Annotated in this window: 51 protein-coding genes and 1 tRNA gene (1 of these 52 only partly in view); 25 read left to right on the top strand and 27 right to left on the bottom strand. The window is 73.1% G+C overall.

All coding sequences use genetic code 11. From position 1 onward, the window contains the following. The 4 genes from Pta02_RS30030 to metX form a co-directional block, all read right to left on the bottom strand. Positions 1 to 936 carry the 5' portion of a translation initiation factor eIF-2B alpha/beta/delta subunit family protein gene (locus tag Pta02_RS30030; protein WP_203878337.1) on the bottom strand. 129 nt of this gene lie to the left of the window's left edge, so 936 of the gene's 1065 nt are visible here — the first part of the coding sequence; the start codon lies at positions 934 to 936; its stop codon lies beyond the left edge, outside the window. A gap of 67 nt (positions 937 to 1003) precedes the next feature. Next, positions 1004 to 1486, bottom strand: a complete 483-nt coding sequence (locus tag Pta02_RS30025) for a CoA-binding protein (RefSeq protein WP_203878336.1) — start codon at positions 1484 to 1486, stop codon at positions 1004 to 1006. Next, positions 1483 to 2868 carry an O-acetylhomoserine aminocarboxypropyltransferase/cysteine synthase family protein gene (locus Pta02_RS30020; protein ID WP_239131337.1) on the bottom strand — a complete coding sequence of 462 codons (1386 nt, stop codon included), beginning with the start codon at positions 2866 to 2868 and terminating at the stop codon, positions 1483 to 1485. Before Pta02_RS30020 ends, Pta02_RS30025 begins: the two co-directional genes overlap by 4 nt. Before the next feature lie 19 nt (positions 2869 to 2887). Continuing rightward, positions 2888 to 4108, bottom strand: a complete 1221-nt coding sequence (gene metX, locus Pta02_RS30015) for a homoserine O-acetyltransferase MetX (protein WP_203878335.1) — start codon at positions 4106 to 4108, stop codon at positions 2888 to 2890. A gap of 80 nt (positions 4109 to 4188) precedes the next feature. Between metX and Pta02_RS30010 the strand changes: the two genes are divergently transcribed. Both Pta02_RS30010 and Pta02_RS30005 read left to right on the top strand, forming a co-directional pair. Further along, complete coding sequence (locus tag Pta02_RS30010; protein ID WP_203878334.1) at positions 4189 to 4737, top strand: OsmC family protein; 549 nt, start codon at positions 4189 to 4191, stop codon at positions 4735 to 4737. A gap of 10 nt (positions 4738 to 4747) precedes the next feature. Further along, positions 4748 to 5986 carry a flavin-containing monooxygenase gene (locus tag Pta02_RS30005; protein ID WP_203878393.1) on the top strand — a complete coding sequence of 413 codons (1239 nt, stop codon included), beginning with the start codon at positions 4748 to 4750 and terminating at the stop codon, positions 5984 to 5986. Between the two features lie 28 nt (positions 5987 to 6014). Here the strand turns inward: Pta02_RS30005 and Pta02_RS30000 are convergent, their stop codons facing one another. From Pta02_RS30000 to Pta02_RS29990, 3 genes are read right to left on the bottom strand one after another with little or no spacing between them, the layout of a single operon-like run. Further along, a complete protein-coding gene (locus Pta02_RS30000; RefSeq protein WP_203878333.1) occupies positions 6015 to 6545 on the bottom strand; it encodes a YbaK/EbsC family protein in 531 nt (176 codons plus the stop codon). Next, a complete protein-coding gene (locus Pta02_RS29995; protein WP_239131336.1) occupies positions 6535 to 6837 on the bottom strand; it encodes an ArsR/SmtB family transcription factor in 303 nt (100 codons plus the stop codon). Before Pta02_RS29995 ends, Pta02_RS30000 begins: the two co-directional genes overlap by 11 nt. Before the next feature lie 7 nt (positions 6838 to 6844). Then, complete coding sequence (locus Pta02_RS29990; RefSeq protein WP_203878332.1) at positions 6845 to 7501, bottom strand: winged helix-turn-helix transcriptional regulator; 657 nt, start codon at positions 7499 to 7501, stop codon at positions 6845 to 6847. Positions 7502 to 7578: 77 nt separating this feature from the next. On the opposite strand from Pta02_RS29990, the gene Pta02_RS29985 reads away from it, so the two are divergent. Genes Pta02_RS29985 through Pta02_RS29975 form a run of 3 tightly spaced genes read left to right on the top strand, consistent with a single transcriptional unit; the run spans position 7579 to position 10417 of the window. After that, positions 7579 to 7935: a hypothetical protein gene (locus Pta02_RS29985; protein WP_203878331.1), complete on the top strand. Its 357-nt coding sequence runs from the start codon at positions 7579 to 7581 to the stop codon at positions 7933 to 7935. Further along, the gene (locus tag Pta02_RS29980; protein WP_203878330.1) at positions 7932 to 9602 is read left to right on the top strand and encodes an MBL fold metallo-hydrolase; all 1671 of its coding nucleotides are present in this window, start codon (positions 7932 to 7934) and stop codon (positions 9600 to 9602) included. Before Pta02_RS29985 ends, Pta02_RS29980 begins: the two co-directional genes overlap by 4 nt. Before the next feature lie 35 nt (positions 9603 to 9637). Continuing rightward, positions 9638 to 10417 (top strand): class I SAM-dependent methyltransferase, encoded by a 780-nt coding sequence (locus Pta02_RS29975; RefSeq protein ID WP_203878329.1) that lies wholly within the window; start codon positions 9638 to 9640, stop codon positions 10415 to 10417. Between the two features lie 7 nt (positions 10418 to 10424). On the opposite strand, the gene Pta02_RS29970 is transcribed toward Pta02_RS29975, so the two are convergent. Further along, entirely contained in the window at positions 10425 to 11333 is a 909-nt protein-coding gene (locus Pta02_RS29970; protein ID WP_203878328.1) for a phytanoyl-CoA dioxygenase family protein, read from the bottom strand. Between the two features lie 149 nt (positions 11334 to 11482). Here Pta02_RS29970 and Pta02_RS29965 point away from each other — a divergent pair, with 149 nt between their 5' ends. Beyond that, positions 11483 to 12547, top strand: coding sequence for a LacI family DNA-binding transcriptional regulator (locus tag Pta02_RS29965; protein WP_203878327.1), 1065 nt, complete (start codon positions 11483 to 11485; stop codon positions 12545 to 12547). A 22-nt stretch (positions 12548 to 12569) separates the two neighbouring features. On the opposite strand, the gene Pta02_RS29960 is transcribed toward Pta02_RS29965, so the two are convergent. Beyond that, the gene (locus Pta02_RS29960; protein ID WP_203878326.1) at positions 12570 to 13517 is read right to left on the bottom strand and encodes a GbsR/MarR family transcriptional regulator; all 948 of its coding nucleotides are present in this window, start codon (positions 13515 to 13517) and stop codon (positions 12570 to 12572) included. Positions 13518 to 13710: 193 nt separating this feature from the next. Here Pta02_RS29960 and Pta02_RS29955 point away from each other — a divergent pair, with 193 nt between their 5' ends. The 3 genes from Pta02_RS29955 to Pta02_RS29945 all read left to right on the top strand — a co-directional run bounded on the left by Pta02_RS29955 (position 13711) and on the right by Pta02_RS29945 (position 17464). Beyond that, positions 13711 to 15345, top strand: coding sequence for a serine hydrolase domain-containing protein (locus Pta02_RS29955; protein WP_239131335.1), 1635 nt, complete (start codon positions 13711 to 13713; stop codon positions 15343 to 15345). Between the two features lie 152 nt (positions 15346 to 15497). Next, a complete protein-coding gene (locus Pta02_RS29950) occupies positions 15498 to 16043 on the top strand; it encodes a PH domain-containing protein (protein ID WP_203878325.1) in 546 nt (181 codons plus the stop codon). Then, entirely contained in the window at positions 16040 to 17464 is a 1425-nt protein-coding gene (locus tag Pta02_RS29945; RefSeq protein WP_203878324.1) for a PH domain-containing protein, read from the top strand. The genes Pta02_RS29950 and Pta02_RS29945 overlap by 4 nt, the downstream gene beginning before the upstream one ends. Here the strand turns inward: Pta02_RS29945 and Pta02_RS29940 are convergent. Beyond that, the gene (locus tag Pta02_RS29940; protein WP_203878323.1) at positions 17405 to 20272 is read right to left on the bottom strand and encodes an AfsR/SARP family transcriptional regulator; all 2868 of its coding nucleotides are present in this window, start codon (positions 20270 to 20272) and stop codon (positions 17405 to 17407) included. The two genes, Pta02_RS29945 and Pta02_RS29940, sit on opposite strands and share 60 nt — an antisense overlap. 151 nt (positions 20273 to 20423) lie before the next feature. On the opposite strand from Pta02_RS29940, the gene Pta02_RS29935 reads away from it, so the two are divergent. The 4 genes from Pta02_RS29935 (at position 20424) to Pta02_RS29920 (ending at position 24563) form a co-directional block, all read left to right on the top strand. Then, positions 20424 to 21146, top strand: a complete 723-nt coding sequence (locus Pta02_RS29935; RefSeq protein WP_203878322.1) for a hypothetical protein — start codon at positions 20424 to 20426, stop codon at positions 21144 to 21146. A 60-nt stretch (positions 21147 to 21206) separates the two neighbouring features. Next, positions 21207 to 21737, top strand: coding sequence for a DUF3841 domain-containing protein (locus tag Pta02_RS29930; protein ID WP_203878321.1), 531 nt, complete (start codon positions 21207 to 21209; stop codon positions 21735 to 21737). Between the two features lie 93 nt (positions 21738 to 21830). Continuing rightward, positions 21831 to 22067, top strand: a complete 237-nt coding sequence (locus Pta02_RS29925; RefSeq protein WP_203878320.1) for a hypothetical protein — start codon at positions 21831 to 21833, stop codon at positions 22065 to 22067. A gap of 168 nt (positions 22068 to 22235) precedes the next feature. Beyond that, positions 22236 to 24563, top strand: coding sequence for a putative bifunctional diguanylate cyclase/phosphodiesterase (locus Pta02_RS29920; RefSeq protein WP_203878319.1), 2328 nt, complete (start codon positions 22236 to 22238; stop codon positions 24561 to 24563). A 104-nt stretch (positions 24564 to 24667) separates the two neighbouring features. On the opposite strand, the gene Pta02_RS29915 is transcribed toward Pta02_RS29920, so the two are convergent. The 4 genes from Pta02_RS29915 to Pta02_RS29900 form a co-directional block, all read right to left on the bottom strand. Further along, positions 24668 to 25591 carry an LLM class flavin-dependent oxidoreductase gene (locus Pta02_RS29915; RefSeq protein WP_239131334.1) on the bottom strand — a complete coding sequence of 308 codons (924 nt, stop codon included), beginning with the start codon at positions 25589 to 25591 and terminating at the stop codon, positions 24668 to 24670. A gap of 76 nt (positions 25592 to 25667) precedes the next feature. Continuing rightward, positions 25668 to 26132, bottom strand: coding sequence for a MarR family winged helix-turn-helix transcriptional regulator (locus tag Pta02_RS29910; protein ID WP_203878318.1), 465 nt, complete (start codon positions 26130 to 26132; stop codon positions 25668 to 25670). 58 nt (positions 26133 to 26190) lie between these two features. Continuing rightward, complete coding sequence (locus Pta02_RS29905; protein WP_203878317.1) at positions 26191 to 26964, bottom strand: thioesterase family protein; 774 nt, start codon at positions 26962 to 26964, stop codon at positions 26191 to 26193. Positions 26965 to 27046: 82 nt separating this feature from the next. Further along, positions 27047 to 27664 carry a TetR/AcrR family transcriptional regulator gene (locus Pta02_RS29900; protein ID WP_203878316.1) on the bottom strand — a complete coding sequence of 206 codons (618 nt, stop codon included), beginning with the start codon at positions 27662 to 27664 and terminating at the stop codon, positions 27047 to 27049. A 90-nt stretch (positions 27665 to 27754) separates the two neighbouring features. Here Pta02_RS29900 and Pta02_RS29895 point away from each other — a divergent pair, with 90 nt between their 5' ends. Then, a complete protein-coding gene (locus Pta02_RS29895; RefSeq protein ID WP_203878315.1) occupies positions 27755 to 28492 on the top strand; it encodes an SDR family NAD(P)-dependent oxidoreductase in 738 nt (245 codons plus the stop codon). 59 nt (positions 28493 to 28551) lie between these two features. On the opposite strand, the gene Pta02_RS29890 is transcribed toward Pta02_RS29895, so the two are convergent. Further along, positions 28552 to 29478 carry a PaaX family transcriptional regulator C-terminal domain-containing protein gene (locus Pta02_RS29890; RefSeq protein WP_203878314.1) on the bottom strand — a complete coding sequence of 309 codons (927 nt, stop codon included), beginning with the start codon at positions 29476 to 29478 and terminating at the stop codon, positions 28552 to 28554. A gap of 65 nt (positions 29479 to 29543) precedes the next feature. Here Pta02_RS29890 and Pta02_RS29885 point away from each other — a divergent pair, with 65 nt between their 5' ends. Then, positions 29544 to 30608 carry an alpha/beta hydrolase family protein gene (locus Pta02_RS29885; RefSeq protein WP_203878313.1) on the top strand — a complete coding sequence of 355 codons (1065 nt, stop codon included), beginning with the start codon at positions 29544 to 29546 and terminating at the stop codon, positions 30606 to 30608. A gap of 54 nt (positions 30609 to 30662) precedes the next feature. Here the strand turns inward: Pta02_RS29885 and Pta02_RS29880 are convergent, their stop codons facing one another. From Pta02_RS29880 to Pta02_RS29870, 4 genes are read right to left on the bottom strand one after another with little or no spacing between them, the layout of a single operon-like run. Further along, the gene (locus tag Pta02_RS29880; protein ID WP_203878312.1) at positions 30663 to 38261 is read right to left on the bottom strand and encodes a type I polyketide synthase; all 7599 of its coding nucleotides are present in this window, start codon (positions 38259 to 38261) and stop codon (positions 30663 to 30665) included. Further along, entirely contained in the window at positions 38258 to 39250 is a 993-nt protein-coding gene (locus Pta02_RS29875) for an NAD-dependent epimerase/dehydratase family protein (RefSeq protein WP_239131333.1), read from the bottom strand. The genes Pta02_RS29880 and Pta02_RS29875 overlap by 4 nt, the downstream gene beginning before the upstream one ends. After that, a complete protein-coding gene (locus tag Pta02_RS41525) occupies positions 39247 to 40362 on the bottom strand; it encodes a GNAT family N-acetyltransferase (RefSeq protein ID WP_239131332.1) in 1116 nt (371 codons plus the stop codon). The genes Pta02_RS29875 and Pta02_RS41525 overlap by 4 nt, the downstream gene beginning before the upstream one ends. Further along, entirely contained in the window at positions 40359 to 41435 is a 1077-nt protein-coding gene (locus Pta02_RS29870; protein ID WP_203878310.1) for an aminotransferase class I/II-fold pyridoxal phosphate-dependent enzyme, read from the bottom strand. Before Pta02_RS29870 ends, Pta02_RS41525 begins: the two co-directional genes overlap by 4 nt. A 367-nt stretch (positions 41436 to 41802) precedes the next feature. On the opposite strand from Pta02_RS29870, the gene Pta02_RS29865 reads away from it, so the two are divergent. Continuing rightward, positions 41803 to 43668 (top strand): sulfatase-like hydrolase/transferase, encoded by a 1866-nt coding sequence (locus Pta02_RS29865; RefSeq protein ID WP_203878309.1) that lies wholly within the window; start codon positions 41803 to 41805, stop codon positions 43666 to 43668. A 41-nt stretch (positions 43669 to 43709) separates the two neighbouring features. Here Pta02_RS29865 and Pta02_RS29860 read toward each other — a convergent pair whose 3' ends face one another. After that, positions 43710 to 44420 (bottom strand): class I SAM-dependent methyltransferase, encoded by a 711-nt coding sequence (locus Pta02_RS29860; RefSeq protein WP_203878308.1) that lies wholly within the window; start codon positions 44418 to 44420, stop codon positions 43710 to 43712. 76 nt (positions 44421 to 44496) lie between these two features. Here Pta02_RS29860 and Pta02_RS29855 point away from each other — a divergent pair, with 76 nt between their 5' ends. Next, complete coding sequence (locus Pta02_RS29855) at positions 44497 to 44952, top strand: nuclear transport factor 2 family protein (RefSeq protein ID WP_203878307.1); 456 nt, start codon at positions 44497 to 44499, stop codon at positions 44950 to 44952. A 57-nt stretch (positions 44953 to 45009) separates the two neighbouring features. Here Pta02_RS29855 and Pta02_RS29850 read toward each other — a convergent pair whose 3' ends face one another. After that, the gene (locus Pta02_RS29850) at positions 45010 to 46653 is read right to left on the bottom strand and encodes a hypothetical protein (protein WP_203878306.1); all 1644 of its coding nucleotides are present in this window, start codon (positions 46651 to 46653) and stop codon (positions 45010 to 45012) included. A 227-nt stretch (positions 46654 to 46880) separates the two neighbouring features. Between Pta02_RS29850 and Pta02_RS29845 the strand changes: the two genes are divergently transcribed. The 4 genes from Pta02_RS29845 (at position 46881) to Pta02_RS29830 (ending at position 48325) form a co-directional block, all read left to right on the top strand. Then, positions 46881 to 46943, top strand: a tRNA-Ser gene (locus Pta02_RS29845). Positions 46944 to 47068: 125 nt separating this feature from the next. After that, entirely contained in the window at positions 47069 to 47581 is a 513-nt protein-coding gene (locus Pta02_RS29840) for a hypothetical protein (RefSeq protein ID WP_203878305.1), read from the top strand. Next, positions 47565 to 47945 carry a TROVE domain-containing protein gene (locus Pta02_RS29835; RefSeq protein WP_203878304.1) on the top strand — a complete coding sequence of 127 codons (381 nt, stop codon included), beginning with the start codon at positions 47565 to 47567 and terminating at the stop codon, positions 47943 to 47945. The genes Pta02_RS29840 and Pta02_RS29835 overlap by 17 nt, the downstream gene beginning before the upstream one ends. Then, positions 47942 to 48325 carry a DUF58 domain-containing protein gene (locus tag Pta02_RS29830; protein WP_203878303.1) on the top strand — a complete coding sequence of 128 codons (384 nt, stop codon included), beginning with the start codon at positions 47942 to 47944 and terminating at the stop codon, positions 48323 to 48325. Before Pta02_RS29835 ends, Pta02_RS29830 begins: the two co-directional genes overlap by 4 nt. Here the strand turns inward: Pta02_RS29830 and Pta02_RS29825 are convergent. Continuing rightward, a complete protein-coding gene (locus Pta02_RS29825) occupies positions 48319 to 48741 on the bottom strand; it encodes a hypothetical protein (RefSeq protein ID WP_203878302.1) in 423 nt (140 codons plus the stop codon). The two genes, Pta02_RS29830 and Pta02_RS29825, sit on opposite strands and share 7 nt — an antisense overlap. 104 nt (positions 48742 to 48845) lie before the next feature. After that, positions 48846 to 49361, bottom strand: coding sequence for a nuclear transport factor 2-like protein (locus tag Pta02_RS29820; protein WP_203878301.1), 516 nt, complete (start codon positions 49359 to 49361; stop codon positions 48846 to 48848). 68 nt (positions 49362 to 49429) lie between these two features. Here Pta02_RS29820 and Pta02_RS29815 point away from each other — a divergent pair, with 68 nt between their 5' ends. Beyond that, positions 49430 to 49909, top strand: a complete 480-nt coding sequence (locus Pta02_RS29815) for a winged helix-turn-helix transcriptional regulator (protein WP_203878300.1) — start codon at positions 49430 to 49432, stop codon at positions 49907 to 49909. 63 nt (positions 49910 to 49972) lie between these two features. Here the strand turns inward: Pta02_RS29815 and Pta02_RS29810 are convergent, their stop codons facing one another. Next, the gene (locus Pta02_RS29810) at positions 49973 to 51289 is read right to left on the bottom strand and encodes an MFS transporter (protein WP_203878299.1); all 1317 of its coding nucleotides are present in this window, start codon (positions 51287 to 51289) and stop codon (positions 49973 to 49975) included. A gap of 66 nt (positions 51290 to 51355) precedes the next feature. On the opposite strand from Pta02_RS29810, the gene Pta02_RS29805 reads away from it, so the two are divergent. Next, the gene (locus Pta02_RS29805) at positions 51356 to 51946 is read left to right on the top strand and encodes a TetR/AcrR family transcriptional regulator (RefSeq protein ID WP_239131331.1); all 591 of its coding nucleotides are present in this window, start codon (positions 51356 to 51358) and stop codon (positions 51944 to 51946) included. Between the two features lie 40 nt (positions 51947 to 51986). Here the strand turns inward: Pta02_RS29805 and Pta02_RS29800 are convergent, their stop codons facing one another. The 3 genes from Pta02_RS29800 to sigJ are packed head-to-tail and all read right to left on the bottom strand — an operon-like array spanning position 51987 to position 53904. Continuing rightward, positions 51987 to 52484, bottom strand: a complete 498-nt coding sequence (locus tag Pta02_RS29800) for a DUF2867 domain-containing protein (RefSeq protein ID WP_239131330.1) — start codon at positions 52482 to 52484, stop codon at positions 51987 to 51989. 48 nt (positions 52485 to 52532) lie between these two features. Further along, complete coding sequence (locus tag Pta02_RS29795) at positions 52533 to 52898, bottom strand: hypothetical protein (protein WP_239131329.1); 366 nt, start codon at positions 52896 to 52898, stop codon at positions 52533 to 52535. Between the two features lie 46 nt (positions 52899 to 52944). Then, on the bottom strand, positions 52945 to 53904 hold the full coding sequence (sigJ, locus tag Pta02_RS29790) for an RNA polymerase sigma factor SigJ (protein ID WP_203878298.1): 960 nt from the start codon (positions 53902 to 53904) through the stop codon (positions 52945 to 52947). A 215-nt stretch (positions 53905 to 54119) separates the two neighbouring features. Between sigJ and Pta02_RS29785 the strand changes: the two genes are divergently transcribed. Both Pta02_RS29785 and Pta02_RS29780 read left to right on the top strand, forming a co-directional pair. After that, positions 54120 to 54626 (top strand): carboxymuconolactone decarboxylase family protein, encoded by a 507-nt coding sequence (locus tag Pta02_RS29785; RefSeq protein ID WP_203878297.1) that lies wholly within the window; start codon positions 54120 to 54122, stop codon positions 54624 to 54626. Between the two features lie 316 nt (positions 54627 to 54942). Beyond that, on the top strand, positions 54943 to 55122 hold a 180-nt coding region (locus Pta02_RS29780), incomplete at its 3' end, for an LLM class flavin-dependent oxidoreductase (RefSeq protein ID WP_203878296.1).

Here is a 55122-nt window from a genome sequence, read left to right as displayed (position 1 = left end):
GTGCAGCACCTCGTCGCCGTCGCGCTGCTCGATCACCACGTCGGCGGCCGTCGGAGCCTGCGGGTCCGGGGCGTCGATGAGCGCGTAGAACGGGACGCCGAAGGCGTGGGCGGCCAGTGCCACACCGAGCGTGCCCACCTTGTTGACCACATGGCCGTCCAGAGTCACCCGGTCGGCACCGGTCAGCACCACGTCGGCCAGCCCGTCGGACAGGACGGCGGCCACCATGCCGTCGGTGATCAGCGTCGGCCGGTAGCCCATCTCCACCAGCGCCGCCGCGGTCAGCCGGGCGCCCTGCAGGTACGGGCGGGTCTCGGTGCAGACGAACTCCAGACGCCTGCCCGCGGCCTGCGCCGCCCGCACCGTCGCGATCAGGAACGCGTCGGCCCAGCAGTGCGTGAGGACCCGCGTGCCGTCGTCGAGCAGCGAGGCGGCGTGCTCGCCCAGGGCGGCGTTCCGGGCGCGATAGGCGTCCTTGTGCGCCCGCGCCGCCGCCTCGACCGCCGCCACCAGCTCCTCCCCGGCGAGCCGCGCACGACCTTCCCCGGTGAGCCGCCCGGGATCGTCACCGGTGCCTTCCCCGCCGGGATCCCCGTCTTCGCCCACGGTCGCCGCCAGGACGGCGTGCACCGCGTCGCGGATGTGGTTGTTGGTCGGCCGGGTGGCGATCAGCCGGGCTCCGGCGGCGCGCAGCCGCGCCGCCGCCTCCCGAGGCCCGTCGCCGCGGGCTTCGCGGGCCCCCAGCACCATGCCGGCCGTGGCCGCGAACAGCGGCCCCGTGCTCTGCGTCACCATCCGCTCGATGGCCACCGCCACGTCCTCGCTGGTCCTGCAGCGCACCCAGCTCACCTCGAAGGGATAGACGCGGCGGTCGAGGATCTCCACCACGCCGTCGTCCGCGTACCGCACGGATTCGGCGAGTACCGGTCCGCTCATCCTGGCCTCTCCTTCCGGTGTGCCGTCGCCACCGCGGCGGCACATGGTGTGCTCGGCGACAGGGTGGCTACTGGAGACCCGCGCGGACGGAGGTGATGCGGCGGGTGTTGAAGCCGAGCCAGTGCATCCGGCCCACGTAGCGGGCGTGTTCGATCTTGAGGCAGCGGTCCATGATGACGGTCACGCCGCCGGTCTCGGCGATCCGCGCGCCCTCCTCGTTGATCACGCCGAACTGGCACCACAGGGCGCCGGCCTTGATCTCCACGGCCTCCCGGGCGATGGCCGGCAGCGCGTCCGGTGCGCGGAAGACGTTCACGAGGTCCACCGGCACGGGGACGTCGAGCAGGCTCGGGTAGCTGGTCTCCCCGAGGATCTCCTTCTCGCGGGGGTTCACCGGGATCACCCGGTAGCCGTGCCGCTTGAGGTAATAGCCGACGAAGTAGCTGGCCCGCAGCTCGTTGTTCGACAGGCCCACGATCGCGATCGTCTTGGTGGCGTGCAGCACGCGCTGGATCGTCAGCGGGTCCTGGTAGCGCTCGGGATCGGTCATGCCGTCTCCACCTTCTCTCCGCCCTTGGCGGCGCTCGGGGCACCGCTCGGGGCATCGCTCGCCGCACCGGTCGTCGCCGCGACGCGGGCGAAACCCTGCTCCAGATCCCAGATCAGGTCCTCGACGGACTCGGTGCCGACCGACAGCCGCACCGTCCCCGGCCCGACGCCCGCCGCCCGCAGCTCCTCGTCGCCCAGCTGGCGGTGCGTCGTGCTGGCGGGATGGATGACCAGGCTCTTGGCGTCGCCGACGTTGGCCAGGTGGGACCAGAGCGTCAGGCCGCCGATGAGACCCTGCCCGCCGGCCCGGCCGCCCGCGCAGTCGAAGGAGAACACCGCGCCGGCGCCGCGCGGCAGGTATTTGTCCACCAGCGGACGGTACTTGTTGCCCGGCAGCCCGGGATAGGTCACGTTGGAGGCCAGCTCGTGCGAGTCGAGGAACGCCGCGACCGCCCGCGCGTTCTCGACGTGGCGGTCCATCCGCAGCGACAGCGTCTCAAGGCCCTGCAGGAACAGGAAGGCGTTGAACGGCGAGAGCGCGCCGCCGAGGTCGCGCAGGGTCTCGGCGCGCAGTTTCATCAGATAGCCGTACATGCCGAACGTCTCGTGGAAGCGCAGCCCGTGGTAGGCCGGCGACGCGTCCGCGACCACCGGGAAGCGCCCGTTGGACCAGTCGAACGTGCCGGCCTCGACGACGACGCCGCCGATGCTCGTGCCGTGGCCGCCGATGAACTTGGTCGCCGAGTGGATCACGATGTCGGCGCCCCACTCGATCGGGCGGCACAGGTACGGCGTCGCGAACGTGTTGTCCACGATCAGCGGCAGCTCGTGCTCGTGCGCGATGGCCGCCACGGTCTCGATGTCCAGCACGTTGCCGGAGGGGTTGCCGATCGTCTCACCGAAGAACGCCTTCGTGTTCGGCCGGACCGCCTCGCGCCAGGCGCCGGGGTCGTCGGGGTCGACCCACGTCAGCTCCACGCTCATCTTGCGCAGCAGGTGCTTGAGCTGGTTCACCGTACCGCCGTAGAGCGCCGAGGACGACACGACGTGGTCGCCCGGCTGCAGCAGCGTGAACAGCGCGGCCGCCTGCGCGGCGATCCCGCTGGCGAACGCCACCGCGCCGGCGCCGCCCTCGAGGTTGGCCACCCGCTCCTCGAACACCGCGACGGTCGGGTTCATGATGCGCGAGTAGGTGTTGCCGTACTCCTGCAGGTTGAAGTACGCCGCCGCGGACTCCGGATCCTCGAAGACGTAGCTGGTCGTCTGGAAGATCGGCACCGCGCGGGCGCCGGTGTTCGGGTCCGGCCGTTGCCCGGCGTGCAGCTGCCGGGTCTCGAACCCGAACTCGCGGGCCTGTTCGGCGCGGGAGAGCTTGTCGGTCACAGAGTCCTCTTCCTCGACCTCATCCGGCCCGGTCCGGGGCCAGGAACCGGCGGATGACGGGCGTCTGTCGCGCTTCCTCCAGCAGGAAGCAGTCGTGGCCGTACGGCGCGTCGATCACATTGAACTCGACCGGCTTGCCGAGGGCGCGCAGCGCCCGCTCGATCTCCTCCGACGCCGACGGCGGGTACAGCCAGTCGGAGCTGAAGGCGATCAGCAGCGTACGCGCCCGCACGCCCTCCAGCGCCCGCGTGAGGGATCCGCCGCCGTGCTGGCGCGCGAGATCGAAGTACGTCAGCGCGCGCGAGACGTAGAGATAGGTGTTGGCGTCGAAGCGCCTGACGAACGAGTCGGCCTGGTGGCGCAGATAGTTCTCCACCTCGAACTCCGGCTCGGTGATCGTGTAGCGGAGGTCGTCGGCGAACTGCAGCCGCCGGCCGAACTTGTCCTCCAGCGCGGGCGCGGACAGGTAGGTGATGTGGCCGACCATCCGCCCGATGCCCATGCCGGCGTCGGGGGAGCGGCCCGTGCCGTAGTAGTGGCCGCCCTGCCAGTCCGGGTCGCGCATGATCGAGTCGCGTGCGATCGCGTTCCAGGCCACGCCCTGCGGATGGAGGGCGTGCGTGCTGGCGATCATCACGACGGCGTCGACCTGGTCGGGGAACAGGACCGCCCACTCCATCGCCTGCATCCCGCCGAGCGAGCCCCCGGCCACCGCCGCGAGCCGCTCGATGCCCAGAACGTCCAGGAACGCACGCTGGGTCCGTACCATGTCCGCGACCGTGATCACGGGGAAGTCCGCCCCGTACGGCCGGCCCGTCGCCGGGTCGGTCGAGGACGGCCCCGTCGTGCCGCGGCAGCCGCCGAGCAGGTTCGTGGAGACGACGAAGAACCGGTCGGTGTCGAACGCCTTGCCGGGCCCGATCATCCCGTCCCACCAGCCGAGCCCCCTGCCGCTCGCGCCGTCGCGCTCCTCGGCCCCGAACCCGTCGCGCGTGCCCGCCTCGGGCGGCGCCTTCGCCAGGCCCGCCGCGTGGGCGTCGCCGCTGAGCGCGTGGCACACCAGGATCACGTTGTCGCGCCGGGGCGAGAGGGTGCCGTAGGTCTCGTACGCCACGCGGACCGGATGCAGCTCCCCGCCGCAGTCGAGGCGTACGGGATGCGGCAGGTCGAGGTACCGGGTCTCCACGGTGCCCACGCTGCCGACTTCGCCGGCCGCGAGCGTTCTGGCTGGCTGCGACATGGGGCTCATGGTAGCCGCCGCGCCCGGTATATGGTCAAATACCTATCGGAATTACGGGAAGTGTCGGAAAGGGCGAAAACATGACTACGGTCGCCAACGGTGTGAACGTGCAGGCGCTGCTGGACGCGCGCGAGGTGCTCAAGGGCGCCCCCGAGGCCGCCCAGTTCGTCTGGCGGGCCTCCTCCACCTGGCGGAACGGCGTGCACAGCACCACCACGGTCAAGGAGTTCTTCGGCCTCGGCCAGGAGCAGACCCACCGCAACGAGGCCGTGTTCGACGCCGACCACCCCGAGGTCTTCGCGGCCGAGGACAACGGCATCACCCCGATCGAGTATCTCCTCGTCGGCCTGGCGGCCTGCCTGACGGCGGGCGTGGCGTCCGTCGCGCAGAACCGCGGCATCCAGCTGCGCTCGGTCGAGGCGACCCTCGAAGGCACCCACGACATCCGCGGCATCCTCGGCGCCGACAGCGACGTCCGCAACGGCTTCAACGACATCAAGGTGACGTTCAACATCGACGCGGACGCCTCCAGGCAGGACATCGAGGCCCTGGTGGCCCAGTCCCAGAAGCGCTCGGCCGTGTTCGACGCCCTCACCAACCCGACGAACGTCACCGTCGAAGTCGCCTGAGGGCCGAGTCATCGAAAGCGTCACGACAGTCGTCGTCGGCGCGGGGCACGCGGGCCTCGCGGCGAGCCACTTCCTGAGCGAACGGTCGATCGACCACCTGGTGATCGAGCGCGGTGAGGTGGCGAACTCATGGCGGCGCGAGCGCTGGGAGTCCTTCCGGCTGCTCACCCCCAACTGGCAGAGCCGCCTTCCGGGCCTTCGCTACCAAGGCCCGGACCCCGACGGCTACATGACCACGGCGGAGATCACGGAGTTCATCGAGCGCTCCGCCAAGCTCTCGGGCGCCCCCGTGCGGACCGGCACGGACGTCACCTCCGTACGGCGCGCCGGTGACGGGTACCGCGTGACGACGAGCCGCGGCGAGATCGCCTGCCGGACGCTGGTCGTCGCCAGCGGCGCCTGCAACCTGCCGGCGGTGCCGCGGTTCGCCGGCGCGGTGCCGGCCTCCGTCGAGCAGCTGACGCCGTTCGACTACCGCGAACCCGGCCGGCTGCCCGAGGGCGGCGTGCTCGTCGTGGGGGCCTCGGCGACCGGCGTGCAGCTGGCCGCCGAGCTGCGCAGGTCGGGCCGGCCGGTGGTGCTCTCGGTGGGGGAGCACGTACGGCTGCCCCGCACCTACCGCGGGCGCGACGTGTTGTGGTGGATGGACGCCTCCGGCGTGTGGGACCAGCGATACGACCAGGTCGACGATCTCACCCGGGCCCGGCGGCTGCCCTCGCCCCAGCTCGTCGGGACCCCCGAACGCGCGACGCTCGACCTCAACGCGCTCACCTCGATGGGCGTCGAGCTCGTGGGCCGCTGGGCGGACGTGCGCGACGGCCGCGCGCTGTTCTCCGGCGGCCTGCGCAACGTCTTCTCCCTGGCGGACCTCAAGATGGAGCGCCTGCTGGACACCTTCGACGAGTGGGCCGGGACGCGGGGCCGCGACGACGAGCTCGCCCCGCCCGAGCGCTTCGCGCCGACCCGGGTGCCCGAGTCGGCGCGCTGGCAGCTGGACCTGAGCGGCGGTGAGATCCGCACGATCGTGTGGGCGACGGGGTTCCGGCCCGACTACGGCTGGCTCGAGGTGCCCGTGGTCGACGAGAAGGGCCGGCTGCGCCACGACGGCGGCGTGGTCGACGGCCCGGGGCTGTACGCGCTGGGACTGCCCGTGCTGCGGCGGCGCAGGTCCACGTTCATCAACGGCATCGAGGACGACGCGCGCGAGGTGATCGCCCACCTCGCCGGGTATCTGGCCGTACGCCGGTGAAAGGCCCCACCGGCCCGGCGGGCCGGAGTCAGGAGGCCGTGATGACGGGGGCGAGGCGGGGGGCGGCCAGGCGGAGGTAGTCGTCGGTGGCCAGGGCGATCGAGCGGTCCAGCCGGGCGGCGTTGAAGAACAGCTCCGGCCCGTGCAGCAGTGCCGGATCGGCGACCACCTCCAGCTCGGGGTGATAGCTGAAGGGCAGTACGGTGCCGCTGACGCTGCCGGCCAGCTCCTCGGCCCTGCCGCGGTCGGCGAAGGCGGCATAGGTGCCCTCCATCAGGGCTTTCACCGCCTGCAGATCCAGGCGGGCATCGCCGGGCACCACGGCCAGCACGTGCCGGGTCCGCTTCTTGCCGATCTTGACCATCACGATCAGGCACTTGGCGGCCCGCGCGACGTCGTGTCCCCGCAGGGCGCTGACCGCCTCGGTGCGCCCCTCGGGCGGGTGGTCGATCAGACGATAGCGGGCTCCGGCCGCCTCCAGATCGGCGATCAACCGTTCATAGAGCCCCGCGCCGGGACTCCCGGGTGCGGCGGCACCGCCGCCCGGCTCACCACTCACCGCTCAGCAACTCCTTCGCCTCGGAAATGCGCTCCTCGTCGCGCTGGTAGAACACCCATTGCTTGATCTTCCTGCCGCGCAGCAGCCCGGCCTGCGCGAGCACCTTCAGATGTTCGCCGCAGGTCGGCTGGCTCACCCCCAGCTTCTGGGCGATGAACAGGGAGCAGACTCCGTCGCGCACCAGATCGCCGTCGCGCTGCGGCGGGAAATGGCGCTCAGGGTCGCGCAGCCACTCCAGGATCCTCAGACGCTTCTCGTTGGCCAGCGCCTTCACCAGGTCCACGTCCAGCATGAAGGAATTATGGCAATTTGCTAATTGCCTGTCTACTGCGGGGCAGGACGCGCCGGACGGCCTCCTGCGACCCGGTGATCTGTATGCCGTGCTCCGCCGCCTCGGCGAGGGGGAGGTTGCCGCTGAACAGGGTGAGGATGCGCGGTGGCGGCCCGGTGACGGTCGCCGCGGCGTCCGGGCCGGCGCCCAGGCGGAGCGAGACCTGCCCGCCGGCGACATCGATCACCACCGTCTGGTCCTCGGCGACGACCTGGATCGAGACCGGGGGCCGGTCGGGTTCGTGGTCGGCCAGGAACATCCGGACGGGCAGGCGCAACCACTGGCCGCGGAAGGCGTCCTGCGGCCGGTACTCGCTCATCAGCGGCACGCCCCAGCGGCCGAGCTCGGAGATCACCGACCCCAGGCCGGCGCCGCGCTCGGTCAGCCGGAACAGGGTCGTGGCGATCGGGGGCGGGGCGTCCTCGCGCTCCACCAGGCCGGCGGCCTCCATCTCGCGCAGACGGTCCGCGAGCAGGTTGGTGGCGATCCCCGGCAGCCCGGAGCGCAGGTCGGTGTAGCGCGACGGGCCGCGGGCCAGCAGCTCCCGCACGATCAGCAGGGTCCAGCGATCGCCGACGACATCGAGGGCTTTGGCGACGGAGCAGTACTGATTGTAGGAGCGCATGACCTGATCCTAGCATCAGACTTTAATTAATCACGCTATCGCTTGACTTTCTTGTCTTAGAGATTTAGTAACTTGTCATGGCTACCATCGGAACGCAGGCGTCCCCTGCCGCCGCGGGCACGTCTCCCGGCCCGCCGGCGTTCGGCCCGCCCCCGGGCGCCGGTCACCCCCGTGCCGTCTTCGCCGTCGTGGCCTTGGCGGTCTTCGTCTCCACCCTCGACGTGTTCATCGTCAACATCGCCGTCCCGGCGATTCAGGCCGACTTCGGGAACTCCTCCGTGGCCGGGGTGTCCTGGGTCGCCGTCCTCGGCACCCCCACCGCCTCCACCGTGATCGGCGCCCACGACGACACCCGCTGGTTCATGATCGCCTCGGCCGCCGCCGCGGCGTTCGCCCTCGCGCTCATCCGCCCTTCGAACGGAGAAGAGAGATGAACATGGAGATCGCGGCCCTGTCGGAGGTGGCGGCCTGGCCCAAGGCCGAGCGCCGAACCAGGATCGTGCTGGCGAACCAGTTCACGGCCGCCGGGCTCGACGGGGAGGGATTCGAGTTCTTCTCGGCCCTGTCGGCCCAGGCGCCGGACGACGCTCTCCTGCTGGCCCTCGCCGGCGCCTTCCAGTCCCGGCTGGAAGGCCGGGCCGCAGAGGCGATCGCCAAGCTCGACGCCGCCGCCTCCCTGGATCTGGGCCTGCCCCACTACTTCCGCGGGATCAGTCTGGCGGACCTGCCCGGGTGCGCGGGCCGCGCGGAGACGGTGGTCGAGGATCTGGAGTTCGTCCTCATGGTCAAGGACCGGTTCCCGCCCGGGTTCATGCGGCCCGTCCACGCGGCGCTGGCACGCGCCTACGATCTGCTCGGCCGTACCGAGGCGGCGGAGCGGGCGCGCGGGCGGGCCGGGCATCTGATCACCCCGCACTGGGGGAACCGCGAGGACGGGTTCCGCTTCGGCCCCCGGCGCCTGGTCGGATTCGGGCCGGGCGTGTACGCGGCCCAGGGCTACGACTTCTCCGACGTCGGCTTCGTCGTCACCGGCGACGGGGTGGTCGCGATCGACGCCGCGAGCACACCGGAGCACGCGGCCGCGGCCCTGCGCGAACTCCGCGAGATCACCGAGCTGCCCGTCACGCACGTGATCCTCACGCACGCCCACGCGGACCACGTCGGGGGAGTCGACGCCTTCAGGGCCGGCGGCGCCACGGTGATCGCGCAGGCGAACTTCGCCGGCGAACTCGCACTGCAGAACTCCGGCCCGCCGCCGCTCGGCTACTACCTCCCACGCGAGGGGGAGAGCCGTCGCCTGGACCTCACGCCCGACCGCCTCGTACGCGGCAGGCAGACCCTGACGATCGGCGGCGTGGAGTTCACCCTCATCCCGATCCCGGGAGGGGAGACCGACGACGGGCTGCTCATCCACATCCCGAGTCTGGGCGTGGTCTTCACCGGCGACATGAGCATGCCCTATCTCGGCGCCCCGACCCTGGCGGAGGGATCCGCGGAAGGACTGTTCGAGGCCATGCGGACGGTCATCGGCCTGCGGCCGCGGCAGCTCGTCCACGGGCACACCGCACTGACCGAGAACTACACGATCGAGGCCTTCCCCGGACTGCTCGCAGCGCTGCGGGACCTGGAACGACTCGTCGCGGCCGGGATCGCGGACGGGCTGACCCTCGTGGAGATCCTGCGGCTCAACCACCTGCCGGACGTCCTCAGGGAACATCCCGCGGCGGTCATGCCGTACCTGGTCACCCGTGACAACTTCATCCAGCGCCTGCACCGCCAGCGGACCGGGTACTGGCACAGGCGGGGCGAGGGCATCGAGCGCTTCGCGCCCGCGGAACTGGCCGCCGCGATGGACCTGCTCGGCGGCGGGAGCGCCGCGGCTTTCGGCGCGGCGGGTCGCGAGCTGGTACGGCGGGGCGAGCAGGCCCTGGCGCTGCACCTCGTCGACCTGGGGCTGCTCAGGCACCCCGAGGATCCCGATCTCGCCGGCCTGAGGCGACGGCTCCTGGATTCGCTGGTCGCGCAGAACCAGATGCTCAACCCGTTCAAGTTCATGCACTACGCCGCACTCGCCGGCCTCGACCTGGCTCCGGCCGACTGAATGACCGCCCGGCGCGGCCGACATAGGCTGCAGTGGTGGCCTTCGACGTCAGTGCCGACGCCTACGGGCGCTTCATGGGACGCTACTCCGAGCCGCTCGCGGTGCGGTTCGCCGGCCTGGTGGACCCCCGCCGGGGTCAGCGGGCGCTGGATGTCGGGTGCGGGCCCGGAGCGCTGGCGGCGGAGCTGGTCCGGCGGCTGGGGCCGGACGCCGTCTGCGCCGTGGACCCCTCCGAGGCGTTCGTAGCGGCCGCGCGCGAGCGCCTGGACGGAGTGGACGTGCGGGCGGCGGCCGCGGAACGGCTCCCCTTCGCCGATGCGACCTTCGACGTCACCTTCGCCCAGCTGGTCGTGCACTTCATGGGCGACCCCGTCGCGGGACTGCGCGAGATGGCACGGGTCACCCGGCCGGCGGGGGTGGTGGCCGCCTGCGTGTGGGATCACGCCGGAGACGGCGGTCCGCTGTCGCTCTTCTGGCGGGCCGCCCGTGACCTCGACCCCGAGGCCCCCGACGAGTCCGGCCTGGCCGGCGCGCGAGAGGGACACCTGCGGGAGCTGTTCGAGCTGGCCGGTCTGCGCGACCCGGAACCGACGACCTTGTCCGTGCGGGTGACGCATCCGACCTTCGAGCAGTGGTGGGAGCCGTTCCTGCTGGGGGTCGGGCCCGCGGGAGAATACGTCGCCGGGCTCGGCCCCCGCCGCAGAGACGAGCTGCGCGAGCGTTGCCGGCGGCTGCTGTCCTCCCCGCCCATCCGCGTCGACGCCACCGCGTGGACGGTGCGGGCCCATCCGCCGCCGGCGGCCGGGTCCCGGTGATCGGCGCTCACGCCTCTCCCATCACCAGGCCCTCGATCGTGTGCTTCTGCGTGATCGGGCGCAGCTCGTCGACCACCGGGCAGGGCAGGTGGTCGCGCACCTGCGCGGGCAGGCTCTCCCAGTAGCCGCGGGTGACGGCCATGTCGTGGCGGGCGGCATTGCCCGCACCGGGGGCGTCGACGCCCAGGACGAGCACGGGACGGTCCTTGGCCGAGCGGTTGGCCGTACCCCGGTGGATCGTCAGCGCGGAGCGGGCCGAGATGTCGCCGCGGCGCGGATACTTGCGCACCGCGCGCTCGCGATAGCGCGCGTAGGCGTCCCTGGGCGGGAACATGCCGTGCTCGAAGGAGGGCTCGTCGTCCCACTGCGTGCCGGGGGCGATCTCGAACGGTCCCATGTCGGGCTCGGTGTCGACGGCGGTGAGGTTGAACGCCAGTGAGGTGAGCCTGCGGTGGGACCGGGTCTCCTCGGGCATCGGGAAGTCGCGGTGCCAGGGCTGGTCGACCGCCCCGGCCAGCGGCACGTCGAAGCCCAGCTCGACGATCTCGTACCGCGGGCCGAGCACCGCCTCGCAGACCGCGCTCACCCACGGGTGGGTGACCAGGTCGGTGAAACCGCGCAGCTGCTCGGGGTGGATCTCGACGTAGTAGCGGTTCGGGCCGCGTCCCACCGCGCCGCCCGGCCGGGAGAGCGCCTCGCGGAAGGCCGCCTCGATGTCCTGCGCCATCTCATCGGCCCATCCGGCCTCGAAGGCGCCCTGACGCGCGGTGATCCCGTCGCGGTGGAGGTCCGCGACCGCGGCCGCCACGCTCGCCTCGTCGGCCCGGATGTCGCGCCAGCCCGCCGGTGCGGACCCGGGCCGCCGCTCGCCGGCCGTCCGCGGCCGAGCCGGGGTGGGACGCACTGTCTCCGTCATGCCTGCCAGCTCCTTTTCTGGGGGATTCATCCATATTGCATCGTTGCATGCAACGTTGCAACAGTGCTTTGCTGGCGAGGGAAGGTGCCCTGTACGAGGGCCTGGTGCCAGGCTTGTGGCGCGGCGGGGCACGGACGGGAGGACGGGCGGTGGGCGCGAGCCTGAAGGACGTGGCGATGCGGGCGGGGGTGTCGGTGCGCACGGTGTCGAACGTCGTCAACGACTTCCCCCAGGTCGCCCCGGAGACCCGGCGGCGCGTGCAGCAGGCGCTGGAGGAGCTGCAGTACCGCCCCAACGCGGCGGCCCGGCTGCTGCGCGCGGGCCGGTCCGGGCTGGTCGGGCTGGTCATCCCGGAGATCGACTCGCCGTACTTCGGGGAACTGGCCTCCCTGCTGGTCCAGGCGGCGCAGCAGTACGGCTGGACCCTGCTGGTGGACCAGACCAACGGCGATCCCGATCGCGAGCGCCTGCTGCTCGACGGCCTGCCGGGACAGATCGTCGACGGACTGGTCATGAGTCCCTGGGCCCTGTCCCCGGCCGAGCTGCGCCGGCGCGCCGACGCCGTCCCCCTGGTCCTGCTCGGCGAGCAGGACGCCGCCGGACTGATCGACCATGTGAGCGTGGACTCGGTGGCGGCCGCGGCCGAGGCCACCGACCACCTGATCGGCCTGGGCCGTCGCCGGATCGCGGCGATCGGCGTGCAGCCGCACCTGGCCAACGGCACCGCGCAGCAGCGGATCGCCGGATACCGGCAGGCGCTTGGGGCCGCGGGGATCGCCTGCGACCCGGCCCTGGAGATGCCGGTGACCGCTCTGCACCGGGCCGACGGGGCCCGGGCCATGCGCGAGCTTCTGGAGGGGGGACACGCCCCGGACGCCGTCTTCTGCTTCAGTGACCAGCTCGCGCTGGGCGCCCTGCGGGCGGCGCTGGATCACGGCCTGGCCGTCCCGCGCGATCTGGCGGTGTGCGGGTTCGACGACATCGAGGACGGGCGCTACGCCACCCCGTCGCTGACCACCGTGGCCCCGGACAAGACCGGGATCGCCGAGCGGGCGCTGGCCTGCCTGGCCGACCGGCTGAAACGGCCGGCGGCCGGAGCGGGCAGGCGCCCGGACCCCGCGGCGCCGTCCGGGGACACGCCGCCACCGGCACGCAAGATCGTGGCCGCCCACCGGCTGGTGGTCCGCGAGAGCACCGCCGGCCGGCGGGGGTGAACACGGCCGGTCGCCGACCTCGTCACTTCCGGGTCCCCGGAGCCGGGCGGGGGCTGAGAGTCAGTGCCTCGCGCTGCGCGGGGCTCAGCCGGTCCGGCCTCGGGGTGACGACGTAGGCGCCGTCTCCGAGACGCTCCACGGCGAGCGGGTCGGACAGGACCGGGCGACCTCCGAGCACGTCCAGGGCGCCGGCGACACGCTGAGCGGGCCAGTCCAGCGCCGCGGCGAGGTCGTCCGCGGTGAGCGGCCGGGCGGCGTGCACGAGCGCGGCGATCACCGTCAGCGTGTCGGCCTCGGCGGTGCGGCCGAGACCGCCGTCGTCCATATGGTCGCTGATACGGGCGAAGAACCGGCCCATCTCGCGGAGCCGGGTCCCGGCGGGGGTGCCGGAGCCGAAGATGTGCGCTCCACGCCGCGCGGCCGCCGAGACCTCGGCGTGCGCCCTGGTGTCGGTTCTCCAGGCGCGGAGCCAGACGTCATCGCCGATCACATATCGCTCGCGGCGCCCGTCCGGATCCCGGCCGCGTCCCACCAGTCCGATCGATTCGAGGTAGCCGACGGCCTTGGACACCGAGGCCGGGCTGACCTGTAGCCGGCGTACGAGGTCGGCCGATGTCAGGCTCCCGAGGTCGGAGACGAGCAGGCAGGTGAACACCCGGGAGGGCATCCGGGGCAGTCCGGTCCCGGCCAGCAGGGCGGCGAACTCCTCCGCGAAGCGGCGCGCCGCCTCGGTCTGCCGCCCGTCGGGTTCGGCGGCCCCGACCGGCCTGCGCCGGCGGGCGCGCTGCTCGGCGGCCTGCTGGGCGCGGTCCGCCAGATAGCCCGCGGGCCCGCCGTTGCGCGCGACTTCGCGGGTGACCGTGGACGTGGGCCTGCCGAGCCGCCGGCCCATGTCGGCGTATCCCAGCCCGTCGGCCAGCCAGGTCGCGATCTTCCGGCGATCCTCATGGGTCAGCCTGCCTCCGGGCATCGGCCGAGCCTCCTCTTCAGATGCGTTCACCGACAATACATTGCAACGGGCGAATGGCATGAATTGCTTTACCGACAATGCCGTTGCAACGATCCGCTGCTACCTCCCTATATTCGCTCACTTTTCATTGACGCTATCCGAAACGCAACGTAGCCTTTTCTCCCACGGAAAGGAAACGCCTATGTTGGATGTAATGCGGACACGGGCGCGGGTGGCCGAACTCCTCGCCGAATACCGGATCCCGAGCGCCGCGATCGGGATCCTCCGCGACGGGGAGATCGTCGACTTCGCCGTCGGCGTCAAGAACGCGGTGACGCGCGAGCCCGCGACGACCGACACCGTCTACCAGTGCGGCTCCATGACCAAGACCTGGACCGCCCTGGCCTTCATGCAACTCGTCGACGAGGGGAAAGCCGGCCTGGACGAGCCGGTGCGGACCTTTCTCCCCGGTTTCCGGGTCGCCGATCCCGAGGTCGGCGCCAATGTCACACCCCGCCGGCTCCTGAACCACACGAACGGCATAGAGGAGGCCTACGGCGATCCAGGCCAAGGCGACGACGTGTACGAACGCATGGTCGCCAATATCGCCGATGCGCCCCAAGTGCACCCCTTGGGGTACACACACGGTTACAGCGCCGCCCTGGGCTATGCCGTTCTCGCCCGCGTCATGGAGGTGGTCGACGGCAGACGGTGGGACGACATCATGCGGGATCGCCTCTTCGATCCGCTGGGGCTGACCGGTACGAGCACCTGGCACGCCCAGGTCGACCCGCACCGCGCCGCGACGGGGCACCTGGTCCGCTCCCTCGACGAGGGGCCCGTCATCTCACCGCTGACCCACTTGCCGCGGTGTTTCGGCCCCGGCGGCAACATCAGTTCGACGGCGCGGGACGTGCTCACGATGGCGCACGTCTTCCTCGACGGCGGCAGGGCGCCGGACGGCGCCGGAATCGTCTCGGCCGAGGCCGTGCGGGAGATGATGGAATCGCGTGTTCCCGTGCCCGATCCGTATGCGTTCGGGCCGGAGTGGGCCCTCGGTCTCATCGTGTGCGACTGGCACGGCGAGACCGTCTACGCGCATGACGGCAGTACCGTCGGCCAGAGCGCGCGCCTGCGGATCCTGCCGGACTCGGGCCTGGCCCTCGTGCTGCTGGCCAACGCCGGGCCGCGGGACGGTTTCTACAGGAAGGTGTTCAACGAAATCCTCCCCGGCCTCGGCGCGCCCACGATCCCGGACCTGCCGGAGCCCGGCCCGGCCCTGCCCTCCGACCCGTCGAGGTACGAAGGCGTCTACGAGCGGCCGGGCTCCCGGTACACGGTGTCGGCCGAGGACGGAGGACTCCACCTCACCTTCACGGTGAATCCCGTGGAGGCCCGACTCGCCGGCAAACCGGAACGCATCACCTACGAGCTGCTTCCGATCAGCGAGACGCACTTCCTGATGCCTCCGGCGAGCCCGCTCGAAGACCCTCAGACCGTTGCCATCTACGACTTCCGGCACGGAGCCGCGCAGTACCTCCACACCGATTGCCGGGTGAATCCGAGAGCGAACGAGGAGAACACAGGAATGCACGTCATGGTGGTGTCCGCGATTTCCGACGCCGGCAGGTTCTGGGACGCGCTGAAGGCGGCGTACGGGCAACTGCCGAAGGGCGCCAGGTGGACGCTGGCGGTGGCCAGCACCGACGGGACCAAAGCGGTGAACGTCATCGTCCACGACTCGGTCGACAGCGTCAGAACCTTCTTCGACGAGCACGCCGGCCCCTTCGCCGCAACGGAGTACTTCGAAGCCGACGCGGCCAACGCGGTCGGCCTGCCGAAGGCGTAGCCGCTCCGGCCGCGGGGGAACCGGACCGACGTCCTCGGGAAGTCGCCGGCGCGCGGGGCCGCCGCTCGTGATGGGCGACGGCGACCAAAGTAGGTGCCGTCGTGGACCTCCGCATGAAGCGGCGCGACCCCGGCGGCCACCAGGCTGGTCCCATGAGAACGGTTACGGACGCCGACGGCGCCCGCCTGGACGGGCCGGGGGCACGTGGGGCGGGAGCGGTGCTGCGTCCGCCGCGCAATCGGGTGGACCGGAGAGCGGTGCCGGTGTGGACCATCGAGCTGCTGCTCCTGACCGTGCCCGTGGCGGCCGGGGCCGTCGCCGCCTATTGGATCTTCACCTCCCGTCCGGTCTGGCTCGGCGTCCTGACCGGTGGCTTCGCCGTACTGCTCCTGGGGCTGGCCGTCCACACCCCGCGCGCCCATCACCGGCTGAACCGCTGGGAGGTGACCGGCGAGGCGGTCTACACCCGCACGGGCTGGTTCACCCACGTCTGGCGGGTGGCCCCGATGTCGCGCATTCAGACGGTCGACACCGAGCGGGGGCCGGTGAAGCGGCTGTTCGGGCTGGCCGATGTGACGGTCACCACCGCCTCGGCGGCGGGGGCGATCAAGATCGAGGCGCTGGATCACGAGCTGGCCGCCGAGCTGGCGGAGCGGCTGACCGCGATGACCCAGGCCACGCCGGGGGACGCCACGTGATCGCCTGGCGGCCCCTGCACCGGCGGAGCCTGGCCGCCTCGGCGGCGATGTCGACGGCGATCGTGGTCCCCGTCGTGGCCGTCCTGATCAGAGTCCTGCCCCGGGACTGGACGGCTCCGGTCCGCGCCGGCGTGATCGCGGGCGCGGCGGTGCTCGTCGTCGCGGGGGTGCTGGTGTTCGACCTGCTGCGGCTGCGCACCACGGCCTGGCGGCTCACTGGCGAGCGGCTGGAGCTGCGTTCGGGCATCGTCTTCCGCGAGCACCGCTCCGTGCCCCGCGACAGGATCCGCAGCGTCGATCTCACCGCCGATCCCGTACGGCGCGCGCTGGGCCTGACCGTCGTCAAGATCGGCACGGGTGAGCACACCTCCGGTGAGCGCACGATGCTGACCCTCGATCCGCTGTCCCGGCGGGACGCCGAGGAGCTGCGCGGCGTCCTGCTGTGGCAGGCCGGGCAGGAGCACGGCGGCGACGACCCGTCCCGGGACGCCCCCCTCGCCGTGCTGGACTGGTCGTGGCTCAGGCTCGCGCCGCTGACCGTGTGGACCGTCGCGGGCGGCGCGCTGATCGCCGGCATCGCCTACAAGCCGCTGGACGCGCTCGGCGTCGACCTGGTCGAGTCGGGTGCCGCCGCACAGCTGTGGGAGGGGGTCACCACCCGTCCGTGGCCGGTGATCCCGCTGCTCCTGGCGGTCAACGTCCTGGTCGGGCTGACCGGCGCGGTGGTGACGTTCGCCACCGCCTGGGGACGCTACCGGCTGGAACGCGAGCCCGGCAGGCTGCGGCTGAGCAGGGGCCTGCTCACCGCCCGCTCACTGACGCTGGAGGAGCGCCGCCTGCGGGGCCCGGGCCTGGGCTCCCACGGACGCTCGGGCCCGGGCTCCCACGGGCACCGAGGCCTGCGCCCTCATCCCGGGGCCGCCATGACCAGGCGGCTGCGCGCGACGGTCGTCTCCACCGCGTTCCTGGCGGCGGTGGCCGCGGCGGCGGCCCGGTCCTGGTCCCTGCCGCCTCCCTGGAGCTGGTCGTGGGCGGTGCCGGTGCTCGCCCTGCCGGTCACGTTGTGGCTGGCGGCGGACGCCGCCCGGGGACTCGGCCACGCGCTGGGCGAGCGGCACCTGGTGACACGCGCCGGCGCGATCGTACGGCGCACCGTCGCCCTCGACCGCGGCGGCGTCGTCGGCTGGACCGTCAGCGAGTCGTACTTCCAGCGCAGGCTCGGCCTCATCACGGTCTCGGCGACCACGGCGGCGGGCGACGGTCACTACGACGTACTGGACGTGGGCGCCGAGGAGGGCCTCGACCTGGCGGCGCGAGCCGTACCCGGTCTGCTCGGTCCCTTCCTCCGCACGCCCGGACCACTACGTGACGGTCTTGGCGGCGAGCTGCTCGATCCGTTCTCTGAGCGCCACGGCGTCTGAGGTGTCGAGCTGGTCCAGGAGCGTCAGTGCCGAGCACCAGCAGTCCCGGGCCTCGTCGTGATCGCCCGCCGCGGCGTGCGTCTCACCGAGGTGGGTCAGGACGGCGGCCTGCATCGAACGCTCGCCCAGTTCCCGGAACAGGGCCAGCGCCTGCCGGTAGCAGCCGGCCGCCCGGTCCAGGCGGCCGAGATGGTGATGGGCGTAACCGACGCTGTCCAGGGTGCACGCCTGGCCGTAGGCCGAGCCGATCCGCCGCTGCAGGCTCAGAGCCCGCTCACCGACCGCCAGCGCGTCGGCGTGGTCGCCGAGCCGGGAATGGCACCAGCCGATCATGTTGAGGGCGTTGGCCTGCCCGGTGGTGTACCGCGCCGCCCGGAAGAAGGACAGGGCCTGGAAACCGTGCTCCAGCGCCGCCCGATAGTCGCCCTTTGCCTCCAGCGCCAGGGCCAGGCCCATGTGGATGTTGGCGCGGCTGTCGTCGTCGCGTTCGGCGACCAGCTCCAGCGCCTGCCGCAGATAGGCCAGCGCCTCGTCGAGGCGGCCCAGCTGGGCGTAGGTGGTGCCCAGCCCGCGCAGCACCTTGACCTGGCCCGGCCGATCGCCCAGGCGCCGGGTCGCCGCCAGCGCCGCCAGCTGCACGCTGGCCCGGTCGCTCCAGTGTCCTCGCCACTGCAGGAACTCGGCCATGTTCCACGCCAGTTTCCAGGCGTGCACGTCGCACCCTGTGTCACCGGCCCGCTGTACGGCCGCCAGCAGGTTGTGATGCTCGGCGGTGAACCAGTCCATCGCCTGCTCGCGGTCGGGCACCTGGCCCAGTGTCACCTGCGGTGCGGCGGCGGCCACCTCGACATGGTTGCGGTGCGGATTGAGCAGGACGGCCGCGGCGTGGGCGGTGTGCAGATAGTGATCGAACAGCCGTCGCGCGGCCGTCTCACGGGTCAGGTCGTCGTCGTGGCGGGCGAGGTCGGCGCTGTAGGCGCGCAGCAGGTCATGGCAGGTGAACCGGCCCGGCCGGTGTTCGGTGACCAGGCTCGCCGCGCTCAGCTCGGTGAGCAGGCCGCGCGCCGCCGGTACGGCCAGGCCGGCCAGGCTGGCTGCGGCCGCCATCGAGATGTCGGGGCCGGCGCTCAGGGCGAGCAGGCGGAACAGGCGCGCGGCGGCGGGGCTGAGCGTGCGATACGACCACGACAGGACCGCGCGCACGGCCGTGCTGTCATCGCCCGCGCTCAGGGCGTCCAGCCGGTCGCGCTCCTCGCGCAGTTCCTCGGCGAAGGCGGCCAGCGGGAAGGCCGGGCGCTCGGCGGCGCGGGCGGCCACGATCGCCAGGGCCAGCGGAAGCCGCGCGCACCGGGTGACGATCTCATCGACCGCCTCGGGTTCAGCGGTGACGCGTTCGATGCCCAGGCGGCGGGTCAGCAGCTGCCGCGCCTCTCGGGGGTTCGGCACCTCCAGCGACAGCGGCAGGGCGCCTTCGGCGGCGACGAGCCCGGTGAGCCGGTTGCGGCTGGTGATGAGCGCCAGGCAGCCGGGTGCCCCGGGCAATAGCGGCCGGACCTGGTCGGCGTCGCGGGCGTTGTCCAGTACCACCAGCATCCGCCGCCGGGCCAGCAGGCTGCGATACAGCGCGCTCCGGGCGCCGACGTCGGCCGGCAGGCGCGCCGCCGGTACGGCCAGGGCGTGCAGGAACCCGCCGAGCGCCTCGCCCGGGCTCATCGCCGATCCTCGCGGAGCGAATCCGCGCAGGTTGACGTACAGCTGGCCGTCGGGGAAGCGGCCGGCGACCCGGTGCGCCCAGTGCACCGCCAGCGCCGTCTTGCCCACGCCCGCGATGCCCGACACCGTCAGGACGCGGACCGCGGTGGGCTGCTCGCAGCCGCGGGCCAGAGCCGCGTCGAGGCGGGCGAGCTCGGCCCGGCGTCCGGTGAAGCCGTGTGCGTCCAGCGGCAACTGCGCCGGCGCGACGGCCTGCGGGCGCGCCGGTGCCGCCGAGGCGCCGCCGGCTCCCGGCGATTCTGCCGGCCCTGCCGACAGCGGCGGGGCCGGCGCCGGGACGGCGGAGGCGCCGAGGGTCCCGTTCAGGATCGCCCGGTGCAGCTCGCGCAGCTCCTCACCGGGGTCCAGGCCGAGCTGGTCGGCCAGCCGCCGCCGGAACGCGGTGTAGCAGTCCAGGGCCTGCGGGATGCGCCCGGCGGCGTGCAGGGCCCGCATCATCGCCGTGACCAGGGGCTCTGACAGGGGGTTGTCCAGCAGCAGGTCGGCGAGCGGCTCGACGACCCCGGCGGCGTCGCCCAGCCGCAGTTCCGCCTGCGCCCAGCGCACCGCCGCCTCCAGGCGCTGCTGATGCCATGCCTGCCGTACGCGGGCCGCCCAGTCGCCTTCGACCCCGCCCATGGCCGCGCCCCGCCACAACCCCAGGGCCTGCCGCAGCAGCCCGGCCTCCTGCGCCTGCGGGCACCGCCCGGTGCGCACCTGTTCGACCAGCTGCCGGAAGCGGTGCACGTCGACGGCGGCGGGGTCGATGTCGAGCGCGTACCCTCCACCGCGGCGGGTGAGCCTGGCCGGCTCTTCCGTACCGGCGTCCACCTGCGCCAGCAGCCTGCGGATCCGGGCCAGGTAGACGTGCAGGGCGTGGCGCGCCCGCTCGGGAGGGGTCTCGCCCCACACCCGGCCGGCGATGGTGTCGGCCGGCACCGGGCGCGGCGCGTCCACCGCCAGGGCCGCCCACACGGCCCGCTGCCGCGGCGGCCCGAGATCCACCGGCCCGTCCGCCGCCCACAGCTCCAGCGGGCCCAGCATGCGCAACTCCACGATGACCTCTTTGCGGTTGCAACCGGCTGTGCGCCCGGATGAGCGGGGAGCGAGGAATCCGCGGGGTTCGATCACTCCCCAGGCCGATGCTGAACCTGTGATCAACCCGTGTCAACCGGCCCGTGCCGAGCCTGGTTCCGCCGTCCGCTCTATGATCGCCGTCGGCGGAGCGCAGTCCGTCGACGACGGATCGGACGGGGGGTACAGCGTGATCGGGGAACTGCTCCAGGACGTCATGGTGACCGCGTACGGTGAGTGGACGCCGGAGAACGGGTGCGCCGCCGCCGAGATCGCGGCGGCCGGGGAGCGCCTCGGGACCGGCCTGCCGGACGCCCTGCGCGACTACTACGCGGTGGCCGGGCGGCACGCGGAGCTGATGGGCGCCGGCGGGCACGAGCACACCCTCCGGATCCACGATCCCGGGCATCTGACGGTCGAGGACGGATGGCTGGTCTTCTGCGGGGAGAACCAGTGGAGCGCGCAGTGGAGCGTGCGCCCGGACGACGCGGACTGGTCCGATCCCCGCGTCGACGGCCGGGCCGAGCCCGGGGGGAAGTGGTACAGCGAGTGCCGCAGGCTGTCGGCCTTCCTGCTCAACGTCGCCTGCAGGCAGGCCGTGAGGTCACTGCCGTACCAGGCCACCTGCCGGCTGCGGAAAGGACAGCTGGAGACCGTCGAGTCGCTGCTCGGCTACCTCGGCTCACGGGAGGCCTGCCGGGGCGGCGACTGGCTGAGCTTCATCGACCGGCCCGCCCGGGTCCTGGCCGGTTACTCCTACATCACCTCGACGGTGCGCCTCGGAGCGGTGGCGCCGGACGCGCTCGCGTCGTTCCGGGAACGGTCGGGCCTGCGTCTCAAGACCGAAGACCGGTAGGCATCCCTTTTTCGGATAATCGCGTGGATTGTTCCGTCCCCGCGCTGGCACAATCGCCCGATGCGTTTGTGGACGGTCCAGCACCGAGCGGTCCTGGAGATGCTGGAGGACACCGGCGAGCTGGTCGGGGACTGGGACCGGATCATGATCCGGAACTACCGGGCCTGCTACGAGGCGATGGTGACGGAGATGGCGCGGCGCGGCCTCGACTGCGGGGACCGGCCTCCGGTGTGGGCCTGGGCCGGGCCGGACACCCGCGACAACGGCGTGGCGACAACGGCGGAACTGCTCCTGTGCCCGGAGACTCCGCAGGAGTACGCCCGCTACGTGGTGCTCGACCTGGACGTGCCGGACGAGGCCGTCCTGCTCAGCTCGTACGGGCGCTGGAACGACTTCATTGAGGCGGTCGTCATGGGCGGGGGATCGCCGGAGATGGACTGGTCGATCGACTGGGAGGACCTCAACGGGGTCCAGGCGTGCCTGGCGCGCGTCACCGCCGGATGGGTGCTCGGCGCCCGTCCGCTGGAGCCGTTCAAGCCGGAGGAGGAAGCCGGGGACGAGGAGGCCGGGGAAGAGGCGATCGGCTCCTGACCGTGCGCCCTTTCCGGTCGTGATGACGGCGGATGTCCCGTACGGTGATCGGCTACCGCCCGCCGGGCGGATCGCCGATATCGGGAGCAGGACATGTGGAAGATCATTAAGATTCTCGGATTCGTCGTGGGCGCGTACTTGATCGTCCGAGCCGTCGCAGAACCGTTCGTCATCGACATGTCCGATCCGGCGACGTACCGGAACGACTGGGGCGGCCCCGGCCTCGCCGGTGTGCTGGCGGTGCACTGCGGACCCGGCGTCGTGGCGGCCGGGTTGATGACGTGGGCGCTGATGCGCCGCCGATCGCGGTCGCGTGGTGAGAGCCGTTGAGGTACGGCCGACGGCCGCGCCCGTCCCGGTGACCCACCCTGCATCGTCGATGCCGGGCTTTTCTGCCGGAGCGCCCGGGACACTTTCCAAGTCAGAGCGCTCAGGAGCGGTGGCGGGAGGCCGATAGGGGGCATATCGTCTCGACGCGGCAGGAAAGGAAAAGGGAGCATGATGAGCCGATGGGAGTCGGCGGCGCTCGTGCCGGCAGGCTCACGCCGTCGGCTCGCCCGTGACGCCTGGATGCTTTGCCTGCTGGCCGGCGCCGCACTGGCCGCCGTCATGCCGCTGCTGATGCGCATGTCGCCGGTGCTGGAGGTGGCGGCCTGGTCGACGGTGCAGGGGACGGCCGCGCTGGCCGTCGTGACCGCGACCGGCCGCCACGGACTGAGCGGCCTGTGGCCTTGGCGGCTGATGCGCCTGGGCGTCGTGATCATCTGGCTGTCGACCACTCTGGCCTGGGGCGTGGGCTGGGTCGGGCTGCACAGCGAGGTGTCGCTGGCCGTCCACAACGTCGGCAAGCTGGTCGCCTACGGCCTGTCGCTGGTCGCGCTGATCATGTTGAGCCTGCGCAGTTCGGCCGGTCGCGGGGCGGCGCTTCTGGACGCCGGTCTCATCACCGTCGGTGCGGCCATGCCGATGTGGACCTTCGTGATCGGGCCGGCCATCGACCGCAGCCCCCACATCGGCGCCGATCTGCTGTTCGCACTCGCCCTGCCGGTCATCGACCTGTTCTTCATCGGGCTGGTGATGCGCCTGGCCCTGGACAACGGCCGCGCTCCGTGGCTGATGCTGCTCAGCGGCGCCTACGGCGCCATGTTCCTGGCCGACGGCGCCCACCTGATGAGCGAGGCGGCCGGCCACCCCGACAGCGCGTTGTCCACGATCGGCTGGATGGCCTGGTCGGTGCTGATCGCCGCCGCCGCCCTGCACCCGTCTCTGGCCACCGCGGCGCGCCTGCAGGATCCCGTGGCGACCAGCCGGGTCCGGGTGACGTTGTTCCTGGTCATGGCGTTGTTCAGCCCGCTGGCGTGCGTCATCGGCCAGATGGGTCTCGGTCTGGGCACCGCGGCCCGGCCCCATGACGCCTTCGCGCTGATCGGGCTGACCGTGTTGCTGGCGGTGCTGCTGGTGGCGCGGCTGAGCGTCGTGGCGCGCCTGGCCGAGGAGCACCAGCGCAACCTGACCCGGACCGCCTCCCAGGACCCGCTGACCGGCCTGGCCAACCGCGGCCTGCTGGGCGAGGCGTTGCAGCAGGCCATCGCCGGCACCGCCCCCGGCGCGTCCCCGCCGGCGTTGCTGCTGCTGGATCTGGACGGCTTCAAGGACGTCAACGACAGCTTCGGCCATCCGATCGGCGACGGGCTGCTCGTCCAGGTCGCCACCCGCCTGCGGGCCCTCAACGTCAACCAGCGGATGCTGGCGCGTCTGGGCGGCGACGAGTTCGCCCTGGTGCTGCCCGGCGCCCCGGTCGAGGAGGCGCTCACCACCGCCAGGCGCATCCTGACCGTGCTGCGGGCCCCCTACCGTCTGGCGGGCCACGAGATGCACCTGAGCGCCAGCATCGGCGTGCTGGCCGGTGTGCCGGTGGACAGCCCGACCGAGGCGCTGCGCGACGCCGACCTGGCGCTGTACGCGGCCAAGCACGCGGGCAAGGACCAGCTGGTGCTCTTCCATCCCGACCTGCGCAAGGACCGCCTGGAGCGCACCCGGCTCACCCTGGGCCTGCGCCAGGCGGTGACCCAGCGCGAGCTCACCTTGGTCTACCAGCCGGTGGTGGACCTCGGCTCCGGCGAGATCCACAAGGTCGAGGCGCTGGTGCGCTGGAACCCGGCCGGCTCGCGTCCGGTGCCGCCGGACGTGTTCATCCCGATCGCCGAGGACAGCGGCCAGATCGTCGCCATCGGCACCTGGGTGCTGGAGCAGGCCTGCGCCGACGCCCGGCGCTGGTACGAGAGCCACGGCATCGCGGTGACCGTCAACGTCTCGGGCCGTCAGCTGCGCGAGCCCGACTTCGCCGAGAAGGTGACGGACATCCTGGCCCGGTACGGCCTGCCCGAGCAGGCGCTGGTGCTGGAGATCACCGAGAGCATGCTGCTGGCCACCACCCCGGCCGAGACCACCCGCATCATCGCCGCCCTGACGGGCCTGCGCGAGCACGGCGTGCGGATCGCCCTGGACGACTTCGGCACCGGCTACTCGTCGCTGTCGTACCTGCGCACGCTGCCGGTGGACATCCTGAAGATCGACAAATCGTTCACGCCCGCCCCCCAGCACCCCGACTACGAGCGGATGCGCGTCTTCACCAAGGCCATCACGGAGCTGTCGGCCGGGCTGGGACTGCAGACCGTCATCGAAGGCGTCGAAACCCAGGAGCAGGCCGTCCTGCTGCAGCAGCTGGGCTGCCTGCTGGCGCAGGGATACCTGTTCTCACCGCCGGTCGGCGCCGCGCAGATCGACGCCCTGCTCGATCAGGAGCCCCGGCGGCAGGTCGCCTGACCGCCCGGCCGTCGAGGCCGGATGCGCAGTGCACGGCCGGCGGTGCGTACGACGCACGGTCTGTCCGCCCCGCCCGCTTCACACAGGCCACTGTTGCGGCACGGCTATTTCGCGATCGCCTCGCGGACAGACGGGACGATCTCCCGGGCCCAGCGGGCCAGGACGGTGAGGTCGGCGGCGCCGTGGTCGGCGGAGAAGAGCATGAAGCCCGACGCGCCGTGCTCCAGTACGGCACCGGTCAGCTCCTCGGCCCACTGGCCGACGGAGCCGCCGATCCAGCGCCCCTCGTGGTCGCGGGTGGCGGGCAGCGGGCGCTCGGTGATGCGCCCGGGGAGGTTGAAGACCGTGCGGATCTCGCCCGGGTCGCGGCCGGCGGAGACCGCCGCCTCGTCGATGATCGGCCGCGAGGTCCGGTAGCGCTCGCTGAGCCAGTCGGCCGCGTGGCCGGGGATCCAGCCGTCGGCGACGCGGCCGGTGGCGGCCAGGGACTTCGGCCCATTCGACCCCGTCCACACCGGGGGCGCGGACACGGGGGCCGGTTCGATCCGGTCCACCCGGTAGTGACGGCCCCGGTGGGTGACCGGCGGGCCGCCGCCCGACAGCTTCCTGACCAGGACGATCGCCTCTTCGAAGGCGTCCACGGCCTCGCCGGGCGTCTGCCGCGGCACGCCCATGTCGGCGATGCGGTCCCACAGTCCGCCCGCGCCCACGCCCAGCACGACGCGGCCGCCGGACAGCGCCGACAGCGACGTCACGGTCCGGGCCAGCATGGGGGCGGGCCGGGTCGGCAGGTTGGTGACGTTGGCGAAACCGGCGATGCGCCGCGTACTCCCCAGGATGAAGCCGAGCGCGGCGTAGGCGTCCAGCCGCGCGCCGAGGTAGGGGTGGTCCGACAGTGAGAAGAGGTCGAGCCCGTCCCGGTCGGCCTGCCGGACCATGCGCGACAGCTGGGGTGCTTCGTCGACGCCGGAATGCGCGCCGAAACCGAAGACGACGTCAGGAGTGGTCAAAGTGGTGCCTTTCCGCATGCGAGGAAGAATGATAGTTCGCACTACGAACCATATTAGTTCGTAGTGCGAACTTCAATCCCTCTTCTCCCGGGAGTCAGTGCGCGGCGTCCGGCTCCATGAAGACGGCGGGGACCTCGTTGTCCGTCACGACCCGGCCGAGCAGGGCGGCGAGGGTGTCGCGCTCCGCGGGGGCGAATCCCGAGGTCAGCTCATCGATCCGGCGGCAGGTCTCGGTGTGGAACTCCTCGGCCAGCTCGGCGCCGCGCCCGGTCAGCGACACCCGCACCGCCCGGGAGTCCCCGGGGTCGCAGTCGCGCCGGACCAGGCCGTTGCGTTCGCTGCGGTCCACCAGGCCGGTCAGGCTCGACTTGGCCAGGCCGAGCGTCGCGCCCAGTTCGCTCATGCCGTACGGCTGCGCCATCAGCACGCACAACAGCTGGCCCTGCTGCTGGGTGAGGCCGTACTCGCGGGCGGAATCCGCGTAGACGGCGTTCACCAGGAACGTGGACCGCACCAGGGCGGCCACCGTCCCGATCCGGCCGTCGTCATTCTTGCTCACCGGCCCAGATTAACAGTTCGTGGAACGAACTACTGTTCCCGCTCTCCCGGCCGGCGGTTCAGCGCCGGCGGACGAGGAGGGGCTGGGTGACCTCGCCCACGTAGCCGCCGGGGTCGAGCAGCGTGGCGCGGGCGAGGCCGAGGCCGTCGTCGGACAGGTGGGTGTCGCAGTCCATGTGGACCCAGTCGCCGGTGGGCGGGCGCAGCAGGGTGGTGGTCATGGTGGGCGGGATGGACAGCCAGTGCTCGGGCGGGAGGGCCAGGGACAGGCCGTTGGCGGAGTCGGCGACGATGAGGGTGCGGGCCAGGCCGGTGAGGGGCTGCCCGGCGACGAGGGGGATGCGGACGCGGGTCCAGACCTGGGCGGTGCCGGAGTCGCGGTGGTTGAAGCGCCATTCGACGGCCTGGCCGTACCCCCAGTCGGACAGGCCGGGAAGGACGTGCCCGGCCGGTGCGGCGGACAGGGACGGGGGCAGGAGGGGCCGGCTGCCGGCCGGTGGGGTGGGGCCGACGGCGATGTGCCAGGCGTGGGCGGTCACGGTCGCCCGCCCGTCGACGATCAGGTGGGCCTGGGCGAGGCGGACGCGGCGGCCCGGCCGGAGTTCGGTGACCTCGACGCGGGCCGGGCGGCGCGGGATGGGGCCCAGGAAGTCCACGCTGATGCGGGCCAGGCGCATCCCCGGGCCGGCGGAGGCGTCCAGGAGGTGGGCCAGCAGGGCGGTGGGCGGGCCGCCGTGCTGGGCGTCGGCGTCCCACGGGCTCTGGGTGGCGGGGGTGGGCTCGTACCCGCCGTCGGAGGTGGGCAGGTAGAACGCCTCGGGCAGATCATTCATGGATCGATCCTCGCGGAGGTGGTGCGGCCGGGCTCATGCGGGTTCGGGAATCCTGTCTCGACCCCCTCCTCCGCCCGGGTGCTCAGCGTTCCGGGGCCGGTGCCAGCGAGCGCAGGTAGCCCCCGGCCGCGATGAGGGCGATGCGCAGCCGCTCCGGATCGCGGGTCGTCTTGGCCAGCAGCAGGCCGCCCTGGATCGTGGCGAGTACGGCGTAGGCCGACTGCTCGGTGTCGGTGTCCGGGCCGAGCAGGCCGCGCTCCCGGAACCGGTCCAGCATCGTGCGCAGTTGCCCGGCCCAGGTGCCGAAGGAGAGGGCGAGGTCCTGCCGTGCGGCTTCGTCGGTGTCGGCGAGCTCGGCGGCGAGCGATCCGATCGGGCATCCGACGTGGCAGTCCATGGCCTGCTGGTAGGCCACGAGCGTGTCGAACCAGGCCTCCAGGCCCGCCCAGGAGTCGATCCGCTCCAGTCGTTCCGCGACGCCGTCGACGATCGCCGCGGTCTGCCAGGCGATGACCGCGCGGACGAGCGCCTGCTTGTCGGCGAAGTAGTGGTAGAGCTGGCTCTTGCTGGCCCCGGCCTCGGCCAGCACCTGATCGAGGCCGGTGGCCTCGACTCCCCGGCGCTCGATCAGTTTGGCCGCGCTCGCCACGATGCGTTCCCGGGTGCGCCGCCCGCGTTCGGTCTTCGGTTCCTCCGGCACCCCGCCACCGTACCACCGGGTTGGACTGATCGGTCCAGTTGCGTTTAGAGTGGACCGATCAGTCCAATTCTTGTCGTGGAACGAGGTCCCATGCGACTCACCGGTTCTCGCGCTCTCGTCACCGGAGCGACCTCCGGCATCGGCCGCGCCATCGCCGAGGCGTTCGGGCGCGAAGGCGTTCATGTGCTCGTCTCCGGGCGCGACGCGGCGCGCGCCGCCGAGGTCGTCGCAGGCATCACCGCCGCCGGCGGCACCGCCTCCCCGGTCATCGCCGATCTCGGCGCGCCGGACGGGGTCGCCGCCCTCATCGAGGAGGCCAAGGCGCACGGCCCGATCGACGTGCTCGTCAACAACGCCGGCATCTATCCGATGGGCGCCACCGCCCAGACCGACGAGGAGACGTTCGAGGCCACCATGGGCCTCAACGTGCGGGCGCCGTTCTTCCTGACCGCCGCCCTCGCCCCCCTCATGGCCGCGCGCGGCCACGGGCGGATCATCAACGTCAGCTCGATCGCGGCCCATCTCGGCACCCCCGCCATGGCGCTGTACGGCGCCTCCAAGGCCGCCCTCGAACTGCTGACCAAGGCATGGGCGGCCGAGTTCGGACCGGCCGGCGTCAACGTCAACGCGATCGCGCCCGGCCCGACCCGTACCCCCGGAACCGCGCCCATGGGCGCCGGTCTGGACGAGTTCACCAGCACGTTCCCCGCCGGCCGGCCGGCCGTGCCGGAGGAGATCGCCGAGGCGGCCGTCTATCTCGCGGGCCCGGGTGCGACGTTCGTGCACGGCGCCACCATCGTCGTGGACGGCGGCCGGATGGCCGTCTGAACCGGGATGCGGCGGCCGGGGTCCGGGCGAGGGCGCCGTCGAGGCTCAAGGCTCCCGGCTCAAGACTCCCCGGCCTCCACGATCTCGCGCACCACGTCGTCGTAGAGGCGGAACAGGCGGGGTGCGCGGGCGGGGTCGGCCTGCCGCGGCAGCTCCGCCCAGCACTGGGCGAGCAGGGCCCGCGCCCGTACGCCGGGCCAGGGCCGGGGGAGCAGTTCGGGGGGGAGCAGCGGGTCGGGTTCGACGGCGCGGGTGAACTCCGCGGCGAGCTCGATCGCGATGGTCAGCACCTCCTCCTGCGGCAGCGGGCGAGGGCCGCGCAGCCGGGCCAGGCGGGATCCGGCGACCTCGCCCAGCCGCCGGTGGGCCCGGGCGATCCGGTCCAGGGGCCACAGGCGGGCGGCCAGCGCGCGCGGGTCGCGCTCGCCGCCGACGCGCAGGTCGCCGCTGGTGAGGAGGGTGACGAACGCGGCGACTCCGATCCGGCCGGCCTCGGCCTCGACGAGCTCCTCCCAGTCGTTCGCCGAGACGTACAGACCGCCGTGCAGGGGCGCGCCGCCCAGGCCGACGATGGCCTCGCGCAGCGCGTCGCGGGCGGGTCTGGCCGTCTCGGGCACGGCGAACGCCACCAGATGCCAGACGCCGTCCCAGGGGGCCTGCCCGCGGTCCTGGCGGTACATGTGCCGCATGAACTCCGCGTTGGGGGCGATCGACCGGCGGAGGTCGCCGGCCGCCCGCAGCAACGCCCGGCGGCCCCGCCCCTCCTGGACGAGCTGCCCTTCGGCGACGAGCCGCTTGATGCACAGCCGTACCTGCTGGTCGGTCATGCCCAGCGCGCCGGCGACGGTGTAGAGCTCGCCGGCGTCGACGGTCCCGTCCTCGCGGACCATGCCCTCCACCAGAATCCGGGTCGGGACCTCCACGACGCCGTCGCGATCGCTCTCCCGCTCGCCTTCCCGCATGCCGGCCATCCTCTCAGCTTCCACAACTATCATTTATAGTACGGTCGTAATCAATACGATAGTTTTGTAAGTGAACGTTGGGGATCGCGATGAACTCTGAACCGTCCTCCTCCGCCCCGGTCGCCGCGGGCCGGCGCCGCAGCCGGTGGCTCCGCCGGCTGCTGGGAGTCCTGGCGGCCGTCGTGGCGCTGCTCGTGGCCGGTGCGGGCTGGGTGGTGTACCAGAACACCTACGACATCCGCGAGGAACAGGTGACCATCACCGGCGGCGCGCAACCGCTGAAGGGAGTGCTGGCCCGGCCGGCCGGGGGGCGGGGGCCGTACGGACTGGTGGTCTTCGTCCACGGGGACGGCCCGATCGACGCCACCCACGAGACCTTCTACCGGCCGGCCTGGGAGGCGTTCGCGCGCGCCGGCTACGCCTCGCTGTCGTGGAACAAGCCGGGGCTGGCAGGTGCCCCCGGCAACTGGCTGCACCAGAGCATGGAGGACCGGGCGCAGGAGACCATGGCCGCCATCGCCTGGGCCAAGCGGCTGCCGGACATCGACCCGGCGCGGATCGGCCTGTGGGGCGCCAGCCAGGCCGGCTGGGTGCTGCCCAAGGTCGCCGCGCGCATGCCCGAGCTGAAGTTCGTCGTCGCCGTCTCCCCGGCGATCAACTGGCTCCGGCAGGGCCGCTACAACCTGCTGGCCGAGCTGAGGCAGCGCAACGCCTCGCAGGAGGAGATCCGGGCCGCGACGGCCCGCAGCGACACGACGCGCGAGCACCTGCGCAAGGGCTCCACCTTCGAGCGGTACCGGGCCGCGGTCGGAGACGTGGACGGCATCACAGCCGACCGCTGGCGGTTCATCCTGGCGAACTACACCGCCGACGCCTCCGAGGACCTGGCCAGGATGCGGACCCCGGTCCTGCTGATGCTGGGCGGGCACGACGTCAACGTCGACGTCGCCGAGACCGAGGCAACCTACCGCAGGCTGCTGAGGCGGCCCGGCCAGCTGCAGGTGCGGCGCTATCCGGGCGCCACCCACTCCATGGTTCCCAGGGACGTCGAGGACTCGGAGATCAAAGCGCTGGTCCTGGCCCTGGCGGCCCCCCGGTCCCTGAGCGCCGAGGGATATCTGGACGACCTGCGCCGCTACGCGGCGGGCCGGTAGCCGGCCGTCGGCGAAGCGGCCGAGGACCGGGCCCCGGGCCCGCCTGCGGACGCCTCACGGCGTCCGGTCGAGCTCGGTGCGCACCAGCCGGGCCAGATGGTCGATCCCGTTGGCGCCGATGACCTCCAGCGCCGGGATGGCGCAGCCGAACCGGCGCCGGATCGCGGCCGTCACCTCGGTGGCCATGAGGGAGTCGAGGCCGAGCCGGGCGAGCGGACGGTCCCGTTCCAGCCGGTCGGAGGCGGTGTGCAGGATGCCGGCCACCAGCTCGGCGATGGCCGCGGCGATGAGGCCCTGCCTCTCGTGCGGGCTCCCGCGGGCGATGAGGTCACGCAGGGAGTCGTCCGGCGCGTCCTGACTCTGGGAGACGGCGGGCAGCACCTCGGCCAGCCGCGGGACGCCGACCGCCGGCAGGTGGTCGGCCACCTGCTCCCACGTCACGCGCCCGGCGGCCGCCACCTCCGCGCCCCGCGCCACGGCGTCGTGGAGGGCGTCGAGCGCCTCGTCCGGGGTGAGCGGCGGGAGCAGCCGGGCCAGGAAGGACATCAGCTCCGGATTCCGGGAAAGATAGCCGGTCCCGCCCACGACGCCCAGCCCCAGGGCGAGCCCGGGCAGGCCGTCGCGGCGGCGGGATCGGGCCAGCGCCTCCAGGAAGGCGTTGGCCGCCGCGTAGTTGCTCTGCGCGGCGTTGCCGATGACGGCGGTCAGGGAGGACAGCAGCACGAAGAGGTCGAGCCCCCGGTCGCGGGTGAGCCGGTCGAGCACGAGCGCCCCGGTCATCTTGGGGGTCAGGGCGGACCGGAACCGCTCCGGCGACAGATCGGCCAGCGGGGCGTCGTCCAGGACCATCGCCGCGTGCACGACGCCGCGCAGCGGGTGATCCGTCCGTTCGACGCTGTCGAGTACGGCGCGCATCGCGGCGGGGTCGGCCACGTCGGCGGCGTACGGCGTGGCCGTCGCACCCCTTTCCCGCACGGCCCGTACGGCGGCCGCGGCTCCGGGCGCGTCCGGACCGGCGCGGCTGACCAGGGCGAGGTGACGCGCACCGTGCTCGGCCAGCCGTACGGCGGCGGCCGCACCGAGCCCGCCGAGCCCGCCGGTGACCAGGTAGGTCCCCTCGGGGTCGAGACGGACGGGGCCGGGCCGCTCCTCGACGGGGAACGGCTCGTCGAAGGACACGACGACCTTCCCGATGTGACGGGAGTGCTGCAGAAGCCGGAAGGCCTCGGCCACCCGGGCGGCCGGGTAGACCCTGTTGGGGATCGGGCGGTAGTCGCCCCGGTGGACGAGCCCGGTCACCCGCGTCACCTGGTCGGCCCACAGCTCGGGTTCGAGGAGGGGGCCGAGGTCCAGGTTGAGCGCGTACATGCTGAGGCTGTCACGGAACGGGCGCAGAGACACCGACCGGTCGCCGTACAGGTCGAGCTTGCCCAGCTCGACGAAGCGCCCGCCCCCGCGCAGCAGTTCCAGCCCGCGCGGGACGGCCTCACCGGCCAGCGAGTTGAGCACGACGTCGACGCCGCCGGTCAGGGCCCGTATCCGGTCGGCGAAGGCCGGGTTGCGCGAGTCGACCACATGGGGGACGCCGAGCAGACGCAGCAGGTCCCGCTTCTCGGGGGTCCCCGCCGTGGCGACGACCCGGGCGCCGACGTGCCCGGCGTGCCGCAGGGCGGCCAGCCCCACCCCGCCGGCGGCCCCGTGGACCAGCAGCGTCTCCCCGGGCCCGAGACGGGCCAGGTGGTCGAGCGCGTAGTGCGCGCTCAGGCAGGCGATGGACAGGGTGGCGGCGTCGGTGAAGCCCATGCCGGGGGGCATGCGGCCGGCCAGTCCCTCCCGGGCCACGATGTGCGAGGCGAGGGAGCCGCCGGCGGCGACGAACACCCCGTCGCCGAGGCGGAACTTCGTGACGCCGGGGCCGAGCGCGCTCACCACCCCGGCGCACTCTATGCCCAGGTGCGGGCCCAGGTAGGTGTCCTGCACCGCCTCCTCCGGCAGCAGCCCGCGGGCCCACAGCACATCGCGGTAGTTCAGGCCCGCGGCCCGCACGGCCACGACGATCTCGTGGGGGCCGGGCTCCGGGGGCGGGCCGGTCTCCTCCCAGGCGAGCCGGTAGCCGGGCCCCTGGCCGTCGAGCCGCAGGCGGAACGGCTCCCCGGCGGCGGCGTGCCGCGACCGGGTGACGGGCCGCGCCGGCCGGACCCGTGGCACGAACCGGCCGCCCCCGGTCAGTACGACCTCGTCCTCGGCGGACGGTTCGAGCAGCTCCGGCAGCAGGCGGCGCGCGTCCGCGCCCGGGTCGTCGCCCCGCTCGAAGGAGACGCGCCGGATCTCCAGGTCCGGCCGTTCGTTGGCGAGCGACCGGGTGAGGCCCCACACCGCCGCGGCGGACGGCGCACAGGGCTTCTCGGGAGCCGGATGCAGCCCGGTGGGCGGCGTGACGACCCACAGCCGGACGGCGACCTCCGCCGGCAGAGGGCCGCGGGCGGCGGCCACGGCGCGCAGCACCTGCGCACGCCGGACGGCGAGCCCGGTGACCGCCTCCGCACCGCCGCCCGGCACCGTGGTGGCGTCGTTGAGCACCGCAACGTCGTCATCCGGTCCGTCGCCCGCCGTCATGACGTCGTCGTACGGCTCGCCGTCCGGCATCACGGCGTCGCCGCCCTGTCCGCCGTCCAGCATCACGACGATGCCGGCGGCGGTGTCGCCCTCGCGCATCGCCGCGGGCCAGCCGGACACATCGGTCACGGTGGCCGCCAGCACGGCCGGGGTTGCGCCTGCGGATCGCAGCGCCGAGGTGACCTCGCGGGCGAACGCGTCGTCTCCGCCTCGCTCGGGCACCAGGATCCACGAGGTGCCCGCCGCGGCCGGAAGCGCGCCGGGCGGTGCGGCGGTGTCCCCGGCCCGGGTGGCGGTGCCGGTGCCTTCGGATCCGGTGTCTCCGGCCTTGGCGTTCCCGGTTTCGGTGTTCCCGGTCCTGCGGCCCAGCAGGACCGACGACCCGGTCCGGCGGGGGTCGTCCGCCGAGCCGTCCGCCGAGCCGTCCGCCGGGCGGTCTGCGGGGCCGGGCCGGGTCACCTCGCCGAAACCGCCCTCGCGGAGCACCGTCTCCCACTGTGCGGCGGTGAGCAACGGGCCCGTCGTCCTGAGATCGGTGTCGGTGGAGGACCACCAGCGCTCGAACAATCCGAAGACCGGCACCAGCCGGTCGCCGTCGTGCTGTTCCACGGCGAGGAGGTGACCGCCCGGCACCAGCAGGTCGCCGGCCCTCCGGACGGCGGCCCGCACGTCCGGGACGGTGTGCAGCGCGCCGTCCGCCACGACCAGGTCGTGGAACTCACCGCCGAACCCCTGCCCGGCCGGCTCCCGCGCCAGGTCGAGGACGCGGTACTCGACGAAGCCGTACGGCGCGAAACGCGCCGCGGCCCGGCGCAGGAACGCCTCCGACGGGTCGGTGAAGACGTACTCGGTCCGGCCGGGAGGCAGGACGGGCAGCAGCGCGGCCGTCATCCCTCCCGTGCCGCCGCCGACCTCCAGGACGCGCAGCGGCCGGTCCCTCGGCCAGGTCCGCACGATCTCCCGCAGCACGGCCTGGGCGATCCGCGCGTCGTGCCGCCGGCCCGGCGCGGCGTCGAGCAGGTGCTCCACGGTGTGCCCGCCGCCCTCGGGGAAGACCAGATCCGCCGGGTCGAGGCGGCCGGTCAGCACCCGGTCGAGGTGGTGGCCGCAGCGGCCGTGCAGGATCAGCTCGGCCGAGTGGCCGGGATGTTCGCGCAGCAGCGCCCGGAAGAGCGCCTCGGGCGCGGGCTCGGCCCCCGGCCGCCACCCCGCGTCGGCACGGTCCCGGTGGCCGGACCCGTCCTCGGGGTCATGGCCGGGGACGCGCCCACGCGTGAGGAGGCCGCGCGCTTCGGTGATCGAGGCGAGCGCCTCCACCAGCCGCGCGTGCCGCGGCAGCACGCCGGCGGCGTGCAGAGCGGGGAGGTCGAAGACGGTGGCACCGGGCAGGAGGCGGGCGAAGGCACGGGCGGTGAAGTGCGCGGTGAGATCGGCCAGGGCGGCCCCGAACGCGTCGGAACCATCGGCGGGGGAGAGGCCGAGGTCGCCGGCGGGCGGGGGCTTCGGGGCGGTCGGGTGGCAGGACGCCGGCCATGGTGCGGGCCGTACGGCGGCGCCGGTGCGGGAGGCGGGCCGCAGTTCCGTGACGTACCCGGCGATCGGAGTCCGGGCCGCCCTGGGCAGCCGCCGTACCCGGCAGCCCTCGATGAGCACGGCCGCCGCACCGGTGTCGTCGGTGATCGTGACGTCGAACTCGGCCTCGCGCTCCGAGACGTAGGTGAGCCTGGTGTGCGCGAACCCCCACGGCGGCGGGGTGCGCCAGGCCCGGACCGTGCCGACCGCGATCGGCAGGTAACCGTGACCCCTGCCGATCAGCAGCGGGATCACCGTGTGCAGCGCCCCGTCGAGCAGCGTGGGATGGGCCTCGTAGCCCGTCTGCGACACGTTGAGCACGTAGGACGCGAGCGCCTCCCGCGGGCCCGTCCACAGCTCGCGCAGCACCCTGAAGCTCGGGCCGTAGGCGAAGCCGACGCCGGCCAGCTCCGCGTAGCAGCTCTCATGGTCACGGCGGCGGGTGGCTCCGGCCCGCACGGCCTTCAGGTCCACCCGTCCGGGGGCGTCGCCGTACAGCCGGCGCACCCTGCCGCGGGCGTGCACCCGCCACTCGTCCTCGGGCCCGGACCGGCTCGCGATCCGGAACAGGCCGTCCTCGTCCGAGAGCGTGACCTGCGTCTGCCTGACCGGGCCGGAGTCCGACAGGACCATTCCGGCGGGGAAGCGCAGGGCGGTCACCTCGACGGGGCCGCCCAGCGCCCGGCGGCCTGCCGCCAGGGCCATCTCGATGTACGCCGCCCCCGGCATGATCACCGCGCCGTCGATCTCGTGATCGGGCAGCCACGGAAGTCTCTCCGGTTCGATCCGGCCCTGCCAGGCCGCTTCCATGAGCGGCACGCGCTCGCCCAGCAGCGGATGGTCCAGGGGGCGCGCCCAGACGTGCGCGCCGCCGTGCCAGCGGCGCTCGCGTTGCCACGGGTAGGCGGGCAGCCCGGCGACGCGGCCGGGGCGGGGGAAGAACCTCTCCCACTCCAGCCGCGCGTCGGCGGCGACCAGCGCGGCCACCGTGCTCTCCACCGCGGACGGCCCGTCGCCGCCGCGCCGCAGGGTGGCCACGGCGGTGACCCCCATCCTGCTCAGATACCCGGTCAGCACCGGATGCGGCCCGATCTCGACGAACAGGTCGAATCCGCGCTCCTTCAGGTGCCCGATCGCCGGGGCGAACAGGACCGGGTCGCGCACGTTGCGCCACCAGTAGCCGGCGTCCAGTTCCCCCTGCGGTTCCCGGCCGGTGACGGTGGACACGAACGGGATGCGGGCCGCGGCGGTGCGCAGCCCGTCGAGCCCGGCGCGGACGGACTTCTCGGCGCCGTCCATCGCCGCGCTGTGGAAGGCGTAGCCGAGATCGAGCGGCCGGAAGAAGACGTCCCGGGCGGCGAGTTCCTCACCGAGCGCGGCGAGGGCGGCCGGGTCCCCGGAGACGGTCACGTCGCCTGCGCTGTTGGCCGCGGCCATCTCCAGGCGCCCGCCGTACCGGGCCAGCAGCTCGCCGGCCTCGCCGGGGGAGAGCCCGGCCGCGGCCATCCGGCCCAGTCCGGCGGCGGGCGCCTGGGCGGAGCTGCGCTCGGTCACCACGCGCGCGGCCTGGTCGAGATCCAGGATCCCGGCCGCGTACGCCGCCGCGATCTCGCCGACGCTGTGACCGGCCGCCGCGTGCGGGCGGACACCCCGCTCGCGCAGCGTCTCCAGCAGCGCGACCTGGACGGCGAACAGCGCGGGCTGGGCCACCTCGGTCAGCGCGAGCCGCGAGCGCTCGGGGGAGGCGGCCAGCTCCTCGGCCACCGACCAGCCCAGCCGCGGCGACAACGCGGCGTCCACGGCCTCCACTGCGGCGCGGAACACGGGGTCGGCCCGGAGCAGATCGGCGCCCATGCCGGCCCACTGCGAGCCGTTGCCGGAGAAGACGAACGCGACCCCGCCGCCGGCGGACGCCCCGCCGGCGGCCCCGCCCGCCGGATCCCCCGCGGCGACGCGCGCCAGCCGCTCGGCGGCCTCGGCGGGGGAGCCCGCGACGACCACGGCGCGGCGGGCGCGGCGACCCCGCCGGCGGCACGAGGTGTAGGCGAGGTCGTAGAACTCCTCGGCGGAGGCGCCCGGCAAGTGCCCGGCCAGCCGGCGCGCCGCCTCGGCCAGCGCGGGCCCGCTCTGCGCCGACACCATCACCGGCAGCCTGCGGTACGGCGGAGCGGACCGGGAGGGCGGCGCCGGGGGAGCGGCCAGTACGGCATGCGCGTTGGCGCCCCCGAACCCGAAGGAGTTCACCCCGGCGGCCCGGCGCCCGTCCCCCTCCCGCACCGGTCTCGGCGCGGTGACCGGCAGCAGGCGCAACCCCGCGAAGTCGATGTGCGGATTGGGCGGATCGCCGTGCAGCGAGGCGGGGATCACCCCGTGGCGGAGCACGAGGACGGCCTTGAGGAGGCCGGCGACACCCGCGGCCGCCTCCAGATGGCCGAGGTTGGTCTTCACCGAACCGATCGGCAGCACCCGGCTGCGACGGCGGCCCAGGGCCCGTCCGACGGCCTCGCACTCGACCGGGTCGCCCGCCGGGGTGCCGGTACCGTGCGCCTCGAAGTAGACCAGCTCGTCGGCGTCGACGCCGGCCTCGCCGTAGACCTCGCGCAGCAGCCGCTCCTGCGCGCGCGGATTGGGCAGGGTGAGACCCGCGGTCCGCCCGTCGGCGTTGACGCCGGTGCCCAGCACCACGGCGTGCACGCGGTCCCCGTCGGCCAGCGCCTCCGGCAGGTTCTTCAGCAGCAGGAAGCCGCCGCCCTCCGACCGCACGTAGCCGTCGGCCAGGGCGGAGAAGGCGTGGCAGCGGCCCCGGGGCGAGAGCATCGACGCCTTGGCGAAGCCGACGTAGGGGTAGGGGCTGATCAGGATGTTGACGCCGCCGGCGAGCGCGGTCCGCCCCGCTCCGCCGCGGACGTAGTGGACGGCCTGGTGGAAGGCCACGAGCGCGGACGAGCACGCGGTGTCGATCGTCATGCTCGGGCCGTGCAGATCCAGGGCGTGGGAGACGCGGTTGGCGATGTTGCCCGGCGAGGTTCCGGCGTTGGTGTAGGCGTCGATGCCGGCGGGGTCGCTCACCTGCATGATCTCGTAGTCGTGGGTGGAGGCCCCCACGTACACGCCGGTGGCGGAACCGGCCAGCGCGGCGGGGTCGGCGCCGGCGTCGTCGAGCGCCTCGACCGCCAGCTCCAGCATCAGCCGCTGCTGCGGGTCCATGGCGCCCGCCTCCCGGGGGGAGATCCCGAAGTAGGCGGCGTCGAAGCCCGCGATGTCGTCCAGGAACCCGCCCGCGCAGGTGTAGGTCTTGCCCGGCCTGGCCGGGTCGGAGGCGACGAAACGCTCGGGGTCGAAGCGGTCCGGCGGCATCCGGGTGACCAGGTCCCGCCCCGCCGTGAGCGCCGCCCACAGGCCGTCCAGGTCGCGGATGCCGCCGGGCAGCCGGCAGCCGATCCCGACGATGGCGATGGGGGTCATGGGCGGCCTCCGATCCCGTCGCGCACGAGCTCGGCGAGCCCGTGGTCAAGAGTCGTCCGGGCGCGGAACCCGAGGTCGGCCGCGGCCCGGCCGGTCGTGCACGTCCAGGCGGGACAGCGCAGCTCCCGGGCCTTGTCCCTGCTGAAGACGGGGACGGTCCCGCGGACCCGGCCGGCGAGCTCCGATCCCGCCGCCGCCAGGAAGACCAGCGGCCCGGGCACCGGGATGATCAGCGGCGGGCGGCGGCCCAGCGCCCGCGCCAGGGCCCGGCAGATGTCCTCGGCGCTGTAGTCGACTCCGTCGGACACGGTGTAGACGCCCGCCGCCGGGTCGTCCCCGCCCACGACGCGCCCCCGTTCGGCCGCGGCCAGCAGCGCCGTGCACAGGTCGCCGACGTGGATGAGGGAGAACCGCCTGGGCCCCAGACCGCCTTTGAGCATCACCCCGCGCCGGGCCATGGGCAGCAGCGACGGCAGGAACTCCGCGTCGCCGGGCCCGTAGACGACGGGCGGGCGCACGATGACGACCGGCAGCCGGGCGGCCCCGTGCCGGGCGGCGGCCTCGGCCGCCAGCTTGCTCCTGCCGTAGAGGGACACGGGAGGACGCCCGCCGGTGGGGGCCGCGGCGAGGGAGGAGCACACGACCAGGCGGGGCGGGTCCGGGCGGGCGGCCAGCGCCGACACCAGCCGCCGGGTCCCCGTCGCGTTGACGCGGAAGTACGCGGCCGCGGTGCGCGCCTTGACCAGGCCCGCCAGATGGATCACCCGGTCGGCGCCGGCCGCGGCGGCCGCCAGCCCCGCGCCGGTCTCCAGATCGCCTTCGACGCAGCGCACGCCGAGCCGCTCCAGCTCCGCACGCCGCTCCGGCGGGGAGGAGGGCCGTACCAGGGCGGTCACCCGGTCGCCGCCGGTCCGGATCCGCCGTACCAGATTGATGCCGATGAAGCCCGTCGCGCCCGTGACGAGGAAACGCGGGCCACGGCGGTTCACGGTCCTCGCCGGTAGATGCGGTAGGTCTTGGAGCGGCGGGCGCCGATGTAGCGGGCCACGCCGTTGGCCGCGGCGTTGTCCTCCAGGATCCAGGAGAACTCGACGCGGCGGATGCCGAGCGCGCGGGCGGCGCGCATGCCGTGCACGCCCAGCTCGAACACCACCTTGTCGTCCCTGTTCCTGGCCCGGACGCCCAGCAGGACGAGCCGGCCCGCGTCGAGGCGGCGCATGGCGCGGGTGAAGCGCATCAGCCCCAGGGGTGTCAGCCGCCCCCGCGCGGCCCTGAACGCCGGACCGGCGTCGGGGATCCCGATCAGCGCGCCGACGATCTCGCCGCCGTCCTCGGCGACGAGCGTCAGCTCGGGCCGCAGGATCGGCTTCAGGGCGCGGACCAGGTGGCGGAACTCCTTCTCGGTGGCGGGCACGAAGCCCCAGTTGTCCGACCACACCTCGTTGTAGACCGCCCATACGCGCGTCGCGTCGGTGTCGAGGTCGCGCAGCAGCAGCGGCCGGATCGTGTAGCGGGAGTCCCGGTCCAGGCGTTCGGCCAGGGGGAGGAACTCGCCCGGCATCCGGTCCCAGTCGAGCTCCCAGGCCCACAGGTCCTTGGCCTTGACGAACCCGCACCCCTCCACCAGGCGGGGATAGTAGGCGGGGTTGTACGGCATGAGCACCGCGGGAGCCCGGTCGAAGGAGTCGACGAGCAGGCCGCACTCGTGGTTCGTCGACAGGCTCACCGGGCCGAGCACGGTCCGCAGGCCGCGCTCGTGCAGCCAGTCGGCCGCGGTGTCGAACAGGGCGCAGGCCACCACGGGGTCGTCGACGCACTCGAACAGGCCGAAGAACCCCTCGTCCGGGCCGTGCAGCTCGTTGTGGCGGGGATTGCGGACGGCGGCGATGCGCCCGACCGCGCGCCCGTCGCGCCGGGCCAGGAAGAGCCCGGCCTCGGCGTAGTCGAAGAACGGGTTGCGGCGGGGGTCGAGGAAGGCGCGGCGCTCCCGTTCGAGGGGCGGGATCCACGGATCCTCCGGCCGGTAGATCAGGTACGGGAACCGGATGAAGGCGGTCATGTCGGCCCGGCGCGTCACCGGGGCCACGGACAGGCCGGTCACAGCCGCGACCGTCCCGCGCCCCGCGAACCGATGACCCCCACCGTCCGGCCCGCCTCGCCGAACGCCTCGACGATCCGGTCGATCTGGGCGTCGGTGTGCGCCGCGGTCGCGCTGATGCGGATCATCTCCCGTCCCTGCCGCACCGCCGGATGGATCACCGCGCCGGTGAAGACGCCCGCGTCGAACAGCGCCCGCCACAGGCGCAGGCAGAGCATGAAGTCGCCGACGTGCACGGGCACGACGGGGGTGGGCGCCTGCCCGGCCTCGTACCCCAGGTCGCGAAGGCCCTCGCGCAGCCGGGCCGCGTTCCGCATGACGCGTTCGCGGTGTTCGGGTTCGGACTCGACGATGTCGAGCGCCTTGAGCGCCGCCGCGACGGAGGCAGGCGTCATCGCCGCCGAGAACACGGCCGGGGAGGCCCAGTGGCGGATGTAGTCGATGACGTCGGCCTCGCCGGCCAGCGCCCCGCCCAGCGAGGCGAGGCTCTTGGAGAAGGTGGTCATGACGAGGTCGACACCGCTCTCCAGGCCGAGCAGCTCGGGCACGCCGCGCCCGGCCGCGCCGAGCACGCCCAGGTCGTGCGCGCAGTCCAGCATGAGGCGGGCGCCGTACCGCCCGGCGAGCTCGGTGATCCGCGGCAGGTCGCACATGTCCCCGGCCATGGAGAAGACGCCTTCGGTGACGATCAGGACACCGGTGCCGGGACGGGTGTCGGCCAGCAGCCACCGCAGGTGCTCCATGTCGTTGTGCCGGAACACCCGCTCGACGGCCCCGCCGAGCCGTACGGCGTCGCGCAGGGAGGCGTGGTTGTCCTGGTCGCTCAGGACCACCTCGTCCCCGCCGAGGAGCGCCGACACCGCGAGGTTGGTCTGGTAGCCGGTGGACAGGGCGAGTGCGGCCTCGCGGTGCAGGAAGGCCGCCAGCCGCTCCTCCAGTTCGAGGTGGAGGACGTGCGTGCCGTTGGCGAGACGCGATCCCGAGCAGGAGGTGCCGCGCGTGCCGATCGCCTCGCGTGCGGCCTCCTGCACGCGTGGATCGGCCGAGAGCCCCAGATAGTCGTTCGACGCCGCCATGATGATCCACCGTCCGCCCACGCGCACCTCGCTCGGCGAGCGCACCTCTTCGACGGCGGGTGCGAAGGGATAGAGTCCGGCGGATTTGAAAATCCTGTGGGTTTCCCAGTCGCGGCATTTATCGAACACGTCCGGCATGACATGCACTATGACGATCGCCGGGAGGGGCCGATATGCCACCGCAGATAGACAAGCCTTCCGCCCCTTATATAACGCGTTATCAACATAAGTAACGACATGTCCGGTAATCGCCATACGCCCAGGTCGCCGGGGAGGCAGATGTCACCGTCCCGGGAGTCATCGCCTCCGCCCTCCGTGATTATCTTGAGCCGCGTCGAGTCGATGTCCCGCGTATTCATGGAGGCCCATGAGCGCGCTCGCGGTTGTCCATGACGCGGCTGTCGCCTTCGTCCTCCTCGCGGTGGCGCGGGCGGTGAAATTCGCCGGTCAGGCCGCGGCGAGACCCGTGCCGGGGGACGGGATATGGGCCGCGGGACTGGCCGCGGGACCGGCGCTGGCCGAGCTGGCGGGCGGGCCCGTCGCCCGGGCGGCGGCCTGCGCCGCCGTCCTGGCCGTCCTGGCCACCGTGTGGGTCGGGGCCGCGGTCTGGCGCACGTTCACCGTGGAGGTCGGGCCGCTGGCGTTCGACGGGCTCGTGCGGTCGCTGTTCTCCCGCGAGCCCTCCGAGGTGAGCTGGGTGCGGAGCTGGACGCTCGGCTTCTACCGGGGCAGCCCGGGCTTCGCCCTGTTGCCCGTGCCTGCGGTGGCCTGGCTCGCCGTCGCGTTCCTGCCGCCCCAGACCCACCCCGCGGCCCGGCCGGTCGTCGTGGCGCTGCTCGTGACCTGGCTGGCGGTGACTCCCGCCCGGACCCGGGCGGGCGCCTGGCTCGGCTGCGCGCTGGCGGCCGCGACCGCCTCGGCCCCGGCCGCCCTCGACCGCCCGCTGGAGTGGTGGCACCCGGCCGTCGTGCTCGCCCTGCTGCCGGCCTGCCGCCCGCTGCGCCGCCGCGGGCTGATGCGCGGCTCGCTCGCGGGCGACTGCCTGCTGCCGCGGCCGTGGCCGTCCCCTCCCCGGGGGCCCCGCACCGGCGCCGCCGGTACGCGGCGGGCGGGGACGGAGGGGGACGGCTGGCGGGCGCGTGCGCCCCGCGGGTCGCCGTACGCGGGAGCCCTCCGCGGTCATGACGTGCTGCTGATCACCCTGGAGTCGGTCGGCCGCAGCCATCTGGCGCGGTTCACGCCGGGCGGCGCGTCGACTCCCTTCGTGGACGCCCTGTACGCGCGGGCCGTGGTGTCGGAGCGCCATGTCGTGCCCTCGCCCCTGACCACCAACGCGCATGTGCTCCTCGCCCACGGCCGCTACCGCGCCGCCGGGGAGTCGCAGGTCCACCGGCTCACCGCCGCCGGCTACCGCACCGCGTACCTCACCTCGGCCCGCACCAGCTACAACGGGCTACGGGACGTCATCACCGAGGCCGGTTACCAGATCCTCCTCGACCGCTCCCGCCTGGGCGGCGCGGTCACCGACAGGGAGCTGCCCCGCGCGGGCGTGGACGCCCTGCTCGACGAGCTGACCGCCTCCCGGGCCTCGCGCCGGGATCCGCTCTTCCTGCACGTGCACACCCACGACACGCATGTGCCCTACTGCGTACGCGACCCGCGCTTCCGCCGGCGGGGCGAGGGCAGGCAGGAGCGGTTCCTCGACGCCGTGGAGGAGTCCGACGACAACCTCCGCCGGCTGCACCGGGCGCTGATCGAGCGGGGCGTGCTGCGCGACCCGCTCATCGTCGTCACCAGCGACCACGGCGAGTCGTTCGGATCGCTGGGCTATCACTTCCACGCCACGGCCGTGACCGCCGACCAGACCCTCGTCCCCTTCGCGCTCGTCCACCCCGCGCTGCCACCCGCCGTGATCCCCCGCTCGTCCCATCTGGACGTGCTGCCGACCGTCCTCGACCTCGCCGGCGTCCCCGCCGCACCCGCCCACGGCGAGTCCCTGTTCCACGACGACCGGCCGCGTCGCCTGGCGCTCTGGGCCGGCCGCCCCATGCGGCGCAGCACCTCCTGCTACGGCCTGATCGACGGCGACCGCAAGCTGATGATCGACCTGGTCACCGAGCGCTGTTTCGAAACGGACTGGGAGGACCGCTCCCCACGCACGCTGCACGGCCCGGAACGGCACCACGCGGCCCAGCTGGCGACCGCCGCGATGCGCAGGCTGGGACTCGACTGACCCCGGTGCGGGCCGGAGCCGACCGGCGGTTCAGGCCGGGCTCACGCCCTGCGTGCGAGGACGAGCCGGCAACGCGGGCCGCCGTCCTCGCGCCGGCCCAGGGCCGTCAGCGGAACCGTCGTCACGGTGAACCCGGCCGCCGTCAGGCCGTCGTGGACCGCGCTCAACCGGCAGGTGCCGTAGTACATGACGAAGGCAGGGCGCCACAGGGCGTTGCGCACCCGCATGGCCAGGTCGAATCCGAGCAGCGACCAGTAGCGGGGCGACGTGAGGGGCGGTGGCGCGCCGATCGGGAAGGCGAACAGCCCGCCGGGCCGCAGAGCGCGGTGGACCCCGGCGAACAGCGCGGGACGTTCGGCGGGCAGGAAGTGCCCCAGCGCTCCGAAGCTGACCGCGAGGTCGAAGGAGCCGGCGAAGGGCAGGGCCCGGACGTCGGCCCGCACCCATCCGGCCTCCGGATGCGCCCGGCGCGCCCGCTCCAGCATGCCCGCGCTGAAGTCGACGCCCGTGACCCGCCCCCGGCACAGGGGTTCGAGGACCCGCATGCCCGCGCCGGTGCCGCAGCACACGTCCAGTCCCCGCCCGAACGGCCCGAGCGGGCGCAGGGCGTCGGCGGTCGCGTCGAGGACGTCGTCGGGGGTGCGGAACGGCGTGTGCTCGAACTTCGGGGCGAGCAGGTCGTAGCCGTGCTCGACCGAGGACAGCGCCTGGATCACCAGCTCCCGCAGCGACGGGCCTTGAGGCGAGAACACCAGCCAAGGGTACTGTGCGGCCCGTCTGCCGTACGACGTACGGTACGATGTACGGAATCCGATGGAAGGAGTCGTGATGCAGCAGGATGACCAGAGCGGCGAGCAGGCGTTCGCCCCGGGTGCCGAGGACCTCGCCGGGGTCGAGGCCTGGTTCGCCGAGTACGACGCGCTGGCCGAGCGGGGCGCCGTCCAGGAGATCGCCGACCTGGCGATCTTCCCTCTCAACCTGGCCACCGACGCGCCCGGCGGGTTCGGCGCCGTCCGCCAGTGGGACCGTGAGGAGTTCGTGCGGGTGATGACCGAGGTCATGGGCGGCGGTACGGCGGGCATGGAGATGAAGTCCGTCCGGACGCCGCGCTTCCTCACCCCCAACCTCGTGCTCGTCGAGACGGAGGCCACGGTCACCGCGGAGGGACGGCGGCAGTCGATGCGCTATGCCGACCTTCTCGTGCGCACCGCGCAGGGATGGGCGTTCCAGACCATGATCCAGGGCGGCTGGGGCCACGGCTGGCCGCCCGCGACCCGCGGATAGCCGAACGCGGGCGACCCGTGCCCTCCCGGGGGTGCGGGTCGCCCGGACCGGTCACCGCTACCGGCGGTGGACGACCTTCTCTGCGGAACGGCCGGGATAGACGACGATCAGGTGCTCCTCGACGGGCGCGTCGGGGTCGTCCTCGTCCCGCTCGAACGCGCGGGCGTAGACGCGCACGCGATAGCGGCCGGGGCCGTCGACGGCCAGGTGGGGCAGCGGCCCGATCGCCCCGCCGTCCTCGTACTCGCGGTACGACGGGACGACCAGGCGGCCGCTGCGGCTGAGGAGGCCCACCTCGACCACCCGGTCCCAGCCCTTGAGCCGCAGCGGCGGGGCGGCGTCGAAGGCCTTGACCGTCAGGCACATCGGCGCGTTCTCGCCGTGGGTGGTGATGGCGGCGCTGCTGCCGGCGGCGTCGATGAACCCGTCGCGGACGGCCTCGAAGATGTCGCCGTCCGGGCCTTCGGTGCCGTCACGGTCGTCGTGGACGGCGTAGCCGCCCCCTTCGGAGAGCAGATAGGCCGCCGTGCCCTGCCGCCCGGCCCGCAGCCGCGGCCAGGGGTCGGCGCACCGGGCGTTCGCCCCGGCCTTCCACGCCGCCCACTCCCGTTCCTCCTCCCGCTCCCGCCGAGCCTGTTCACGCGCCTCCTCCGCCCGCCGGGCGATGACGTCGGGGCATGGGGACTCCAGGGCGGTGTCGAGCTCGCTCGCGTCCGCCGGCCCGCCGTGGGAGCGGACCTGCTCGCGGCAGCGTTCGCCGGCGCCGGCGACCCTGAGCAGGGCTCCGTCCTCGGCGTCGATCACGACGAGCGGCAGCACGAGGGCGACGGCGACGAACAGCCACGGCCCGCGGCCCGGGGTGGGTTGCGGGGCGGGCCTGCCGTCGGGGCGCGGGGCGGGCGTGCCGGCGGGTCCGGCCAGTTCATGCGCGGTGCGCGCCAGCCACACCGTGCCGAACACGCCGAGCGCGCTCATCAAGAGCCCTGCGCCGTCGAAGAACAGCCACTCGCTCTGGGAGGCGAGGTTGAGCAGAGGGAAGAGCAGCGGGGCGATGAGGGCGATCCTGCCGATGTCGACCGTGGCGTCGCTCCACCGCCCGTCGCGGCGCTGCGCGATGAGGATCATCACCGTCCAGCCGAAGCTCGCCAGCCCCAGCAGGCTGACCGTCTGCAGGTCGGTACCGTCGATGAGGGACATCGGCAGCGGGGCCAGCACGCCGATCAGGCCGAGTGCCAGAGCGATCGCCCGGAACCCGGCCGAGACCCCGGAGACGACCCGCGTCAGCAGGATCACCGTGGCGGCCCACACCAGCGCGCTCGCGACGTCTTCTGCGGTGTCGGACACCTCGTCGAGGAGCTCCCGGAGCACCAGGTCGCCGGCGACGTTCACATACAGCAGGCGCCGGAGCCAGACCACGCCGGACGGCGACCCCCCGGCGCGCGGCAGTGCGGGGCCGCGCAGCACCTGCCACAACATCCACGCGTTGAGCCCGCACATCCCGATGAGCACGGGCCCCGGCCGGCCGGCCTGCTCGGAGGTGATCCACACCCGGGCCGTCGCGGCGGTCGACAGCGCCGACAGGTCGCCGGACACGGCGGCGAGCACCACGGCGACGGCCGCGGCGGTCAGATAGAGCGCGACGACGACGGCGGCCGCGCGCCCGAAGCGGTATCGGCCGGCAGCGGCCCGGATTCGAGTCACGATGCCGGAGATCTTAGTGGTATGTCCTAGATATCCGTTATGTCATGACATCAGGGCCTGAGGGAGAGCGGCCGCGACGGGCCGGATATTCAGATGTGCTCCGGCGGGCTGATCGCTACGGTGGAAACCGCTTCAGGTGCGAAGGCTCCGGTTCCCTCCTTCAAAGAGAACCCGTCCCGGCGCCGTCTCCGTCCTCTGAAGCCCACAAACGAATAAGCACCTTCCCGGTGCGCAGGCAACGGTTACTTCCTCTCTCAAAGGAGAGACGCGGGTTCGAATCCCGCCGCCCATATAGATGGGCGTCGTCCAGCGGCCCAGGACACTTATGTCACCGTCACCGTCACCGTCACCGATTCGATCTCGGGCGTGCTCTTCGAACGGGGCCCTCTCATCACATAGAGAGGGGCCTCGTTCCATGTCGGAGTTCAACACCCCCGCCACCCGCCCGGCGGGTTCCAGCCCGGTGAAGACCGGGCGCGCGCCGATCGTCGCCGCGCTGGAGGCGGTGAGGGCCCGTCTGGCCGCCGGGGAGCAGGGCATGAACCGGCAGCTGGTCGACAGCGTCCTGCAGCGCGCCGACGAGCCCGGCGAGGCGCCGGCGTACTGGACCTCCCGCCACGGCCGCGCGATCCCCAAACCCGTCAAGCGGGGCGTCGCCGACGCCGTGGCCCGCCTGTACACCGAGCGCGGCCTGCTCAAGTACGACACCGACAGCAGGGGTTACCGGTTCGGCGACGTCATCGATCTCGTCCACCCGGCCCCGGACGCCGGCAGGCGCCCGTGGCAGGGGGACCTGTTCGCCCACGCCCTCGACCGGCGCCACAAGCGGGACAAGCCCATCCCGGAGAGCCTGCGCATGCTCCGTGCCCGGGCCGAGCTGCCGGCCGTACCGGTCACCGAGCGGCGCGGTCATGGCCGCCGACCCTGACCGGCTGCGCTCGGCCGGCATGACGTGGGAGGCGCTCGCCGGCCGGCTGCAGGGACCGATGGACGCCCGGGCCTGGCAGTCGGTGATCCCGTCCATGGGGTACATGGCGCTGCTGCGCAACCTGCGCAACTTCGACGAGTCCGGTGTGCCCGACGAGGTCGCCGGGCAGATCGTCGCCAAGCTCACCGACCCCGGCGAGGTGGCCCGGTCCCGGCAGCTGCCGTTCCGGTTCTACTCGGCCTACCGCAACGCGCCGTCCCTGCGCTGGGGCCACGCCCTGGACGGGGCGCTGACGAAGGCGACCGCGAACCTGCCCTCCTCCGGGGCCGCACGCTCGTCCTGGTCGACACCTCGGCGTCCATGACCTCCGGGGCGGTCTCGGCGCGCTCCACGGTCACGCCGGTCCAGGCCGCGGCGCTGTTCGGCGTCGCCCTGGCGGCCCGCGGCGAGCGGGTCGACCTGTACGGCTTCGCCGACGGGGTGTTCCGCCACGACATCCGCAGGGGCGCCTCGGTGCTGAAGGAGATGGACCGGTTCTGCGCCCGGATCGGCGAGGTCGGGCACGGCACGCAGATCGCCGGCTCGGTCCGCCGTGCCTACGCCGGGCACGACCGGGTCGTCATCCTGTCGGACATGCAGACCATGAGCGGCTGTCACGCGGACGGCGTCACCGGCGCCGGCCCCGCGATGGACGGGGGCCGGACGCAGGCGTGCCGCAGGCGGGGCCGGAAGGGCGCTCAGTAGATGCGGTACTTCTTGCCGCAGTTGTCGAACTTGCCGGCCCAGCAGGTGTAGGTGTACACCTTCTTGATCCCGTGGCCGCTCCAGGTGCCGGAGGCCTTGCCGTCCCAGGACTTGTTGAACTTGTGCCAGTCACCGTTCCGGTAGACCTCGAACCACACCCAGCCCTTCTTGCCGCCGATCTTGTCCACGCCGTGCCACTCCGTGTGGACCCTGCCGTGCGACTTCCAGGTCCTGCCGAAGGTGTAGGCCTTGCCGTCGCCGGAGAAGAACTTGCCCCAGTGCACGACGGTGGTCGTGGCGGAGGCGGTGGACTGCGCGGCCGGCTGCGTGGCCGCCTGGGCGGTGGCCGGGGTGAGGGCGAGGCCGGTGAGGGCCATCGAGCCGGCCACGGCGGCGATCGTGAGGGTCTTGCGCATCGGGTTCCTCCGTCGGTCGGTGCCGCCGGTCCCCCCGGCGACGACCCGAACGCTACGGAGGAGGACGGAGATCGACTGTGCACAAATCCACACAGCCGCAGTGATCAGCGCCACAGGCCGGCCGGAGGTCGGTCACCCTTCGGCGTGACGAGGGGGACCATGGTGCGATCGCCGAATTCGGTCATGAAGGCCAGCGGCCTCACCGAGGCGCCGACGAACGCGGCCACCGCCGGTCTGCCCGCGGCCCTGGCCAGGCCGGGCCCCAGCGCGGCCATCATCGCGGTGAGCGCGGGCAGGGGCCGGATCCACAGGGTGACCTCCTCGATCAGGTCGTCGTCGCCGAGGCGGACCAGGGCGGCCTCCTCCAGCTCGTGGCGGCCGAGCCGGGCGGTGGCGGCGAGCATGCGGGTGCGGTCGTCGCCGACGTCGGTGTGATAGCGGAGGTCACGGAGCGCCCCGAGGGCGACGGTGAAGAGCTGCCGGACCTGGGCGTGCCCGGCGAAACCGGCTCTGGAGCTGAGCGGGGAGCGGAAGACCACCGCGGGGGCGAGCGTGGACATCAGCATGTCGATGTCCTTGGCCTCGCCGGCCTTGCGGTAGCGCTGGGTGGTGGCGTTCATCGGACCTCCAGTGAGTCCTGAAAGTGAACTATCTAGGGTTCACTTTATCAACTGACTATGCTGGGGTCATGAACAGGTTCGGGGAGATGCACTGCTCGATCGCGCAGGCCGTCGGCGTGGTGGCCGAGCCGTGGACGCCGCTGATCCTGCGGGACCTGTTCCTCGGGCTGCGCCGCTTCGACCAGTTGAGCGAGGACCTCGGGATCTCGCGGAACCTGCTCACCCAGCGGCTGGATCGCCTGCAGGCGGCGGGGGTGGTGGAGAAGGTGGTCTATCGGGAGCGGCCGGTCCGCCACGAGTACCACCTGACCGAGGCGGGGCGCGACATCGTGCCCGCCCTGATCACGCTGATGGCCTGGGGCGACCGGTGGTCCACGCCGCCCGGCGGGCCGCCGGCCGTGCTGGTCCACTCCTGCGGCGAGCGGTTCACTCCCCGGGTGACGTGCCCGCACTGCGGCGGCCCCGCCGACGCGGACACGATCACGGTCGTCTCCGGCCCGGGCGCCGCGCAGGGTCCGGGGACGATGGTGCTGGCCAGGCCCGACTAGCTCCGGTGCCGCCTCTCACCGCCCGGCGGCGCCGTACGGGGTCGCGATGGGCGCCGTACGGGGTCATGGTCCTGTACGGCGGGCCGGTGCGGGGTCCGGCCGGTCCGCGGGATGTCCGGGCCGATGGGGAGCCGGGGGCAGGGTTCGCACCTGGGGCGCGCAGACGGTGAACGCGGCGGCGGCGCAGACGAGCACGGCGCACCCCAGGAGGGTGGGCCGCAGGCCGAACTCGCGCGCCCCGGCGCCGGCCGCCGCCACCGCGACGGGGGCGAGCGCCAGCGATCCGAACCAGTCGTAGGCGCTGACCCGCGACACCGCGTGAGCCGGGACGTGCTGCTGGATGACCGTGTCCGCGAGCACCATCAGCAGGCCGCTTGCGGCACCGGCGACGACGGCGCCGGCGACCACGACGGGCGCGGGCGGCGCGGCCGCCAGCAACGCGACGGGGAGGGCGCCGACGGACAGGAGCAGCGCCGCGGCGAGGGCGGGGCGGCGGGGCCGGATCCAGCGGGCGGCGACCGCGCCGGCCAGGGTGCCGACGGCCTGACCGGCGAGAATCGCGGACCACGCCGCGGGCCCGCCCAGATAGGACTGGGCGGCCGAGGGCCCGAGCACCCCGGTCACGGCACCGGCGACGGCGTAGCCGACCGAGTAGCCCGTGACGAGAACCCACAGCCACTGGCGGCCGGTGAACTCCCGCCACCCCGCGGCCAGTTCCCCGGCGAGGCCGGCCGCCGGGGCCGTGGCCGGAGCCGGGGCAGGGACGGGGGCGATCGGCCGCAGTGCGATGAGGAGCACGGCGGCCAGCACGTACGTGGCGGCGTCGACCGCCAGCGCCCAGCCGGCGCCGGCCCACACCACCGCCGGGCCGGCGAGGGTGATCCCCGCGGTCCGCGCCGTGTAGGTGGCCGACCGCAGGACGGAGTTCGCCCGGCGCCGCTCGGACGCGGGCACGATGTGCACCACCATCCCGGTCAGCGCCGGTCCCACCGGAGCGGCCGCAGCGCCGGCGACGACCGCGCAGGCCAGGAGGAGGGGGAGGGGGGCGGTGCCGAGGCCGATCATGACCGCCATGCCGCCCCACGCCAGGCCCGCGGTCGCCTCCGCCGCGGCCAGCAGGGCGGCTCTCGGGAGGCGGTCGGCGAGCACGCCGCCCAGGAGGACCAGGAGCAGTTGCGGGAGCGTCTGGCAGGCCACGACCAGCGACAACGTGCCGACGTCGGCACCCGGAAGGCCGAGGACCCCGAACCCGAGTGCGATCGGCCCGAAGCCGGTGCCCGCCGAGGAGACGACCCGTGCGGCGAGCAGCACCCGGAAGTCGCGCCGCCACCTCGCCGTGCCCGGCCCCCCGCCGACGGCCATCTCTCCGCCTCCGTCCATGTATACGATGCCGTATAGAAGCAGGCTAACCGATCTATGCGGTGACGTATATGGGGAGGTGGGCGCGTGGTGGCCGTGACTCGCACACCGCGTGAAAAGTGGATCGAGCAGGGACTGCGGGCACTGGCCGTCGGAGGCCCGGACGCCGTCCGCGTCGAGGTGCTGGCGAAACGGCTCGGCGTCACGAAGGGCGGGTTCTACGGGTTCTTCGCCGACCGTGAGGCGCTGCTGGAGGCGATGCTGGACACCTGGGAACGCGAGAGCACCGACGAGGTGCTCGACCGCGTCGAGAGTGAGGGCGGCGACGCGAAGACCAAGATCCAGCGCGCGGGCGTGCTCACCTTCTCCGGCGACCGCCTGCTCCCGATCGATCTGGCGGTCCGGGACTGGGCCCGGCGCGACGAGGCGGTCGCCGAACGCCTGCGACGGGTGGACAACCGGCGCATGGAGCTGCTGCGCGAGATGATCGGCACCTTCTGCTCCGACGCCGACGAGGTCGAGGCCCGAAGCCTGCTCGCCTTCTGCGTCGCCATCGGCGCGCACTTCCTCGCCGCCGACCACGGCGACCGTACCCGCGCCCAGGTCCTCGCCCGCGCCGCCGACCTGCTGCTCGACCGTCCCGCGAGGAGGCTCGGCACCGCCGGAGGGGCTCGATGACACCCGGCGGCCCGGCCCCGGAGGTCCGGGTCCGCCGCGGTCACCGCCTCTCCGCGTGCGGGCGCCCGGCCGCCAGCCGGGCCGCGGCCTCGCGGAGCACCCGGGGGACCAGCAGGCGGTGGACGACGGCCAGCGGAGGCCACACCGCATGGCCCGGCCAGCGGTCGTAACGCAGGAAGGTCGTCAGCGACACCCGCCCGCCGGCCGTCTGGACCAGGAGGTTGCCGCTCAGGAACCAGGACGCCGCCTCCAGCCGGATCCAGTCGTCTCCGCGGCCGCCGATCCGCCATCCGGCCACGGTGGCCGGCGACCGCCCCGAGCTGAGCCGCAGGCCGAGCAGACCGCGCCAGATCAGCAGCTCCGCGGCGCCGGGGACGTCGCCGAACATCGCCCGCGCCCACCGCTCCGGTGAGGCGTCCATGTCGGTGAGGAGGGTGAACCGGTCGGCGTAGTCGGCGTCGGGCAACGAGCTGAGCGCATGGGCGGACCGCGGGACGTTGGACGTTCCCACGGCACCGCCGATGGAGCCGATCGTCATGTCGCTGCCTCCACTCATCTATACGGTGCCGTATAAAGGCAGGCTAACTCATTTATACGATGCCGTATAGATGGAGCGGGCGGCCGGGAGCCGGCTGAGCTGGAGGAGGCTCAGGCCGAACAGCAGCACGCCCAGGGGGACGTGCAGGGTCTTCGTCTGTGCGATGCCCAGCGCCACCTGCGCCAGTACGAGCGCCAGGAACCCGGCCGCGTACAGGATGGGCCTGGGCGAGCCGCCGCCGGGCCGCCACACCAGGATCGCGACGATCAGGTGCAGCACCGCCACGGTGAACACCCCGTAGGCCGAAATGCTGTGCAGCGCCCGGCCGTCGGGCGAGGTCAGCAGCAGGCCGGCGGTGATCGGCGCGGTGAAGAGGGCCACGGTTTGCAGGATGATCGCGATGCGCAGGAACACGGGTGACTCCTTGACGGGTATCGGGTGGGCGGGGCTGCTTCGACGGTCACGCGTCCGGGGCCTGGGGCTGTCGACCCGCCGTCCAGAGGCGGAGCTTGTCGGGGTTGCGTACCGCCCAGATGCGGGTGATCTGCTCGTCGGTGGTCTCGAAGGCGATCACCGACGCGATGACGCCGTTCTGCTGGATCACCAGGCCGGGCTGGCCGTTGACGCTGCGCTCCAGGAGCGTCATGCCGGGCGCCAGGTCGGCCAGGGCCATGGCGTAGCGGGCGATCTGCTCGCCGCCGTCGATCGGGTGCAGCACGGCGCTGACCCGGCCGCCGCCGTCGGCGATCAGCGTGGCGTCGGGGGCCAGCAGGCCGATGAGGGCGCCGACGTCCTTGGCCTGCCAGGCCTGCTTGAAGTCCCGGATGATGCCGGCGCGCCGGGCCGCCGGAGCCGCGGGCGCCTGGGCGGTGCGGATGCGGCGGCGGGCCGAGGAGGCCAGCTGGCGGCAGGCCGCCGGGGTGCGGCCGACGATGGCGGCCACGTCGGCGAAGGCGTAGCCGAAGACGTCGTGCAGGATGAACGCCACGCGTTCGGCAGGGGTCATCGCCTCCAGCACGACGAGGAAGGCCATGGTGATCGACTCGTCCAGGGTGACCCGGTCGGCAGGATCGGCCGCGGTGCCGCCGGTCCGCCCGGTGAGCCACTCCGAGCGGTCGGGCAGCGGCTCGGGGATCCACTCGCCCACATAGCGCTCACGCCGGGCCCGGGCCGAGCCGAGCAGGTCCAGGCAGACGCGGCCGGCGACGGTGGTCAGCCAGGCGCCGGGGGAGGCGATGGCCTGCTGCTGCTCGCGGGACATGGCGTACCAGCGGGTGTAGGTCTCCTGGACGACGTCCTCGGCGTCGGCCAGGGAGCCCAGCAGCCGGTAGGCGAGGTTGATCAGGTGGCGCCGCTCGCTGATGATCGCGCTCAGCTGCGGATCGGGCCGGGTGTCTTCCGCCTCGGATGGGGTGGTCATATATCGCTGCTTTCCTCGGGTCGCCCTGTTCTCGCCAGATCGACGACGCAGCCCCGCGGAATGTGAGGCCGGTGCGTGCCTCACATTTCCGGCGGCTGCGTCGTCGGACTCCGACAGACACCATCCAGCACGCGGCGCAGACCGGCGACCCCGGATCACCCACCGGGCCGCACGTCTTGAGAACGCCGCGGGCACCGAGAAAGGAAGACCTCGCGATGTCCACGCTCACGACGGCCGGGCAGGATCACCTCCGGTCGCGGCTGCCCGACCCCGTCCAGTTCTTTCCCGAGGTGGCGGCGATCGCCGAAGTCATGACCAAGGCCGCCAGGAACGGCGCGATCCCACCGGCCACCGTCAGCCTGGTGCAGCTGCGCGCCGGGCAGATCGTCGGCAGTACCTATCACACCGTCCGGCAGACCGGGCTCCTGCGCAAGGCCGGGGCGACGGAGGAGCAGATCACCGCCGTGGCGTCGTGGCGGGACGCCCCCTGCTTCACCGACGCCGAACGGGTCGCCCTGGAGCTGGTGGAGGCCGTCCTCACCCCGAACCCGTCCGGGGAGCGCGTCCCCGACAAGTTGTACGCCAGGGCGGCCGCCCACTACGACGACAAGGCGCTCTGGACGCTCATCATGGTGATCGGCCAGATCTGCTTCTTCATCCCCGTCGCTCTCATCGCCAAGCCGATCCCCGGCATGCCCCCCGGGAAGAACTACGACAGATAGCAGCCCGCGTGCTCGGGGCGGGGGAACGCGCCGGTGCCCCGCCCCGAGCCCGGGCGGTGGAGGGCCCGCGCCCGGCGGGCGGGCGGAGGTGGGCCTCCCGGATGCGGCGGCGCTCGGCTTCGAGCGAAGCCAGGTCGGTCTCGGTCATGGGGTCCTCATCCGCTGCTCTGCTATGGAAGGGGGTATGTACCCATTCGTAGCGTTATGTCCGATGGGCGGCCGGCATCCTGGGAGCCACCTCCCGAAATAAATGACGTGTCATGTATGTTAGCCGGGAAGCACATGACAAGTCATCTATAAGTGGACGGGGAATGTCATGCAGTTCGGTGTCTTTTCGGTCAGTGACATCACCACCGACCCCACGAACGGGCGGGTGCCCAGTGAGGCCGAGCGGATCAAGGCGATCGTGACGATCGCCGAGAAGGCCGAGGAGGTGGGTCTGGACGTGTTCGCCCTGGGTGAGCACCACAACCCGCCGTTCTTCTCCTCCTCTCCC

The organism is Paraplanobispora takensis, assembly GCF_016863195.1.
Classification (GTDB): Bacteria; Actinomycetota; Actinomycetes; order Streptosporangiales; family Streptosporangiaceae; genus Planobispora; species Planobispora takensis.
This window is presented reverse-complemented; position numbering and strand designations above follow the sequence as displayed.

Excerpts from the sequence above, each read along its gene's own strand:
- Pta02_RS30025 (WP_203878336.1), bottom strand. The coding sequence starts at position 1,486 with ATGACCGATCCCGAGCGCTACCAGGACCCGCTGACGATCCAGCGCGTG.
- metX (WP_203878335.1), bottom strand. The coding sequence starts at position 4,108 with ATGTCGCAGCCAGCCAGAACGCTCGCGGCCGGCGAAGTCGGCAGCGTG.
- Pta02_RS30010 (WP_203878334.1), top strand. The coding sequence starts at position 4,189 with ATGACTACGGTCGCCAACGGTGTGAACGTGCAGGCGCTGCTGGACGCG.
- Pta02_RS29995 (WP_239131336.1), bottom strand. The coding sequence starts at position 6,837 with ATGCTGGACGTGGACCTGGTGAAGGCGCTGGCCAACGAGAAGCGTCTG.
- Pta02_RS29990 (WP_203878332.1), bottom strand. The coding sequence starts at position 7,501 with ATGCGCTCCTACAATCAGTACTGCTCCGTCGCCAAAGCCCTCGATGTC.
- Pta02_RS29985 (WP_203878331.1), top strand. The coding sequence starts at position 7,579 with ATGGCTACCATCGGAACGCAGGCGTCCCCTGCCGCCGCGGGCACGTCT.
- Pta02_RS29980 (WP_203878330.1), top strand. The coding sequence starts at position 7,932 with ATGAACATGGAGATCGCGGCCCTGTCGGAGGTGGCGGCCTGGCCCAAG.
- Pta02_RS29970 (WP_203878328.1), bottom strand. The coding sequence starts at position 11,333 with ATGACGGAGACAGTGCGTCCCACCCCGGCTCGGCCGCGGACGGCCGGC.
- Pta02_RS29960 (WP_203878326.1), bottom strand. The coding sequence starts at position 13,517 with ATGCCCGGAGGCAGGCTGACCCATGAGGATCGCCGGAAGATCGCGACC.
- Pta02_RS29955 (WP_239131335.1), top strand. The coding sequence starts at position 13,711 with ATGCGGACACGGGCGCGGGTGGCCGAACTCCTCGCCGAATACCGGATC.
- Pta02_RS29950 (WP_203878325.1), top strand. The coding sequence starts at position 15,498 with ATGAGAACGGTTACGGACGCCGACGGCGCCCGCCTGGACGGGCCGGGG.
- Pta02_RS29935 (WP_203878322.1), top strand. The coding sequence starts at position 20,424 with ATGATCGCCGTCGGCGGAGCGCAGTCCGTCGACGACGGATCGGACGGG.
- Pta02_RS29930 (WP_203878321.1), top strand. The coding sequence starts at position 21,207 with ATGCGTTTGTGGACGGTCCAGCACCGAGCGGTCCTGGAGATGCTGGAG.
- Pta02_RS29925 (WP_203878320.1), top strand. The coding sequence starts at position 21,831 with ATGTGGAAGATCATTAAGATTCTCGGATTCGTCGTGGGCGCGTACTTG.
- Pta02_RS29920 (WP_203878319.1), top strand. The coding sequence starts at position 22,236 with ATGATGAGCCGATGGGAGTCGGCGGCGCTCGTGCCGGCAGGCTCACGC.
- Pta02_RS29915 (WP_239131334.1), bottom strand. The coding sequence starts at position 25,591 with ATGCGGAAAGGCACCACTTTGACCACTCCTGACGTCGTCTTCGGTTTC.
- Pta02_RS29905 (WP_203878317.1), bottom strand. The coding sequence starts at position 26,964 with ATGAATGATCTGCCCGAGGCGTTCTACCTGCCCACCTCCGACGGCGGG.
- Pta02_RS29895 (WP_203878315.1), top strand. The coding sequence starts at position 27,755 with ATGCGACTCACCGGTTCTCGCGCTCTCGTCACCGGAGCGACCTCCGGC.
- Pta02_RS29885 (WP_203878313.1), top strand. The coding sequence starts at position 29,544 with ATGAACTCTGAACCGTCCTCCTCCGCCCCGGTCGCCGCGGGCCGGCGC.
- Pta02_RS29880 (WP_203878312.1), bottom strand. The coding sequence starts at position 38,261 with ATGACCCCCATCGCCATCGTCGGGATCGGCTGCCGGCTGCCCGGCGGC.
- Pta02_RS29870 (WP_203878310.1), bottom strand. The coding sequence starts at position 41,435 with ATGGCGGCGTCGAACGACTATCTGGGGCTCTCGGCCGATCCACGCGTG.
- Pta02_RS29865 (WP_203878309.1), top strand. The coding sequence starts at position 41,803 with ATGAGCGCGCTCGCGGTTGTCCATGACGCGGCTGTCGCCTTCGTCCTC.
- Pta02_RS29855 (WP_203878307.1), top strand. The coding sequence starts at position 44,497 with ATGCAGCAGGATGACCAGAGCGGCGAGCAGGCGTTCGCCCCGGGTGCC.
- Pta02_RS29840 (WP_203878305.1), top strand. The coding sequence starts at position 47,069 with ATGTCGGAGTTCAACACCCCCGCCACCCGCCCGGCGGGTTCCAGCCCG.
- Pta02_RS29835 (WP_203878304.1), top strand. The coding sequence starts at position 47,565 with ATGGCCGCCGACCCTGACCGGCTGCGCTCGGCCGGCATGACGTGGGAG.
- Pta02_RS29830 (WP_203878303.1), top strand. The coding sequence starts at position 47,942 with ATGACCTCCGGGGCGGTCTCGGCGCGCTCCACGGTCACGCCGGTCCAG.
- Pta02_RS29825 (WP_203878302.1), bottom strand. The coding sequence starts at position 48,741 with ATGCGCAAGACCCTCACGATCGCCGCCGTGGCCGGCTCGATGGCCCTC.
- Pta02_RS29820 (WP_203878301.1), bottom strand. The coding sequence starts at position 49,361 with ATGAACGCCACCACCCAGCGCTACCGCAAGGCCGGCGAGGCCAAGGAC.
- Pta02_RS29815 (WP_203878300.1), top strand. The coding sequence starts at position 49,430 with ATGAACAGGTTCGGGGAGATGCACTGCTCGATCGCGCAGGCCGTCGGC.
- Pta02_RS29810 (WP_203878299.1), bottom strand. The coding sequence starts at position 51,289 with ATGGACGGAGGCGGAGAGATGGCCGTCGGCGGGGGGCCGGGCACGGCG.
- Pta02_RS29800 (WP_239131330.1), bottom strand. The coding sequence starts at position 52,484 with ATGACGATCGGCTCCATCGGCGGTGCCGTGGGAACGTCCAACGTCCCG.
- sigJ (WP_203878298.1), bottom strand. The coding sequence starts at position 53,904 with ATGACCACCCCATCCGAGGCGGAAGACACCCGGCCCGATCCGCAGCTG.
- Pta02_RS29785 (WP_203878297.1), top strand. The coding sequence starts at position 54,120 with ATGTCCACGCTCACGACGGCCGGGCAGGATCACCTCCGGTCGCGGCTG.